At 70.3% G+C, this 57010-nt stretch carries 54 protein-coding genes (2 of these 54 only partly in view); 19 read left to right on the top strand and 35 right to left on the bottom strand.

The window, feature by feature from the left end; genetic code table 11:
• Positions 1-412: the 3' portion of an HdeD family acid-resistance protein gene (locus tag GB932_RS00685; protein ID WP_197517183.1), read on the top strand. 167 nt of this gene lie to the left of the window's left edge; only the last 412 of its 579 coding nucleotides appear in the window; its start codon lies off the left edge, out of view; it ends in the stop codon at positions 410-412.
• Here the strand turns inward: GB932_RS00685 and GB932_RS00680 are convergent, their stop codons facing one another.
• From GB932_RS00680 to GB932_RS00655, 6 genes are all read right to left on the bottom strand, one after another.
• Positions 413-793, bottom strand: coding sequence for a TIGR02611 family protein (locus GB932_RS00680; RefSeq protein WP_156758874.1), 381 nt, complete (start codon positions 791-793; stop codon positions 413-415).
• A 69-nt stretch (positions 794-862) separates the two neighbouring features.
• The gene (purF, locus tag GB932_RS00675; protein ID WP_156758873.1) at positions 863-2338 is read right to left on the bottom strand and encodes an amidophosphoribosyltransferase; all 1476 of its coding nucleotides are present in this window, start codon (positions 2336-2338) and stop codon (positions 863-865) included.
• Between the two features lie 7 nt (positions 2339-2345).
• A complete protein-coding gene (gene purM, locus GB932_RS00670; protein ID WP_156758872.1) occupies positions 2346-3479 on the bottom strand; it encodes a phosphoribosylformylglycinamidine cyclo-ligase in 1134 nt (377 codons plus the stop codon).
• A 35-nt stretch (positions 3480-3514) separates the two neighbouring features.
• Positions 3515-3886, bottom strand: coding sequence for a potassium transporter Trk (locus GB932_RS00665; protein ID WP_231915938.1), 372 nt, complete (start codon positions 3884-3886; stop codon positions 3515-3517).
• A 46-nt stretch (positions 3887-3932) separates the two neighbouring features.
• Positions 3933-4289, bottom strand: a complete 357-nt coding sequence (locus GB932_RS00660; RefSeq protein WP_156758871.1) for a sterol carrier family protein — start codon at positions 4287-4289, stop codon at positions 3933-3935.
• A gap of 110 nt (positions 4290-4399) precedes the next feature.
• Entirely contained in the window at positions 4400-6655 is a 2256-nt protein-coding gene (locus GB932_RS00655; RefSeq protein ID WP_156758870.1) for a molybdopterin-dependent oxidoreductase, read from the bottom strand.
• Positions 6656-6783: 128 nt separating this feature from the next.
• On the opposite strand from GB932_RS00655, the gene purD reads away from it, so the two are divergent.
• Positions 6784-8049, top strand: coding sequence for a phosphoribosylamine--glycine ligase (gene purD, locus GB932_RS00650; protein WP_156758869.1), 1266 nt, complete (start codon positions 6784-6786; stop codon positions 8047-8049).
• Positions 8050-8052: 3 nt separating this feature from the next.
• Here purD and GB932_RS00645 read toward each other — a convergent pair whose 3' ends face one another.
• Positions 8053-8511 (bottom strand): hypothetical protein, encoded by a 459-nt coding sequence (locus tag GB932_RS00645; protein ID WP_156758868.1) that lies wholly within the window; start codon positions 8509-8511, stop codon positions 8053-8055.
• A 79-nt stretch (positions 8512-8590) separates the two neighbouring features.
• On the opposite strand from GB932_RS00645, the gene GB932_RS00640 reads away from it, so the two are divergent.
• The gene (locus tag GB932_RS00640; RefSeq protein ID WP_156758867.1) at positions 8591-8950 is read left to right on the top strand and encodes a nuclear transport factor 2 family protein; all 360 of its coding nucleotides are present in this window, start codon (positions 8591-8593) and stop codon (positions 8948-8950) included.
• 77 nt (positions 8951-9027) lie between these two features.
• On the opposite strand, the gene GB932_RS00635 is transcribed toward GB932_RS00640, so the two are convergent.
• Entirely contained in the window at positions 9028-9735 is a 708-nt protein-coding gene (locus GB932_RS00635) for a response regulator transcription factor (RefSeq protein WP_156758866.1), read from the bottom strand.
• A gap of 21 nt (positions 9736-9756) precedes the next feature.
• On the bottom strand, positions 9757-11007 hold the full coding sequence (locus GB932_RS00630; protein WP_156758865.1) for a sensor histidine kinase: 1251 nt from the start codon (positions 11005-11007) through the stop codon (positions 9757-9759).
• 370 nt (positions 11008-11377) lie between these two features.
• Between GB932_RS00630 and GB932_RS00625 the strand changes: the two genes are divergently transcribed.
• The 3 genes from GB932_RS00625 (at position 11378) to GB932_RS00615 (ending at position 14126) form a co-directional block, all read left to right on the top strand.
• A complete protein-coding gene (locus GB932_RS00625) occupies positions 11378-12160 on the top strand; it encodes a DUF4352 domain-containing protein (RefSeq protein WP_231915937.1) in 783 nt (260 codons plus the stop codon).
• Between the two features lie 441 nt (positions 12161-12601).
• On the top strand, positions 12602-13207 hold the full coding sequence (locus GB932_RS00620) for a DUF4352 domain-containing protein (RefSeq protein ID WP_438616687.1): 606 nt from the start codon (positions 12602-12604) through the stop codon (positions 13205-13207).
• A gap of 40 nt (positions 13208-13247) precedes the next feature.
• The gene (locus GB932_RS00615; RefSeq protein ID WP_156758863.1) at positions 13248-14126 is read left to right on the top strand and encodes a phosphoribosylaminoimidazolesuccinocarboxamide synthase; all 879 of its coding nucleotides are present in this window, start codon (positions 13248-13250) and stop codon (positions 14124-14126) included.
• Positions 14127-14209: 83 nt separating this feature from the next.
• Here GB932_RS00615 and GB932_RS00610 read toward each other — a convergent pair whose 3' ends face one another.
• Entirely contained in the window at positions 14210-16477 is a 2268-nt protein-coding gene (locus GB932_RS00610; protein ID WP_156758862.1) for a glycoside hydrolase family 3 C-terminal domain-containing protein, read from the bottom strand.
• A gap of 86 nt (positions 16478-16563) precedes the next feature.
• Here GB932_RS00610 and GB932_RS00605 point away from each other — a divergent pair, with 86 nt between their 5' ends.
• Positions 16564-17127: a TetR/AcrR family transcriptional regulator gene (locus tag GB932_RS00605; protein ID WP_197517181.1), complete on the top strand. Its 564-nt coding sequence runs from the start codon at positions 16564-16566 to the stop codon at positions 17125-17127.
• 51 nt (positions 17128-17178) lie between these two features.
• Here GB932_RS00605 and GB932_RS00600 read toward each other — a convergent pair whose 3' ends face one another.
• On the bottom strand, positions 17179-19215 hold the full coding sequence (locus GB932_RS00600) for a BCCT family transporter (RefSeq protein ID WP_156758861.1): 2037 nt from the start codon (positions 19213-19215) through the stop codon (positions 17179-17181).
• A gap of 206 nt (positions 19216-19421) precedes the next feature.
• Here GB932_RS00600 and GB932_RS00595 point away from each other — a divergent pair, with 206 nt between their 5' ends.
• Entirely contained in the window at positions 19422-20774 is a 1353-nt protein-coding gene (locus tag GB932_RS00595) for a uracil-xanthine permease family protein (protein WP_156758860.1), read from the top strand.
• Positions 20775-20786: 12 nt separating this feature from the next.
• Here the strand turns inward: GB932_RS00595 and GB932_RS00590 are convergent, their stop codons facing one another.
• From GB932_RS00590 to GB932_RS00570, 5 genes are all read right to left on the bottom strand, one after another.
• Positions 20787-21800: a LacI family DNA-binding transcriptional regulator gene (locus GB932_RS00590; protein ID WP_156758859.1), complete on the bottom strand. Its 1014-nt coding sequence runs from the start codon at positions 21798-21800 to the stop codon at positions 20787-20789.
• Positions 21801-21966: 166 nt separating this feature from the next.
• Complete coding sequence (locus GB932_RS00585) at positions 21967-23376, bottom strand: GH1 family beta-glucosidase (RefSeq protein WP_156758858.1); 1410 nt, start codon at positions 23374-23376, stop codon at positions 21967-21969.
• Between the two features lie 71 nt (positions 23377-23447).
• Complete coding sequence (locus tag GB932_RS00580) at positions 23448-24326, bottom strand: carbohydrate ABC transporter permease (RefSeq protein ID WP_156758893.1); 879 nt, start codon at positions 24324-24326, stop codon at positions 23448-23450.
• Between the two features lie 35 nt (positions 24327-24361).
• Positions 24362-25390, bottom strand: a complete 1029-nt coding sequence (locus GB932_RS00575) for a carbohydrate ABC transporter permease (protein WP_156758857.1) — start codon at positions 25388-25390, stop codon at positions 24362-24364.
• A gap of 83 nt (positions 25391-25473) precedes the next feature.
• Positions 25474-26790: an ABC transporter substrate-binding protein gene (locus tag GB932_RS00570; RefSeq protein WP_231915936.1), complete on the bottom strand. Its 1317-nt coding sequence runs from the start codon at positions 26788-26790 to the stop codon at positions 25474-25476.
• A 210-nt stretch (positions 26791-27000) separates the two neighbouring features.
• On the opposite strand from GB932_RS00570, the gene zapE reads away from it, so the two are divergent.
• The gene (gene zapE, locus GB932_RS00565) at positions 27001-28125 is read left to right on the top strand and encodes a cell division protein ZapE (RefSeq protein ID WP_197517180.1); all 1125 of its coding nucleotides are present in this window, start codon (positions 27001-27003) and stop codon (positions 28123-28125) included.
• 52 nt (positions 28126-28177) lie between these two features.
• On the opposite strand, the gene GB932_RS00560 is transcribed toward zapE, so the two are convergent.
• Positions 28178-28519, bottom strand: a complete 342-nt coding sequence (locus tag GB932_RS00560) for a PLD nuclease N-terminal domain-containing protein (RefSeq protein WP_156758854.1) — start codon at positions 28517-28519, stop codon at positions 28178-28180.
• 120 nt (positions 28520-28639) lie between these two features.
• Here GB932_RS00560 and purS point away from each other — a divergent pair, with 120 nt between their 5' ends.
• The 4 genes from purS (at position 28640) to GB932_RS00540 (ending at position 31753) form a co-directional block, all read left to right on the top strand.
• A complete protein-coding gene (gene purS / locus GB932_RS00555; protein ID WP_156758853.1) occupies positions 28640-28888 on the top strand; it encodes a phosphoribosylformylglycinamidine synthase subunit PurS in 249 nt (82 codons plus the stop codon).
• Entirely contained in the window at positions 28885-29592 is a 708-nt protein-coding gene (gene purQ, locus GB932_RS00550; protein WP_156758852.1) for a phosphoribosylformylglycinamidine synthase subunit PurQ, read from the top strand. Before purS ends, purQ begins: the two co-directional genes overlap by 4 nt.
• A gap of 321 nt (positions 29593-29913) precedes the next feature.
• Positions 29914-30843, top strand: coding sequence for a 2-hydroxyacid dehydrogenase (locus GB932_RS00545; protein ID WP_156758851.1), 930 nt, complete (start codon positions 29914-29916; stop codon positions 30841-30843).
• Between the two features lie 157 nt (positions 30844-31000).
• Positions 31001-31753 carry an SDR family NAD(P)-dependent oxidoreductase gene (locus GB932_RS00540; protein ID WP_156758850.1) on the top strand — a complete coding sequence of 251 codons (753 nt, stop codon included), beginning with the start codon at positions 31001-31003 and terminating at the stop codon, positions 31751-31753.
• Positions 31754-31856: 103 nt separating this feature from the next.
• Here GB932_RS00540 and GB932_RS00535 read toward each other — a convergent pair whose 3' ends face one another.
• From GB932_RS00535 to GB932_RS00495, 9 genes are all read right to left on the bottom strand, one after another.
• A complete protein-coding gene (locus tag GB932_RS00535; RefSeq protein WP_156758849.1) occupies positions 31857-32690 on the bottom strand; it encodes a transglutaminase family protein in 834 nt (277 codons plus the stop codon).
• Positions 32691-32713: 23 nt separating this feature from the next.
• The gene (locus GB932_RS00530) at positions 32714-33640 is read right to left on the bottom strand and encodes an alpha-E domain-containing protein (RefSeq protein WP_156758848.1); all 927 of its coding nucleotides are present in this window, start codon (positions 33638-33640) and stop codon (positions 32714-32716) included.
• The gene (locus GB932_RS00525) at positions 33634-35172 is read right to left on the bottom strand and encodes a circularly permuted type 2 ATP-grasp protein (protein WP_156758892.1); all 1539 of its coding nucleotides are present in this window, start codon (positions 35170-35172) and stop codon (positions 33634-33636) included. The genes GB932_RS00530 and GB932_RS00525 overlap by 7 nt, the downstream gene beginning before the upstream one ends.
• Before the next feature lie 71 nt (positions 35173-35243).
• Complete coding sequence (locus tag GB932_RS00520; protein WP_156758847.1) at positions 35244-36779, bottom strand: alanine/glycine:cation symporter family protein; 1536 nt, start codon at positions 36777-36779, stop codon at positions 35244-35246.
• A 122-nt stretch (positions 36780-36901) separates the two neighbouring features.
• The gene (locus tag GB932_RS00515) at positions 36902-37756 is read right to left on the bottom strand and encodes an ABC transporter permease (RefSeq protein WP_231915935.1); all 855 of its coding nucleotides are present in this window, start codon (positions 37754-37756) and stop codon (positions 36902-36904) included.
• Positions 37753-38580, bottom strand: a complete 828-nt coding sequence (locus GB932_RS00510; RefSeq protein ID WP_156758846.1) for an ABC transporter permease — start codon at positions 38578-38580, stop codon at positions 37753-37755. Before GB932_RS00510 ends, GB932_RS00515 begins: the two co-directional genes overlap by 4 nt.
• Entirely contained in the window at positions 38570-39352 is a 783-nt protein-coding gene (locus GB932_RS00505; protein ID WP_156758890.1) for an ABC transporter ATP-binding protein, read from the bottom strand. Before GB932_RS00505 ends, GB932_RS00510 begins: the two co-directional genes overlap by 11 nt.
• 41 nt (positions 39353-39393) lie before the next feature.
• Positions 39394-40479, bottom strand: coding sequence for an ABC transporter substrate-binding protein (locus GB932_RS00500; RefSeq protein ID WP_156758845.1), 1086 nt, complete (start codon positions 40477-40479; stop codon positions 39394-39396).
• Positions 40480-40642: 163 nt separating this feature from the next.
• The gene (locus GB932_RS00495) at positions 40643-41089 is read right to left on the bottom strand and encodes a YbhB/YbcL family Raf kinase inhibitor-like protein (RefSeq protein WP_156758844.1); all 447 of its coding nucleotides are present in this window, start codon (positions 41087-41089) and stop codon (positions 40643-40645) included.
• A 164-nt stretch (positions 41090-41253) separates the two neighbouring features.
• Between GB932_RS00495 and GB932_RS00490 the strand changes: the two genes are divergently transcribed.
• Both GB932_RS00490 and GB932_RS00485 read left to right on the top strand, forming a co-directional pair.
• On the top strand, positions 41254-41934 hold the full coding sequence (locus GB932_RS00490; RefSeq protein WP_156758843.1) for a YoaK family protein: 681 nt from the start codon (positions 41254-41256) through the stop codon (positions 41932-41934).
• Between the two features lie 120 nt (positions 41935-42054).
• Positions 42055-43353, top strand: coding sequence for a dicarboxylate/amino acid:cation symporter (locus GB932_RS00485; protein WP_156758842.1), 1299 nt, complete (start codon positions 42055-42057; stop codon positions 43351-43353).
• 15 nt (positions 43354-43368) lie between these two features.
• Here the strand turns inward: GB932_RS00485 and GB932_RS00480 are convergent, their stop codons facing one another.
• Genes GB932_RS00480 through GB932_RS00450 form a run of 7 tightly spaced genes read right to left on the bottom strand, consistent with a single transcriptional unit; the run spans position 43369 to position 52362 of the window.
• The gene (locus GB932_RS00480) at positions 43369-44685 is read right to left on the bottom strand and encodes an allantoate amidohydrolase (protein WP_156758841.1); all 1317 of its coding nucleotides are present in this window, start codon (positions 44683-44685) and stop codon (positions 43369-43371) included.
• Positions 44682-45908 carry a pyridoxal-phosphate-dependent aminotransferase family protein gene (locus GB932_RS00475; protein WP_156758840.1) on the bottom strand — a complete coding sequence of 409 codons (1227 nt, stop codon included), beginning with the start codon at positions 45906-45908 and terminating at the stop codon, positions 44682-44684. Before GB932_RS00475 ends, GB932_RS00480 begins: the two co-directional genes overlap by 4 nt.
• Positions 45905-47497 carry an AtzH-like domain-containing protein gene (locus GB932_RS00470; protein ID WP_156758839.1) on the bottom strand — a complete coding sequence of 531 codons (1593 nt, stop codon included), beginning with the start codon at positions 47495-47497 and terminating at the stop codon, positions 45905-45907. Before GB932_RS00470 ends, GB932_RS00475 begins: the two co-directional genes overlap by 4 nt.
• Positions 47494-48642, bottom strand: coding sequence for an acetamidase/formamidase family protein (locus GB932_RS00465; RefSeq protein WP_156758838.1), 1149 nt, complete (start codon positions 48640-48642; stop codon positions 47494-47496). Before GB932_RS00465 ends, GB932_RS00470 begins: the two co-directional genes overlap by 4 nt.
• A complete protein-coding gene (gene allB, locus GB932_RS00460; RefSeq protein ID WP_156758837.1) occupies positions 48642-50024 on the bottom strand; it encodes an allantoinase AllB in 1383 nt (460 codons plus the stop codon). Before allB ends, GB932_RS00465 begins: the two co-directional genes overlap by 1 nt.
• On the bottom strand, positions 50021-50764 hold the full coding sequence (locus tag GB932_RS00455) for an aspartate/glutamate racemase family protein (protein ID WP_231915934.1): 744 nt from the start codon (positions 50762-50764) through the stop codon (positions 50021-50023). Before GB932_RS00455 ends, allB begins: the two co-directional genes overlap by 4 nt.
• The gene (locus tag GB932_RS00450; RefSeq protein WP_156758836.1) at positions 50761-52362 is read right to left on the bottom strand and encodes an NCS1 family nucleobase:cation symporter-1; all 1602 of its coding nucleotides are present in this window, start codon (positions 52360-52362) and stop codon (positions 50761-50763) included. Before GB932_RS00450 ends, GB932_RS00455 begins: the two co-directional genes overlap by 4 nt.
• Before the next feature lie 90 nt (positions 52363-52452).
• Here GB932_RS00450 and GB932_RS00445 point away from each other — a divergent pair, with 90 nt between their 5' ends.
• From GB932_RS00445 to GB932_RS00430, 4 genes are all read left to right on the top strand, one after another.
• Positions 52453-53052, top strand: coding sequence for a helix-turn-helix domain-containing protein (locus GB932_RS00445; RefSeq protein WP_231915933.1), 600 nt, complete (start codon positions 52453-52455; stop codon positions 53050-53052).
• A gap of 181 nt (positions 53053-53233) precedes the next feature.
• Positions 53234-53461 carry a hypothetical protein gene (locus GB932_RS00440; protein WP_156758834.1) on the top strand — a complete coding sequence of 76 codons (228 nt, stop codon included), beginning with the start codon at positions 53234-53236 and terminating at the stop codon, positions 53459-53461.
• Between the two features lie 85 nt (positions 53462-53546).
• Positions 53547-54413, top strand: coding sequence for an SDR family NAD(P)-dependent oxidoreductase (locus GB932_RS00435; protein WP_156758833.1), 867 nt, complete (start codon positions 53547-53549; stop codon positions 54411-54413).
• 19 nt (positions 54414-54432) lie between these two features.
• Positions 54433-54954, top strand: coding sequence for a MerR family transcriptional regulator (locus GB932_RS00430; protein WP_156758832.1), 522 nt, complete (start codon positions 54433-54435; stop codon positions 54952-54954).
• Positions 54955-55001: 47 nt separating this feature from the next.
• Here GB932_RS00430 and GB932_RS00425 read toward each other — a convergent pair whose 3' ends face one another.
• Positions 55002-55982 (bottom strand): ornithine cyclodeaminase family protein, encoded by a 981-nt coding sequence (locus tag GB932_RS00425; protein WP_156758831.1) that lies wholly within the window; start codon positions 55980-55982, stop codon positions 55002-55004.
• Positions 55979-57010: the 3' portion of an amidohydrolase family protein gene (locus GB932_RS00420; protein WP_156758830.1), read on the bottom strand. The gene runs 183 nt beyond the window's last position; the window shows 1032 of its 1215 coding nt (coding positions 184-1215); its start codon lies beyond the right edge, outside the window; the stop codon is at positions 55979-55981. Before GB932_RS00420 ends, GB932_RS00425 begins: the two co-directional genes overlap by 4 nt.

Below are 57010 nucleotides of genomic sequence, written 5' to 3'. Positions count from 1 at the left end.
GCTGCTGCACCTCGCGTACGGCATCTTCTCCCGCGGAACGGGCGGGTGGACGCGGGCGGGCCTGATCGTGCTCGGCCTCGTCTTCCTCGCCGCGGGGGCCGCCTCGTTCCTCAATCTCGGCGAGACGACGCTCCTGCTCGCGGTGATCGTGACGACGTTCATCGGCGCCGCCTGGATCATCGACGGCGTCGTGGCGCTCTTCTCGCTCGGCCTCGCTGACACTGCCTGGCCCGGAGGAGAGAAGCCGCACCGCGGGTGGACCATCGCCTACGCCGCCGTCGGGATCCTCGCGGGCGCCTTCGTGATCGCCTCCCCGACCCTGACGGCACTGTGGCTGTGGATCATCCTCGGCGCGGCGCTGCTCGTGCTCGGCATCGTCGGAATCTGCCGCGCCGCCACGCTCGAGAAGTAGTCAGCCCTGCCGCGCGCGCCGGGCGGCCCTGCGCGCCTTCCACCACGCCCAGAACCGCTCGAGCTGCACGCGCAGCCAGTGCGCGGCGCGCTGGGCCCAGCGGAACTCGGTGGCGAGCACGGCGAGGCCGCCGAATACGATCAGCCAGCCGGGGCCGGGCAACGGCACGATGATGAGCCCGAGGATCACCAGCACGGTGCCGACGACGCCGACGAGCGTCCTGTAGACGAGATCCGTCCAGCGATTGCGCGCGATCGCGCGGCGGATCGCACGAACGGCCCGCAGGAACGCGTTCGGGCGCGGCGGTTCGGACGGCGCGCTCGGGTGCTCGCGCGCCGGCGACTCGCGGATCTCGACGACCTGGATCGTGTCGGGGGTCATGCTCCGACGCTAACCCGCGCGCCGTTCACACGGGATCCGGATACCCCGAGAGTTCCCGATGAGATCGGATCAGGATCCCTGCGTCGCCGCCACCCAGTCGAGGTACTCCGGGGTGACCGTGCCCGTCACATAGCGGCCGTCGAAGCAGCTCATGTCGAGGTCGTCGAGGGTGACTCCGCCTGCCGCGGCTCCCTCGACGATCGCCGCCTTGAGGTCGTCGATCTCCTGGTAGACGAGATGATCGGCGCCCAACTCGTCACGGATCTCGGGGATCGTGCGATCGTGCGCGATGAGCTCCGTCGCCGACGGCATGTTGATGCCGTACACGTGCGGGTAGCGTACGGGCGGCGCGGCCGACGCGAACGAGACCGTCTCGGCCCCCGCGTCGCGCGCCATCTGGATGATCTGCCTGCTCGTCGTGCCGCGCACGATCGAATCGTCGATCAGCAGCACCTTCTTGCCGCGGAACTCGGTCGACATCGTGTTGAGCTTCTGGCGCACGCTCTTCTTGCGCGCCGCCTGGCCCGGCATGATGAAGGTGCGGCCGACATAGCGGTTCTTGTAGTAGCCCTCGCGGTAGTCGATGCCGAGCACGCGGGCGACCTCCATCGCCGCGGGGCGCGCCGAGTCCGGGATCGGCATCACGACGTCGATCTCGCCGGCGGGGATGTGCTTCGCGATCGTCGCGGCGAGCTTCTCGCCCATGCGCAGGCGCGACTCGTAGATGCTCTGCCCGTTCATGACCGAATCCGGTCGGGCGAGGTAGACGTACTCGAACGAGCACGGCGCGAGGATCGGATCCTCCGCGCACTGCCGCGAGAACAGCTCGCCCTCGCTCGTGATGAAGATCGCCTCGCCGGGAGCGACCTCGCGGACGACCTCGTAGTCGCCGTTCTCGAGCACGAGCGACTCGCTCGCGACGACCCACTCGTCGCCGGCGAGGCCGGCCGTACGCCGACCGAGGATGAGCGGACGGATCCCGTACGGGTCGCGGAACGCGAGCAGGCCGTACCCCGCGATGAACGACACCACGGCGTAGGCGCCCTCGATGCGCTTGTGTGTGCGCGATACGGCCTGGAAGATGCGATCGGCATCGAGGTCGACCGTGCTCGTCGACGTCTGCAGCTCGCTCGCGAGCACGTTCAGCAGCAGCTCGGTGTCGCTCGACGAGTTGAGGTGACGCCGGTCGCGCCGCTCCATCTCGACCGCGAGCTCGCGCGTGTTCGTGAGATTGCCGTTATGGATCAGCGTGATGCCGTAGGGCGCGTTGACGTAGAAGGGCTGCGCCTCCTCCTCGCTCGACGCCGTGCCCTTCGTCGCGTAGCGCACGTGGCCGAGGCCGACGTTGCCGAGCAGCGACCGCATGTCGCGCGTGCGGAACGCCTCGCGCACCATGCCGTTGTTCTTCGCCATGTGCATCACGCCGTTCGACTCGGTCGTGGCGATGCCCGTGGCGTCCTGTCCACGGTGCTGCAGAAGCAGAAGTGCGTCGTAGATGTCCTGGTTGACGTGGCCGCGACCGACCATTCCGACGATGCCGCACATGGGAGGGTTACTTCGCTCCGTCCGCGTATGCGCCGACGAGGCGGACGGCACCGCCGTCGACCCCCTTGGCGCCCTGCTCGAATTCGTCCCCCGTGGCCTCGCCGGATTCGACGACGCCCGCCTGCCAGGCCGGGATCCCCTCGTCCGCGAGGGCGTCGATCGCCGCCCCTGCCTGCTCGGGCGCGACCACGGCGAAGAAGCCGACTCCGAGGTTCCACGTGCCCTCGGCCTGCTCGAGGCTCGTGCCGGCGATGTCACTCAGCGTGCGGAAGACGGGGCTCGGGCTCCACGTGGACCGGTCTACGTCGACGCGCGTGCCCTTCGGCAGCACGCGCGCGAGGTTCGCTGCGATCCCGCCGCCCGTGACGTGGCTGAGAGAGTGCACGGATCCGGGGAGCGCCTCGACGAGCCGCAGGAGCGGCGAGGTGTACAGGCGCGTCGGCTCGAGGAGCGCCTCGCCCCACGTGGCGCCGAGATCGTCGGACACGTCGCCGTATCCGAGCCCGGCGTTCTTCAGGATGTGGCGCACGAGCGAGTAGCCGTTCGAATGGATCCCGCTCGAGGCGAGCGCCAGGACGACGTCTCCGGGACGCACGAGGTGCGCGCCGAGCATGCTGCCGCCCTCGACGACGCCCGTCGCGGCGCCCGCGACGTCGTAGTCGTCGGGGCCGAGGAGGCCGGGGTGCTCAGCCGTCTCGCCGCCGACGAGCGCCGTGCCCGTCGCACTGCAGGCCTCGGCGATGCCCCGCACGATATCGGCGATGCGCTCAGGAACGACCCTGCCGCACGCGATGTAATCGGTCATGAAGAGCGGCTTCGCGCCCATCACGACGATGTCGTCGACGACCATGCCGACGAGGTCCTGGCCGATCGTGTCGTGCTTGTCGATCGCCTGCGCGATCGCGACCTTCGTGCCGACGCCGTCGGTGCTCGTCGCGAGCAGGGGACGACGGTACTCCTTGAGGAAGCTCGCGTCGTACAGGCCCGCGAAGCCGCCGACGCCGCCGAGCACCTCGGGGCCCTGCGTCGCGCGGACGGAGGACTTCATGAGCTCGACCGCGAGGTCGCCTGCCGCCGTGTCGACACCGGCCTCGGAATAGGTGGACCGGGACGCCGCAGCGGACGAAGAGGGGGAAGTCACGGGTCCAGGTTACCGGCTGCGGAACAGCGCTCTGATCAACGCTCGTCGACCTGATCGACGCGGACTGTCGCATGGCGCAGCCGGCGCGACACGACGCCGTCGAGGATCATCGCGACGATCATCATGACGGCGATTCCGGCGGGGATGCACCACAGGAGGATGAAGCCGAAGGCCTGCGTCTGCGAGTACGTCACCTCGGTGAACGGGCTGGGCTCGGACGTGCCGTCGAACACGGTCGTGAGGATGAGCGCCGCCACGATTCCGAGGGCGACGCCGAGCGCCATGAACGTGCCGTACTTGGGGGAGCGCCGCACCGCGACGCGCGCCTCGGGAACGCGGCTCACGTGCCCGTGGGGGATGTCGCGGTCGGTGGTCTCACCGGAGTGCTGATCACTCTTCCCATCCATGGATCCATTGTCGCACCGGAAGCCTGTGAGGGATCGGGGCGCCTGCTCACCATCGCACGGGAAGCAGGGCCGAGATGTCAGCGCGCGTGCCCGACGCCGTGATCCGCCCGGCCGCGGTCTGCTCGCCCCACGTCGTCTCGCCCGTCGCAAGCGCCACCCAGGTGCGCGGATCCGTCTCGACGACGTTCGGCGGCGTGCCGCGCGTGTGCGTGGGCCCCTGGATCACCTGGACGGCACCGAACGGGGGCACGCGCACCTCGACGCTCCGGCCGGGCGCGCGCTCCTCGAGCAGCTGGAGCAGGTAGCGCACGGCGGTCGCGAGCTCGGTGCGCGAGGGGGCGTCGGATTCCTGCACGGCGCTGACGGCGGCGCGTCCGTCGACGGTGTCGATCTTCCGGGGCATGGGACCATCTTCGCTCGCCCTCGATACACGACGACGCCGATTCTCGGTGTGACGGCCCCGACACGCCGCGGCAGGGGCTTCTCCGCACAGAATTGGCGTCGTTGTGCAGATCAGCGCCGTGCGATGCGCGGCGGGTCGAACGCCTCGACCGGCGGGAGGTCGCCGTCGAAGCGCTCGATGTCGACGAGCGTCGTCTGCGCCGTCGTCCCCTGTGCAAGCTTCGACGTGCCGCGGTCGGCCGTGAGGACGTTCGGATTCCCGTGCCGCTCGATGCCCGTCTCCGGATCCGGGTCGAACCACGCACCCGTGGGCAGCGCGACGACGCCCGGCATGACGGCGTCGCTGATCGCGGCCCCCGCGAGGCAGGATCCTCGATCGTTGAAGAGGCGCACGACGTCGCCGTCGCGGATCCCCCGCGCGGCCGCGTCGGTCGGGCTGATCCGACACGCCTCGCGGCCACGGATCTTCGCGGCCCGGCTGACGGATCCGCCGTCGAGCTGGCTGTGCAGGCGCGTCGCGGGCTGGTGGGAGATGAGATGCAGCGGATAGCCCGTCGCCCATTCGCGCGGCGGCAGCCACGCGGGATGGCCGAGGCAGTCGTCGTACCCGTATCCGTCGATCGTCTCGGAGAAGATCTCGATGCGACCGCTCGGGGTGGCCAGCGGCTCTCCGGCACGCAGGCGCGCGAGCGGATTCCGCGGGGCGACGCGCGCCAGCCGAGTGGACCCGCGCTCCCAGAACTCGTCGAATATCGGCAGGTCGACGCCGATGCGGGCGGCCGAGGCGCGCCCCGCCTCGTACATCTCGCGCAGGGCGTCGTCGACGGATCCGTACGGCGCGTCGAGGCCGACGGCGAGCGAGAGCCGGCGGAAGATCTCGCTGTCGTCGAGCGCCTCGCCGACCGGATCCACGGCGCGCTTCATCGCGACGATCCAGTCATCGCTCGAGCTCGCCGCGATGTCGTCGCGCTCGAGGGTCGTCGTCGCGGGCAGGACGATGTCGGCGTGCTTCGCCGTCGGCGTCCACCACGGCTCGTTCACGATGACGGTGTCGGGGCGCTGCCATGCCGCGCGGAGGCGCCCGAGGTCCTGGTGGTGATGGAACGGGTTGCCGCCCGCCCAGTAGACGAGCCGGATGTCCGGATAGGTGCGGCGCTCGCCGTCGAAGTCGTATGCTCCGCCCGGATCCTCGAGGGCGTCGACGATGCGCGCGACGGGGATCTCGCGTCCCGCAAGCGGGTTGTCGCCTTTCCCGTGTGACGGAGGACGGAACCGCTGCGCGCCGGATCCGATGCCGTCGGTCGAGCCGAAGCCGAACGCGAACCCCTCGCCGGGGCGCCCGATGCCGCCGAGCATCGCGGCGAGGACGACGGTCATCCAGTACGGCTGCTCGCCGTGCTCGGCCCGCTGCAGCGACCACGTGGTCGTGATGAGGGTGCGGGTGACGGACATGTCGCGCGCGAGCCCGCGGATCCGCTCGGCCGCGATCCCGGTGATGCCGGACGCCCAGTCCGCGTCCTTCGCGATGCCGTCGGATGCGCCCCGGAGGTGATCGGCGAACCGGTCGAAGCCCGTCGTGTGCGCGTCGAGGAACGCGCGGTCGTGGCGATCCTCGACGAGGAGCGTGTGGGCGAGGCCGAGTAGGAGTGCGACGTCGGTTCCCGGTCGGATCGGCTGCCATTCGGCACCCGTGGGCGCCTCGTCGCGGATCGGGTTGACGTTGATCGCCCGCGCTCCGCCGGCGAGCGCCCGCGCGAGGCCCCGCGCTCCCCGGTGCGCGCCGACCCCGCCCGAGTCGACCTTCATGTTGCGCGTCGGCACTCCGCCGAGCATGAGCCACGTCTCGGTGTGCTCGGCGATGTCATCCCACGCGTGCGAGTCGCTCGTGTTGGCGTCGAAGCCGAGCACGTGCGGCAGGATCACGGATGATGCACCGAAGCTGTAGGTGCCGACGTGCCCCGTGTATCCGCCCGAGGCGGCGAGGAATCGCTGCATCTGCGTCTTCGCATGATGGAATCGGCCCGCGCTGGCCCAGCCGTAGGATCCGCCGAAGATCGCCTCGGACCCATGCTCGCGCCGCACGCGGGTGATCTCGCGCGCGACCAGGTCGATCGCCGTGTCCCAGTCGACCTCGACGAACTCGTCAGCGCCCCGCGGTGCATCGACGCGCGAGCGACCCTCGAGCCAGCCGCGGCGGACTGCCGGGCGCGCGACGCGATTGGCCGCGTGGACGACGTCCGGCACAGATCCGAGGAGGTCGGCGGGATCCGGATCCTCCTCGAACGGGATCGCCTCCACGATGCGCCCGTCCTGGACACGCGCGCGGAAGGCGCCCCAGTGCGAGGCATGAAGCGCCGAGTCGGACATGCCTCCCATTGTGCTCCCCGTCCCCAACACGACGCAGTCATTCAGGAGCCGACCGGCCACGAAACGGGCCGTGTCGTCGTCTGGGCACACGGATCGACTGCATTGTGTTGGACAGTACGCTGGGACGCGTGAAGATCCTCGTCCTCGGCTCCGGCGCACGTGAGCACGCCCTCGTCCTCGCCCTCCGCTCCGCTGAGGAGGGTCACGAGATCCTCGCGGCCCCCGGCAATGCCGGGATCGGGCGCGACGCAACCCTCGTCGACGTCGACATGCTCGACCCGCGTACCGTGACCGAGTTCGCGCAGGACCACGACGTCGACCTCGTCGTCATCGGCCCCGAGGCGCCCCTCGTCGTGGGCGTCGCCGATGCGCTGCGCGAGCGCGGGATCCCCGTGTTCGGTCCTGGAAAGCAGGCGGCGCAGCTCGAGGGATCCAAAGCCTTCGCGAAGCGGATCATGCAGAATGCCGGCGTCCCGACGGGCCGCGCGACCCACGCCCACACGGTCGCCGAGACGGCCGCCGCGCTCGATGAGTTCGGCGCGCCCTACGTGGTCAAGGCCGATGGCCTCGCCGCGGGCAAGGGCGTCATCGTCACGGAGGACCGCGAGGCCGCCCTCGCACACGCCGAGACATACCTGCCCCAGGGCGCCGTGCTCGTCGAGGAGTTCCTCTCCGGCCCCGAGGTGTCGCTCTTCTTCCTCAGCGACGGCGACACCGTGCGCCCGCTCGCCCCCGCACAGGACTACAAGCGCGCGCTCGACGGCGACGAGGGCCCGAACACGGGCGGCATGGGCGCCTACTCGCCGCTCCCCTGGCTCGCCGAGCGCTTCGGCAGTGTGCAGGGCTTCGTCGACGAGGTCACCGAGCGGGTCGCCGAGCCGGTCATCCGCGAGCTCGACCGCGACGGGTCTCCCTTCATCGGCCTGCTGTACGCCGGCCTCATCGTCACGGATCAGGGCGTGCGGGTGATCGAGTTCAACGCGCGCTTCGGCGACCCCGAGACGCAGATCGTGCTCCCCCGCCTCACCACGCCCCTCGCGCACCTGCTGATGGCGGCCGCGAACGGCACGCTCGAGGACGAGCCTGCGCCCGAGTTCTCGGACGACGTCGCTGTGACGGTCGTGCTCGCGAGCGAGGGCTACCCGGCGTCGTCGATGACGGGCCGCGAGATCACGGGACTCGACGAGGCGGAGAGCATCGAGGGCGTGCACATCACGCACGCGGCGACCGCGGCGGACGGCGACCGGCTCATCACGACGGGCGGGCGCGTGCTCAACGTCGTGGCCCTCGGATCCACGTTCGCCGAGGCGCGCGAACGCGCGTACGCCGCGATCGACCGCATCGGCCTCGAGGGCGGGCAGTTCCGCACCGACATCGCCGCCCGCGTGGCGTAGGGATCAGCGCGCGGTCCGCTCCCCACGGGCGAAGGCGCGGCGCGCGGCCATGGCCACGAGCGTGACGAGAAGCCCGACGATCGCGCCCGCGACGGCGAGCAGGTAGACGATGCCGATGTAGCGCGGCGTCTCCTTCTCGCCGCCCGCCTGCTCCCCCAGCCACAGGGCCGTGAGCGTGGCGAGGGCGAAGGCCATGATCAGGATGAGCACCCAGGGTCGCCGAAAGAACCGGACATGGTGGTGCAGGAGCGCCCCCAGCCCGACGACCGCCGCGGCCGACACGGCCCAGAAGAGCGGCAGGGCGAACACGCCGAGATAGAGCACCCCGAGGACGACGTCGGGCCAGACGATCGTCACGACGGGGCCGATCGGGAACGCGACCGCCCACATGGCGAACAGGCCGATCCAGATTCCCCACGGGCGCGGGCGGCGGATGGTCTCGATCGGTGTCGGATCGCTCATGCCGCGACGCTATCGGATGCGTACTCTGCCCTGTCCAGCCCCGATCGGAGGCTGTGGATAAGTCGATACCCTGGGCGCCATGGAGTTCACGGGATTCGAGAACTGCGGCAATTCTCCGAAGAACACGCTGCTCGCGGAGTGGGAGCGAGCCCTCGCCCTCGGCGATGAGGCTGCGATGCGGGCGGTTCTGACCGCGGACGTCGCGCTCGAGAACGGCGCGCGCACGACCACCGGCATCGAGGAGGTCATGGCCGAACTCGCCCGGCTCCGCGGCGACCTCACACACGCACACCTCGACATGGCCGTCACGCACGGCAGGGAGGGCGCGGCCGGCGGATCCTGGACGCGCGGATCCGCGACCAGCCACGTCGCGCACCTCTTCCGCTTCGCGAGCGCGAAGGGCACGGCGCTGAACTGGATCCGAGTCGTGCACGGATAGCGGTCGAGGTCAAGAAGAAGGTCATCGGCGCCCATGTCGGAGGCGTCTTCGTGGAGATCATCCATTCGCCGAACGCTTCAGTCGAACGCGGGCCCATGGCCCGCGCGATCGACGACGATCGCGATCTGCGGGCGCCCCGTCACTCCGAGCTTCATCGAGACCTGCTCGAGATGGGTCTTCACTGTCGAAGCGGACACGAACAGACGCGCGGCGATCTCGGGATTCGAATCTCCCGCGGCGACGCGCACGGCGACATCGCGCTCACGCGCGGTGAGCGTCTCGAAGCGTGTGACGGCCAGGCGACGCTCTGCATCGCCGGACATCTCAGCGCGGCGCCGGAGCAGCTGCGCAGTCGCGCGCGGCGACAGGAAGCCGTCGCCGTTCATGACGGCATCGATCGCATTCTGGAGCTCATCGAACACACGATCCTTCACGAGGAACCCCCGTGCGCCTGCCTCGATCATCCGCATCAGCGCTTCTTCTGCGCCGAGGCTCGTCATGGCGATGACTCGGGTATGCGGCAGCGCGGCGACGATCTCCGCCGTCGCCTCGGGGCCGCCGACGCGCGGCATGCTGACGTCCATGATCACGACGTCCGGGCGGTGCTCCCGCGCCCGGGCGATGGCCTCACGTCCGTCGACCGCCTCCCCGACGACGCGCGCGTTGGCGAGAGCGTCGGTAAGCAGCGTCACGGCCTGCCGGACGATCGGGTCGTCGTCCACGACGAGCACACGCGCGAGGGGAGATTCTGCCGTGTCGGCTTCGGCGTCGGTCGAGAGGGCCACGCGTCGACCCTACTGGCGGCATCAGACATCCGGAGAGATGGGGGCCGGATGCGCGATGGAGTCGTCCGCTGTCCGCCCGACCCACGGAAACGACACATCGACGATGAACTCGCCCTCGTGCGCGCCGATCCAGGCTTCCCCCTCGAGTTGCTCCGCGCGCTCCCTGATGCCGACGATGCCCGCCCCGGATCCGCGCTCGGAGACGGCCGAGGCATCGCGCAGCGGATTGGACACGCGGATGCGAACGCCCGCCCCCGGTGACGCCTCGGCGTAGATCGAGACGGGTGCACCCTGCGCGTGCTTGACGGCGTTCGTCAGAGCCTCCTGCACGACGCGATACACCGTGCTGTCGAGGATCGCCGCGGCCCGATCGGCGCCTTCGACCATGATCATGGCGTCGACGGTCGCTCCCGCGGCACGCGCGCTGCGGACGAGCTCCCCGATCGACCGCATCGACGCCTGAACGCCTTCCGTCTCGGCAGGTCCCGCACGCAGTTCGCCGAGCAGGCCGCGGAGATCGTCGAGCGCCCGGTGCGACTCGCTTCTCATGGTGCGTGCGATCTCCACCGCCCGCGAATCGCCGCCGGCGACGGCGACCTCGAGCGCGCCGCCCTGCAGCGACAGGAGCGACAGCCGGTGCGCGAGCGTGTCATGGATGTCGCGCGCGATGCGCTCACGCTCATTCCTCCGGGCGAGTTCATCGCCGAGCTGGTCGGCACGCCCCCGCGCGACTTCGGCGGTGCGCTGGTGCGCGTCGCCGGTACGTCGACTGCGGACGATCGCGGTGACGGCGAGAAGCGTGCCGGTGGATGCGATGGCGAAGAACGCCGAGACGAGCCAAGGGTTCTCCGCGAGGAACAGGCGATCCAGCCCATCGCCCCAGGGCGCGAGACCGGCGCGGATAACCGATAGGAGTGCGATGACGACGGCCACGGCCCCGATGCGCACGGCGTTCTTCATGCTCGACCGCAGCATCGCGTGATGCAGGCCGAGGAACAGCAGGAAGTACGACGAACCAGCCAGGGCCAGCACGCCTCCTGCCGCGATCGGTGCGATCGGATGCCGTCGCCGGAAGAAGACCGATGCCCAGAGGATGAGCGACACCGCCCAGTACGCGTAGTGGGCACCCGTCGACTCATCGTCGTTTCGAGTACCCGGAACGCTCATCAGCGCGAGCACCTCGACGATACTGCCGAGCACATACAGCGCGATGCTCCACGCGGTGGTCGCGATGCGACCCCACACGGCACGAGCGCTCGACGAGGTATCCACATCGCGAGCGTACGGCGGTGGTCCGACATTCGTCTCGTCGCATCGGTCCGCATGCGCCGTCCTGACGGCCGATCCTGATCCGCCCAATCGGCCGAGGCGCACACGCCGCGCCCCACGCGACGATGGTCCTGTCGATGCACTTCGGAACTACCCGGTGATGGCATGAGTGCCCGGGCACCAGTACATTGACGTCAGTACGCGCCGCGGGATCCGGCCCGTCACACAGCACAGATCGTCCCACCAGAGAGAAGAGAGTCCGATGAGCAACGCAACTCCCACCCCACCTCAGCCGCCCCAGCAGGGGCCCATCCAACCGGGCACCGCACCGAACACCGATCCGAGTACATCGCCGGCGCCCAAGCTCCACGTCGTGAGCATCATCGCGCTCATCGTGGCGGTCGTCGGCACCGTCTGCGCGATGATCCCCGGCGTGCTGATCATCGGCTGGATCCTCCTCCCCGTCGCCTTCGTGCTCGCGATCATCGGCCTCATCCTGAAAGGACGGAAGTGGGCAGCGATCGTCGCCCTGGTCCTCTCGATCGTCGGCACGATCGCCGGGGTCATCGCGTTCTTCATCGGCGCTGCGAACGTCGTCACCGACGCGTTCGACGAGATCGGCGATACGACGATCTCCGAGGAAGTCGCAGGCGATGACGAGGAGGCCTCGGCGCCCGACGACGACGCGACCATGGAGGACGATGACGACGCCGAGGGTTCGGACGCGCAGGGAACTCGCGAGAACCCGCTGCCGCTCGGGAGCACCGTCGACTCCGATGAGTGGTCCATCACGGTGAACAGTGTCACCCTCGGTGCGACGGACGCCGTGCTCGCCGAGAACCAGTTCAACGACCCGCCGGCGGACGGCGACGAGTACATCCTCGTCAACGTCACCGCGACGTACATCGGAGCCGACAGCGGAATGCCGGCCATCGGCACCGGGGTGGAGTACGTCACTGCGGATGGTGTGACGATCAGCGGCGACGACGCACTCGCCGTCGCGCCGGACGCGTTCGATTCGATGGCCGAGCTCTACACGGACGCGACCGTGACCGGGAACTTCGCCTTTGCCGTCCCGTCAGCGAGCGCCGCTGACGGAACCCTCGCCATTCGTGCCGGACTGCTCGCCGACAAGGTCTTCTTCGCCGTGCAGTAGACGACGACAGGGCCGCGTCGAGGGCGATCTCGACGCGGCCCCACCCACGGAGGGCACCGCGCCTCATGCGCGGACGCCCGCACCGGGCGACATCCCGCTCGGCCACGCACCCCGCAGGAGCACGACATGACGTTCGACAGCACGCCCCCGCCGTTGCCACCGCAGCCGTCTCGCCCGATGCCGCCCGTTCCCGCGTCCGCCGGCGCAGACGCCGCACCGCCGAGGAGGAACGTCCTCGGTCTCATCGCGTTCATCACGGCGATCGTCGGATTCGCCTTCTCTGTGATCCCTGGAGCCTTCGTGCTCGGCTGGATCCTTCTCCCGATTGCGTTCATCCTCGCGATCGTCTCCTTCTTTCTCACCGGTTCGAAGGCATTCAGCATCGCCGCGACGGTGATCAGCGTCGTCGGCACGATCGTCGCTGTCATCGCGTTCATCGTGATGACGGCCTTCGCTCTCGACGATGCGTTCAGCGACAACACCACCGTGTCCGTTCCCACCGAGCGGGAACCAGACGAATCGAGTGCGGAGGCTCCGGTCGAGGAGAAGGACGACGCTCCTCCGGTTGAGGAGACCGCATCGACCGACGACGGCGAATCCGAGGACGAGCCCGAGGCGGAGCCGGGTTCACGCGCAGCCCCCTTCCCCATCGGCTCCGAAGTGACAGGCCGTGAGTGGACCATCGTCATCAACGACGTCGCTCTCGGCGCGACGGACGCGGTGCTCGCCGAGAACATGTTCAACGAACCGCCGGACGACGGCTACGAATACATCCTCGTGAATGCAACGGTGACGTACACGGGCCGCGAGAGCGACTCGGCGTACTCCGCCGATATCGAGTACGTGACCGCAGACGGCGTCACGATCGACGAGTTCGATGCCTTCGCCGTGACGCCCGATGCCCTCGACTGGTTCACGGAGCTCTACAACGACGGCTCGGTCACCGGCAATCTCGCCTTCCACGTCCCCTCGGAATCCGCCGCGGATGGCACGCTCGCTGTCACACCCGGGTTCTGGGCCGACACGGTGTTCGTCTCCGTCAGGTGACCGTGTCCTCAGCCGCCGATCCCGTCGCCATAATGGACGGATGAGCGACGCACTCCACATCCCCGGCTGGCGGCACGTCTACTCCGGGAAGGTGCGCGATCTGTATCGCCCCGACGACGGATCCGCGCGCATGCTCGTCGTCGCGAGCAATCGTGTGAGCGCGTTCGACCACGCGCTCGAGCCCGCGATCCCCGGCAAGGGCGCGCTGCTCACTTCGCTCAGCGCGTGGTGGTTCGAGCAGCTCGCGGGCGGCGACGGCGGGGATCCGGTCGCGAATCACCTCACAGGCGAGGACGCGCCCGCCGAGGTCGCGGATCGCGCGATGGTCGTGCGCGCGCTCGACATGCTGCCGATCGAATGCGTTGTGCGCGGGTACCTCACGGGATCCGGATGGGCCGAATATCAGGTGAGCGGCACAGTGTGCGGGATCCCGCTGCCCGAGGACCTCTCGAACGGCGACCGCCTGCCGGAGCCGATCTACACCCCGGCCTACAAGGCGCCGCAGGGCGAGCACGACGAGAACATCTCGTTCGAGAAGACGGTCGACCTCGTGGGCGCCGAGCGCGCGGAGCAGCTGCGCGACGCCTCGCTCGCGATCTACGCCCGCGCGGCGCGTGCGGCGGAGGCGAAGGGACTCATCCTCGCCGACACGAAGTTCGAGTTCGGCGTCGACGAGGACGGCACGCTGCGCCTCGCCGACGAGGTGCTCACGAGCGATTCGTCACGGTACTGGGATCGCACGGCGTGGGAGAACGGATCCGCGCCCGCCGACCGCATGGCGAGCTTCGACAAGCAGATCGTGCGCGACTGGCTCGCGGCGCACTGGGACAAGCAGGGCACGCCTCCGGCGCTCCCGGCCGATATCGTGCAGCGCACGGTGAACCGCTACGAGGAGCTGCTCGCCCGCATGACGGCGTAGCGCCGCGACAACCCTTCATTTCTGGCACCCACCGTCACGGATTCCCATGCGGAGATGTGCCAGAAATGAAGGGTTGGGCGGGATCAGGCGCCGGCCGCGACGATCCGCTCCACGATCTCCGCGTCGACGCCGAAGCTCACGAGGCGTCCGAGCGGCATGGCCCCGCCCATCGCGGAGACACCGTCCTCCGTGAACAGCATCTGCCCGAACGGCGTCGGCTCGAACCCGGCGCGCGCGATCGGGCCCGCGACGGGGTGCGCGATGACCTCGCCGATCGACGAGTCGCGCGTCACGGGCAGGACGAGCTCATCGCCCGCCAGCTCGACGCCCGCCTCGCCGCGCAGGTCGCGGCTCGACGCACCCACCTCGACCAGGTACGCGCCCGGCTCGAGGATCCACCGCTCGGCGCGCGTCTCCCAGTACGCGAGATCGCGTCGGCGCACCGTCAGGGCGACGGCGACGGTCTCGCCGGGCGGGATCTCGACGCTCGCGAACGCCTTCAGCTCGCGCGGTGCGCGCTCGACGGCGGATCCCGGGCGCGAGACATACGCCTGCACGACCTCGCGGCCCACGACGGATCCCGTGTTCGTCACATCGACGGTCACGTCGATCCCTCCGTCGGCATTCGCGGTCGCGCGAGGCTCGCCGTAGGCGAACGACGTGTACGACAGTCCGTGGCCGAAGGGGAACGCGACCTCCATCTTCCGCGCGTCGTACCAGCGATAGCCGACATACAGGCCCTCGCCGTAGCGCACGCGCTGCGCCTCACCGGGGAACGACGTGAAGGCCGGGGTGTCCTCGAGCCGGTACGGGAACGTCTCGGCGAGGCGGCCAGACGGGTTGACGGATCCGAAGAGCACGTCGGCCGTGCCCGATCCGCCCGCCTGACCGAGCAGCCAGGTCTCGAGAATCGCGGGGACGCGGTCGGCGAACGGCAGGGCGACGACGCCGCCGTTCGACAGCACGACGACGACGTTCGAGTTCGCGGCCACGACCTCGTCGAGCAGCGCGAGCTGCTCGGCGGGGAGGTCGATGTGCTCGCGGTCGAAGCCCTCCGACTCGTCCTCGTCGGGCAGCCCGAGGAAGACGACGGCGACGTCGGCGCTCGACGCGGCCGCCGCGGCCTCGGCACGCAGCTTCTCCAGCGTCTCGGGCGCGGGCTTCGGCGCCTTGGCCCCGCTCATCCCGATCCCTTCGGGCGCCGGCGGCAGGACATAGCCCGGCGCGTAGACCACATCGTCCGCGACCTCGCGGATGGCGTCGAGCGCGACGTCGACGCGGGTGGGGTGGATGTGGCTGGAGCCGCCGCCCTGGAAGCGCGGGGTCTCGGCGAACTCGCCGATGACGGCGATGCGCTGCGTCGCCTGCAGCGGCAGCGTTCCCGCATCGTTCTTCAGGAGCACGATCGAGCGCCCCGCCGCCTCGCGCGCCAGCGCGTGATGGGCGTCGACGTCGAGGGATCCCTCGACGGCCGCGCGCTCTCTCGCGCGGCGGATGAGCTGCAGGACGCGCGCCGCCGAGCGGTCGAGCTCGGCCTCGTCGAGGGATCCGTCCTTCACAGCCTCGACGAGCTGGCGATCGGTGATCCCGCCCGAGGCGGGCATCTCGAGATCCATGCCCGCGCGGATCCCGTCGGCGCGCACGTTCGACGCACCCCAGTCGCTGACGACGAGGCCGGAGAAACCCCACTCGTCGCGGAGCACCTGCGTGAGGAGGAACGGATCCTCCGAGGCGTATACGCCGTTGACTCGGTTGTACGAGCACATCACCGTCCACGGCTGGGTATCCTCGACGACGCCCTGGAAGGCGCGCAGGTAGATCTCGCGCAGCGGGCGCGGGTCGATGTCGCTCGACGCCCGCATGCGGTCGGTCTCCTGGTTGTTGGCCGCGAAGTGCTTGAGCGAGGTGCCGATGCCGTTCGATTGGATGCCGCGCACGATCGCGGATCCCATGTCGGACGCGTGGATCGGATCCTCGGAGAAGTACTCGAAGTTGCGGCCGCAGAGCACGGAGCGCTTGATGTTCACGCCCGGGCCGAGCACGACCGCGACGTCCTCGATCGCCGCCTCGCGGCCGATCGCCTCGCCGACGCGGCGCGCGAGCTCGGGGTCCCACGAGGATCCGAGCCCCACGGCCGGCGGGAAGCACGTCGCCGGCACGCTGTCGTTGAGGCCGAGGTGGTCGCTCTCCCCTGCCTGTTTGCGCAGGCCGTGCGGGCCGTCGGTCACCATGATGCTCGGCACGCCGAGCCGCTCGACGGCCTTCAGACGCCAGAAGTCGAGCCCGCTCGTGAGCGCGGCCTTCTCCTCGAGCGTGAGATCCGAGATGTCCGGGAACGGTGTGCTGGTCATGACTCTCCATTGCGTCGGGATGGGATCACGAAAACCGTATGACGTTTGACATTGAAAAACAAGTGTCATTCGGCTTTAATCGAGGCATGGCACAGCGAGGCGCGTACGCGAAGGGCATCGCCAAGCGCGAGGAGATCCTGCAGGTCGCGCTCGATGTCATCGCCCGGCACGGCTACCGCGGCGCGTCCGTGCGCGAGATCGCCGGGGCGGTCGGGCTCAGCCAGGCCGGCCTGCTGCACTACTTCGGCAGCAAGGACGAGCTGTTCACCGCTGTCCTGACGAAACGCGACGAGGTCGATGCGGTCGACCGCACGGGCGACATGCTGTCCGACCTCCTGCGCATCGTCGCGCACAACGCCGAGGTGCCCGGACTCGTGCAGCTGTACACGCAGCTCTCCGTCGACGCGGCGGATCCGTCCCACCCCGCACACTCCTACTTCGCCGAGCGATTCACACGCCTCCGCGCGGTCTTCGCGGACGCGATCCGTGCCGGGCAGGGCGACGGATCCCTGCGCGCCGACGTCGACGCCGCTCGCGCCGCGACATCGCTCATCGCCCTCACCGACGGCCTGCAGACGCAGTTCCTCATGGATCCGTCGCTCGACATGGCCGCGCAGCTTCGGGCATACGTCGACGGCCTGCGCGCGTGAGAGGAGGGGCGCCGGGCCGCAGCCCGACGCCCCTCTCCCGTTACTCGCGATTCAGCCGCCGAATTCGTCGTCATCCTCGTCACGATGGCGACGACTGCGGCGGTTCTCGCCCACGGTGAGCGACGCGTCACCCGACGCCGTATGGCTCGGGTCTCCTGGACCGCGCTCCTGGATGTGCCCCGGCGTGAGCGTGCGCGTCACGTCCTCCGCCGTGACGACGCGCGGCTCCGCGCCCTCGACGACGGGGATCTGCCCCGTCGCCGTATCCCACCAGTCGGTGAGCTCGGGGGCGGCCGTGTCGATGCCGGCACCCGCGCCCTGATCCGGCTTCACCTCGGCGGCGTCGAACACGAAGTCGTCGCCGTGCTCCTCGATGCCCCGGCGCACGCCCTGCGCGATCGCCGCCTTCGCGAACGCCTGCCGCAGCATGTACGGATCCGTGCGCAGCTCCATCGCCCACGAGATCAGCACGCCCAGCACGATCACGGCGAAGGGGAGCGCCGTGACGACCATGATCGACTGCAGGCCCGACAGCGCGTTCTCTCCGCCCGCGAGCAGCAGTGCGAGCGCCGCGGCGCCGAGCAGGACGCCCCACATGATCGTGACGAGCGTCGTGGGCTCGGGACGGCCGCGCTGGCTCATGGATCCCATGACGATCGCGGCCGAGTCGGCCGAGGTGACGAAGAACAGGATGATCGAGATCATCGCGGCGATCGAGAGCACACCGGCGATCGGGATCTCGACGCCGCCGATCACGAGCCCCCGCTGCATCATGTCGAAGACGGCGAACAGCACGCCCTCGTTGCCGCTCTCCGCACGGATCGCCGTGATCCCGCCGCCCGACTGCTCGTCGTACAGCATCGTCGTGCCGCCCATGATCCCGAACCACAGCACGCAGACGAGCGACGGCACCATGATCACGACGGTGACGAACTCGCGGATCGTGCGGCCGCGCGAGATCTTCGCGATGAACATGCCGACGAACGGCGTCCACGAGATCCACCACGCCCAGTAGTAGTTCGTCCAGCCGCCGACGAACGCCGCCGCCTCGTCTCCCTGCGCCGGGTTGCGCGAGAGCATCGTCCACAGGTCGCCGAAGAAGCCCGCCATGCTCCCCGGAACGATGTTGAGGAGGAACAGCGTCGGTCCGGCCACGAAGATGATCACGCCGATGACGCCGGCGAGCACCATGTTGATGTTCGACAGCAGGCGGATGCCGCGCTTGATGCCCGACACCGCCGAGACGACGAAGGCAGCGGTGAGGACCGTGATGATGACGACGAGCGCGCCGTTGCCGAGCGGGCCGATGCCGGAGACGACCTCGACGCCCGCCGCGACCTGCAGCGCGCCCATTCCCAGGGTGACCGCCGTGCCGAAGAGCGTGACGATGATCGCGAAGATGTCGACGACCGATCCGATCCACCCCTCGGTCCTCTCCTTGAAGATCGGGTACAGGATCGCCGAGATGAGCGGCGCGCGCCCGCGTCGGTACGCGGCATACGCGATCGCGCCGCCCACGAGGGCGTAGAAGGCCCACGCGAGCGGCCCCCAGTGCAGGATCGACTGCGCCAGCGCGGCCATCATGGCTTCGCGCGTGCCGGGCTCGGCGTCGATCCCATATGGCACGTTCGCGTAGTACACGAGCGGCTCGCTCGGACCCCAGAACAGCAGGCCGATGCCCATGCCCGCCGAGAACAGCATGGCGATCCAGGCCGTCGTCGAGAACTCGGGCTTCTCATCGTCGGAGCCGAGCCGCACGCCGCCCGTGCGGCCGTAGCCGAGGACGACCATGAAACCGAGGCAGATGACGGCGAGGGCCGAGAACAGCCAGCCGAAGTGGGTCGTCGTCCAGGCGAGGGCGGCGGCTCCGACGTTCGCGATGCCGTCGGGACTCGCGAAGCCCCAGATCACGACCGCGAGGACCGCGACGCCCGCGGCGCCGAGCACGATCCAGTTGGTCGCGAAGCTCCGCGGGGTGTCCTCGACCCCGATGCCCGGGATGAGGGCCGGGTGGGTCACCTCGCGGACGAGGCTCTTCACGGGTTTCTTCTTCTGCTGATCGTGCGCGGGCTCATCGTGCTGGACCATGTCTCTCCTGAATCGTCGTCGAACCTCGTTCAAGCTGGCGACAACGTAGCGGGATCTCGTCCTCAATGCGAGCATGTCGGCCGAAGATGCCCCACCTGTTACCTGCCCGCAATCGGCAGCGACATGCGCGACGAGATGGCGCCGACTAACGTGGATCCGACCGGCATGCCCCCTCCGGTCTCTCCACCCCCTCACGAAGGATCCGCATGTTCGGTTGGACTCTGCACGGCAACGGGCGCGATGTCGCGCCCGGCTCGGTCGTCTCGCCCGGTGAGCGCCTGAACTGGCCCGCCACGATCACGATGGGCGTGCAGCACGTCGTAGCGATGTTCGGCGCCACGTTCCTCGTGCCGACCCTGACGGGGTTCCCTGTGCCGACGACGCTGCTGTTCTCCGGCATCGGCACCATCCTCTTCCTCATCATCACGGGCAACCGCCTGCCGAGCTACCTCGGATCCTCGTTCGCCTTCATCGCGCCGATCACGGCCGCAACGGCGTCGGGAGCGATCGGATCCGCCCTCGCGGGCGTCGTCGCCGTGGGCGTCCTGCTCGCGATCGTCGGCGTCGTCGTGCAGGTCGCGGGCCTCACGTGGGTCGACGCCCTCATGCCGCCGGTCGTGGCGGGCGCGATCGTCGCCCTCATCGGCTTCAACCTCGCGCCGACGGCGTGGAGCAATTACCAGGTGGACCCGACCGCCGCGACGATCACCCTCGCCGCGACGATCCTGTTCGCCGTGCTGTTCAAGGGATTCCTCGGACGGATCTCGATCTTCCTCGGCGTGATCGTCGGTTATGTCTACGGCGCCGCGACGGGAGCCTTCGGCGTGCCGAACGCCGTGACGGGCCTCACGCCCGCCGAAGCGATCAGCGAGGCGTCGTGGATCGGTCTGCCCGAGTTCCACGTGCCCGACTTCGCCTCACCCGGCACCTGGTCGACGCTCGCCATGTTCCTGCCAGTCGTGCTCGTCCTCGTCGCCGAGAACGTCGGACACGTGCGCGGCGTCGCGACGATGACCTCATCCGACGTCAACCGCTACACGGGCCGCGCGCTCATCGCCGACGGCCTCGCGACGACGCTCGCCGGCGCGGGCGGCGGATCCGGTACGACGACCTACGGCGAGAACATCGGCGTCATGGCGGCGACGCGCGTGTACTCGACGGCCGTGTACTGGGTCGCCGGCGTCGCCGCGATCCTGCTCGCGTTCTCACCGAAGGTGGGCGCCGTGTTCAACTCGATCCCGCCGGGCGTGCTCGGCGGCGTCACGACGGCCCTGTACGGCCTGATCGGGATCATCGGCATCAAGATCTGGGTCGACAATCGCGTCGACTTCTCGCGTCCCGTCAATCAGTACACAGCGGCCGTCGCGCTCGTGATCGGCATCGCCGGGTTCACGATGCAGATCGAGGCGTTCGAGTTCGGCGGCATCGTGCTCGGCACGGTCGCGGCGCTCGTGATCTACCACGTGGGCAACCTCATCGCGCGGCTGCGCGGATCCGGCGCCGACGACGGCGGCCCGATCCCCGCCGTCGGCCAGCTCGGCGGCGACCCGGAGAACTGAGCCGGGCGCCGCCTAAGCGCTCTCGCGGACGACCAGCTCGAGCGGGAGCAGGTTCTCGCGCGGCGGATCCTCACCGCCGAGCCGGCGCAGCAGCACGTCAGCCATCGCGGCTCCCTGGTCGCGCGACGGCTGCCGCACCGTCGTGAGCGGCGGCACGACGTTCGATGCGACGGGCGAGTCGTCGAATCCGACGATCGCGATGTCGTCGGGCACGCGGATCCCGGCGCGGCCGAGCACGCTCAGCGCGCCGCGCGCCATGAGGTCGCTCGCGATGAAGACCGCGTCGGGTCGCGCACCGCTCGCGAGGATCCGCTCCATCGCCTTCGCCGCCCCCGCGGCCGAGAACTCGCCGTCCTCGACGCCGACGGGCTCCAGCCCCGCCTCCTCGAGCACCTCGCGGAACCCCCGCAGGCGGTCGACGCCCGCGAGCATATTGGGCGGCCCCGTGATGATCGCGGCCCGCCGCCGCCCACGGTCGAGGAGGTGCCGCGTCGCGAGCCGTCCGCCCGCGACGTTGTCGACGTCGACCCAGTAGTCGTCGGGCGTCACGCCGATCGGGCGCCCGCCGTAGACGACGGGGGTCGAGCGGGCGATGCGCCGGACGTACTCGTCGCTCGTGTGGTGCGACACGATGAGCGCGCCGTCGACGCTGCCCGACGAGACGAAGCTCGTCGCCTTGTCGTCGGGGTCGCCCGACGCGATGAACAGGCCCAGCATGTAGGGCGACGGCGAGATGCGGTCGTTGATGCCCGCGACGATCGACGCGAAGTACGGGTCTCCGAAGAAGCGGGTCGTGTCCTCGGGGACGACCAGGGCGACAGCGTGCGTCTGGCGCGAGGCGAGCGACCGCGCGGCGCGGTTCGGCACGTAGTCCAGCTCGGCGATCGCCTTCTCGACCGCGGCGAGCGCGTCAGGGCTCACGCGGGCGCCGCCGTTTACGACGCGCGACACCGTCGACCGCGACACACCGGCGCGCTCGGCGACCTGCTCGAGGGTCGCGGCTCCCGCGTCCGTCGTCCTGTCCATCTCGCACTCCTTCGCGCCGTGGATCCATCTTCCCGCACCACGGCCGCACAGGGACACCGAGGGGCGTCGACGTGCCGCCGACGCCCCTCAGATGGGTCCCACGCGGACGGCGAAGCCGGATCCGCCATCGACACAGGGAATCTTCTCGCCCCTCCGGCGGGAAGATTCACACGGCGCGCGCCGCGATGATCTGCGCGTACTCCCGGCCGCTGCGCTTCACGGTGCGCTCCTGCGTGTCGTAGTCGACGCGCACGATCCCGAACCGCTTGTCGTAGCCCCATGCCCATTCGAAGTTGTCGAGGAGCGACCAGTAGAAGTAGCCGCGCACGTCGACACCGTGGTCGATCGCGTCGGCGACGGCTGCGATGTGGGCGCGCACGAACGCGGTGCGCTCGGCGTCGTCGACGGATCCGTCCACGAGCTCGTCGTCGTATGCCGCGCCGTTCTCGGTGACGAAGAGCGGCGGGACGTCGTAGTCGGCGGCGACGCGCTCAAGCAGCCGCGTGAGGCCCTCGGGCTGCACCTCCCACGCCATGCCGGTGCGGTCGAGGCCGCGATCGTGCCAGTGGATCCCCTCGTGCGAAGGGTAGGGGGAGCGCGTCGGCCGCTGGGTGTCGGCGTGCCCGTCCGATGGCGCGTCGGCCGCGGGCTCGCCCCCGACGAGCTCGCCGTGGTAGTAGTTCACGCCGAGGAAGTCGAGCGGCTGCGAGATCGTCTCGAGGTCGCCGGGGCGCACCGCATCGAGGAACTCGGCGACGGCCGCGTCGTCGACCCGTCGGATGTCCTCGACGACGTCGGCGGGGAAGGATCCGCGGAAGACGGGGTCGAGGAACCATCGGTTGAACTGTCCGTCGATGCGGCGGGCGGCGTCACGGTCGGCGGCGCTGTCCGGATCCGCGGCGTCCGCGACCGTGAGGTTGAGCGTCAGACCCAGGTCGAGGTCCGCGTCGCGGGAGCGCAGCTCGCGCACTGTCTCCCCGTGCGCGAGGAGGAGGTGATGCGATGCGAGCAGTCCGTCGCGGACGCTCTGGCGACCCGGCGCGTGGACGCCGGCCGTGTACGAGAGGAACGACGAACACCACGGCTCGTTGAGCGTGGTCCAGATGTCGACGCGGTCGCCGAGCGCGTCGTGCATCGTGGCGGCGTACTCGACGAATCGCTCGACCGTGTCGCGCGATGTCCAGCCGCCCTTCTCCTCGAGCGCCTGCGGCATGTCCCAGTGGTAGAGGGTCAGCCACGGCAGTATGTCGGCCGCGAGGAGCTGGTCGACGAGGCGCGAGTAGAAGTCGATGCCCCGCTGGTTGATGGCGCCGCCGTCGGGCCGCACGCGCGACCACGACGTCGAGAACCGGTAGCTCTGGATCCCGAGGTCCTTCATGAGGGCGATGTCGTCGCCGGAGCGGTGATAGTGGTCGCACGCGACATCGCCGTTGTCCGCGTCGATCACGGCGCCGGGGACGCGCGCGAACGCGTCCCAGATGCTGGCGGTGCGTCCGTCCTCGAACGCGGCGCCCTCGATCTGGTAGGCGGCGGTGGCGGCTCCGAAGAGGAAGTCGTCGGGGAACGAGCGGGTCATGAGTGCCTTTCTGAGTGCTGCGACGGCGCGAGGGATCCCCCCGACGCCGAGGAACAGATGGTGGAGGGCGTTCAGCCCTTGACCGCACCAGCCATGATGCCGCTGATCAGCTGCCGGCCGGCGACGACGAACAGGATCAGCAGAGGGATCGTCGCCATCACGGCGCCGGTGAGCACGACCGAGTAGTCGACGTAGTACCCCGACTGCAGCTGGCTCAGCGCCGTCTGCAGGGTGGGGTTCTGCGGGCTGAGCACGATCATCGGCCAGAGGAAGTCGGTCCACGCCGTCATGAACGTGAACAGACCGAGGATCGCCGTGGCGGGTCGCGCGGCCGGCAGCCCGACCGTCAGGAAGGTGCGGAACTGGTTCGCGCCGTCGACGCGGGCGGCCTCGATCAGCTCGTCGGGGATCACGTCGACGAGGTACTGACGCATGAAGAAGACGCCGAATGCCGTCACGAGGGTCGGCACGATCACGGCGCCGATCGTGCCCGTCCAGCCGAACTGGCGCATGACCATGAACAGCGGGATCACGCCGAGCTGGGTCGGGATCGCCATCGTGGCGATCACGAACACCATGAGCCCGTCGCGGCCGCGGAACCGCAGCTTCGCGAACGCGTATCCGGCGAGCGTCGAGAACGACACGACCGACACGGTGATGATCGACGAGATGACGACGGAGTTGCCGAGGGCGAGCCAGAAGGGGATCGCGTCGAACACGCGCGCCGCGTTGTCGAGGAAGTTGCCGCCGGGGACGAGCGGGAAGGTCTCGCCGCGGGTCGCGTTCGTGCCGCTGCCGACGACGAATGACCACCACAGCGGGTAGGTGCTGCCGAGCAGGAAGGCGGCGAGCAGACCGTAGACGAGGAAGCCCGGCCGACTGCCGATCCCCGCGAGGCCGCCCTTCGCGCGTCGGCGGGGCGGGCGCGTGTCGGCCGCGGTGTCCCCCATGACGATCGCCTTCGTGGCGCCTGCGGTGTGGGCGGTCATCGACGGGTTCCCTTCGTCGCGCGGCGGGTCTGACGGTTCGGCTTCGGTGACGCGCCCGTGGCGATGCGGCGCGAGATGAGGAAGTTGATGAGCCCGATGCCGACGATGAGCAGGAACAGCAGCCACGCGACGGCTGCGGCCTCGCCGAAGTCGCGGCGGAAGAATGCGAGCTCCCAGAGGAACAGGACGGTCGTCTGGAACTGTCGATCGGATCCGCCGATTCCGCCGGCGCTCGACGCGTCGAACAGCTTCGGCTCGGCGAAGATCTGCAGCCCGCCGATCGTGGCGGTGATGATCACGAAGATCAGCGTCGGGCGGATCGTGGGGATCGTGATCGAGAAGAAGCGGCGGATGCTGCCCGCCCCGTCGAGCGCGGCCGACTCGTAGAGGTCTCGCGGCACGGCCTGCATGGCCGCGAGGAGGATGAGGGCGTTGTATCCGGTCCAGCGGAAGTTGACCATGGTCGCGACCGCGACGTGGCTGAGGAAGGTGTCGTGCTTCCAGTCGAGGTCGGAGATGCCGATGAGGTTCAGCAGGTTGTTCGCGAGACCATCGGCCTCGCCGAAGATGCTCGAGAAGATGAGGGCGACGGCGACGGGCGTGACGATGAACGGCACGAGGGCGCCCATCCGCCAGAAGGTCGCGGCGCGCAGCCCCTGATCGAGCAGGTAGGCGACGACGAGCGCGACGACGAGCTGGGGGACGGCGGACATCACGAAGATGCTGAGCGTGTTGCCGAGCGAGTTCCAGAACATCCCGTCCGCCAGGATCTCGGCGAAGTTGCCGAGGCCGACGAACTCACCCCGCCCCTTCAGCAGGTCCCACTCGTGCAGCGACACCCAGACGGTGTAGCCGAGCGGGAACAGCCCGACGAGCGCGAACAGGAGGAAGAACGGCGAGACGTAGAAGTACGGCGACGCCTTGAGGTCGAATCGCGAGAGGCGCTGGCGGAAGGTGCGGCGCGGTGGCTCGGGCGGCGGTGCGGGAGCCGCGGACGGCGGCGCCGGTGCGTCGGTCATGGTCATGTCGGGTGGATCCTCGTGTCTCCGAAGGGGCGGGACGCGGTGCGCGCCGGGATGGTCCCGGCGCGCACCGGGTCAGCGTGCAGTCACTCGACGAGGTCGCCGAGGAGGCCCAGCGCCTCGTCCCACGCCTCGTCGGCGTCGGCCTCACCGCGGTCGAGCTTGTCGAGCGCCGGGCCGAACACGTTCTCCTGGATCACCGAGTCGTCCGGGCCCTTGAACTGCGCCTGCACGCCCTTGGCGCGCTCGGCGAGGATCGCCCCCGTCGGCGCCCCGCCGAAGAACTCGTTCGGCGTCGCATCGGCGGCGAGCGTCTCCTGTGCCTCGACGGTCGATGGGAAGTTGCCAGCGGCCGTCGCCTGCTTCACCTGCTGCTCGGGCTGCGTCAGCCAGTCTGCGAGCTCGGCCGCCGCCTCCTTGTGCATGCTGCTCTCGGGGATGGACAGCCAGGCGCCGCCCCAGTTGCCGGCTCCGCCGGGGAACACATCGGCGAAGTCCCAGCCGGTGTCGGCGTCGCCGCCGCCTGCCTCGATCTGGCCCTGCACGACGCCGAGCATCCAGCCCGGGCAGACGTAGGTGGCGAAGGTGCCGTCGACGAACGACCTGCCCCCGTTCCAGTCCCACTCGGTCTGCGCGGCCGACTGGCCGCCCTCGACCGCCGCGGCGAGCAGGTCGAAGCGCTCGCGGAGCTCGCTGTTGCCGTCGATGTTGAGCTCGCCGTCCGCGGTGTAGTACCCCTCGGCGAGCTGGTTCACCATCGAGTTCCAGACGAAGCCCGACTGGTCGAACCAGGCCTTGTCGCTCGCGTCGGTGTACTGCTGTCCGACCTCGAAGTAGTGTGCCCAATCGCCCTCGAGCAGCTCCGCGACCTCGTCGCGATCCGTCGGCAGGCCCGCGGCCTCGAAGGCGGGCTTGTTGTAGCAGATGCCCGCCGGCCCCACGTCGGTTCCGTAGCCGATCACGCGGCCGTCGGGGTCGGTCGCGCCGTCGTACTTCCACGGCACCCAGTCGTCCTTCCGATCGGCGATGCCGTGCTCGGTGAGGTCGACGAACTCGGTCGAGACCTCCATCACGGCGCCGATCCACCCTTCCTCGATCGCGACGATGTCGGAGGCGCCCGAGCCGGCCGCCAGCTTGGTGAACAGGTCGGTGCGGGCGTTTCCGCCCGTGTCGATGTTCGTGGCCTCGATCGTCACGTTCGGATTCGCGGCCTCGTACTCCTCGTACAGTCCGTCGTAGCCGAAGGTTCCGAAGGTGGTGATGGTGAGGGTGATGTCCTCGTCGGATCCGGATCCGGATCCGTCCGATCCGTCGGCGGCTGGGGAGCAGCCGGCGAGAGCGAGGGCTCCGGCTGCCGTCGCGGCGATGCCGACGGCCGTCTTGCGCAGGGCACGTGTTGACACGGTGTCCACTCCTTCGTGGTGGGTGGTGGGACAGCATGGGAGCGCTCCCATGGCTGAGTGGAAGACTAGTGGGAGCGCTCTCAAGGTGTCAAGCGCCCACTCTCCCCCAACACGATGCAGTCGATTCGGGCGGGACCGTTGCGCCAGGGGCCGGAGAGACGGTCACCGCCCTGTTTTGACTGCGTTGTGCCACGGGTCGAGGATGGACGAGTGCACGCACTCCTCTCGCGGATCCACGCCGACGCCGCGGCGAGCGGGTTCGCCCTCGACGACGGGCAGATCGCGGCCGTCGAGGCGGTGGCCGGATCGGAGCGCGGCGTCTACATCCACGGGCCCGTGGGGCGCGGGAAGTCGTGGCTCGCCGACGCGTACTTCCGTCACGCGCCATATGCGAGCAAGCGGCGCGTGCACTTCCACGGCTTCCTCGACGAGCTGCACCGCGCGGCGTTCGCGCGACAGACCGCGGTGCGGGAGCGGCGAGAGGAGCGAACGCGCGCCGAGTTCGGTGCGATCGCCCGCCCCGCCGCTGGCGACACCGCCGGACGCCGACCCGCCGACCCACCGATCCCCGCCGCCCCTGTCGTGATCACGACCGGGCCGGAGTCCGCGGCGGACGTGCTCACCGCAGCCCCGTCACGCCCCTCCGCGGATCCGATCGGCGCGGCGCTCGACGACGTCGTCGGCGATGCCGAGCTGCTCGTGTTCGACGAGTTCCACGTCCACGATCCGGGCGATGCGCGGCTGCTCACCCGCCTCGTCGAGCACGCGATCGAGCACGGGATCCGCATCGTCGCGACCTCGAACTACGCCCCCGCCGATCTGCTCCCCGACCCCGTCTGGCACCACATCGCCGAACCGGGGATCCGCCTCATCGAGAGCCACATGCACCATGTGCACCTCGACGGAGGAGCCGACTATCGCGCGTCCGCCCCGACCGCCACCGGCTTCGCGGGCGGATCCTGGACGACCGAGCGCCCGATGCCGCCCTCGGGAGCGACGACGCTGACGGTCCGCGACCGCGAGTTCGCCGTGACGGCGGCCGCGGCCCACGAGCTCTGGATCACGTTCGACGAGCTGTGCGCGCAGGCGACGTCGACGATCGAGTACCTCGACTGGGTACGCCGGTTCGGGCGCTGGGTGATCCTCGACGTCCCTCCGCTCGACACCGCGCCGGCGGGCGCGCAGCAGCGGTTCATCAACGCGATCGATGTCCTCGTCGATGCGGATGTGCCGACGGCCATCAGCTCGGCTGTGCCGTTCGAGGAGTTCGCCGCGTCCGCCGCCGAGCGCCCCGACGCGGCCCGCCTGATCAGCCGGCTCTCGCTGCTGCGCTGAGGGCGGAGGGGATCGGCCGCGCACGGACGGAGGACTCCGGTGTGCGGATCGCCTACTCCCCGCGCTGCGCCCGACGGCGGGCGATCTCCTCGCGCAGCTTCGCCTCGCGCTCCTCGCGCTCGAGGTCGGCGAGCTGCTGCTCGGTCGTGCGCGTGTCGACGGCCCGACGCGGCGGCGCCATGCGCTCGGGGTATCGCGTCGTCTGCACCTGGCGCGGCGCATATTCGCGGCCGAGGATCCACCACAGCACACTGCCGATGAACGGCAGCAGGATCACGACGATCAGCCACACGACCTTCGGCATGAATCGGATGCCGCCTTCGGGGCGCCGGATGATGTCGACGAGGGTCGCGACGAGGATCGCGAGATTCACGAGGGCGATCAGGATCGGCATAGTCGAATCGTATGGGGGCCGGGCGCGTGCGCACCAGTGTCGCGGAGCCCCGCACGGGCGCGGGGCGCGAGGCGGATAGAATCGACGAGCACACCCGCCCGCGACATCCGGAGCTCACTTATGCCCACCATCGTCGTCGACGTCATGCCCAAGGCCGAGCTGCTGGATCCGCAGGGCAAGGCCGTCACCGGATCCCTGGACCGCCTCGGTCACGGGCGCTTCCAGAACGTGCGCATCGGCAAGCGCGTCGAGATGACCGTCGAGGGCGAGGTCACGGACGAGATCCTCGCCGAGGCGAAGACCGTCGCCGACGAGGTCCTCTCGAACTCGGTCATCGAGGACGTCGTGCGCATCGAGGTGGTCGAGTGACCGCCCGCATCGGCGTCGTCACCTTCCCGGGGTCGCTCGACGACCGCGACGCGCAGCGTGCCGTGCGGGTCGCGGGGGCCGAACCCGTCGCCCTGTGGCACGGATCCCACGACCTCGACGGCGTCGACGCCGTGATCCTCCCGGGCGGCTTCTCCTACGGCGACTACCTGCGCGCCGGCGCGATCGCCGCCCTCGCGCCGATCATGGCCGAGGTGAAGGACGCCGCGGGCCGCGGCATGCCGGTCCTCGGCATCTGCAACGGCTTCCAGATGCTCGTCGAGGCGCACCTGCTGCCGGGCGGACTGATCCGCAATGCGCACCAGCAGTTCATCCGCCGCGACCAGAAGCTCGAGGTCGTGAACGCCGACACCGCGTGGACGGGAGCGTTCGCGGCCGGCCAGGAGATCGTCATCCCGCTGAAGAACGCCGACGGCGGCTTCACGGCCGACGCCGAGACCCTCGCGCGCATCGAGGGCGACGGGCTCGTGGCGTTCCGCTACCGCGGCGTGAACCCCAACGGATCCCTGAACGAGATCGCGGGCCTCACGAACGAGCGCGGCAACGTGGTCGGCCTCATGCCCCACCCGGAGCACGCGGTCGAGCCGGGCTTCGGACCGGACACGTCCGCCGCGATGCGCTCCGGCGTCGACGGCCTCGGGTTCTTCCAGAGCGCCGTGACGTCGCTCGCCACCACCGCGGCCTGATCCGTCTCACCGACAGCGCCCCGCCGGATCCGGTGGGGCGCTGTCGCGTCCGGCGGAAGCCCACCTCCACCAACACAATGCAGTCAATCCGAGCCGAACCACGGGAACACGCCGGGTTTCCGCGCCGATACTTCAGGATCGACTGCATTGTGTTGCGAGCCCGCCCGATCTCCGTCGCGCCGCACCCCGCTCCGCGCAGCCACGCCCCGTCAACACAATGCAGTCATTCCGCCGCCGTGAGCCCCTGAACGGCCGAAATCCGGCGCTCCCCCGCCGCATCGACTGCGTCGTGTTGGGAGGGGCGGCGGTAACGTGGGCCGGGTGACCGATCTGACGCTCCTCGTCCCCACACAGCAGCTCGCCGACGACATCCGTGGCCTCCTGGATCCGTCGATCGAGGCCGACATCGCCGTCTGGGACGGCGCCGAGGCGCCCCCGCGCGATCGGGTCGACCTCGTCGTCCCGCCCTACCTGAAGCAGGGCAGGGCGCTGCGCGCACTCGCCGATGTCCGTCCCCGGCTCGTGCAGGGCCAGTCGATCGGGTTCGACGGCGTCGACCAGGTGCTCCCCGAGGGCCTCGTCTACGCGAACGCGTCGAGCGTGCACGAGACCGCGACCGCAGAGCTCGCGATCGGGCTCATGCTCGTCGCACAACGCGGCCTGGCCGACGCCGTGCGCAACCAGGACCGAGGCGAGTGGCAGCCCGCCTGGACCGACGGACTCGCGGATCGCCGCGTCGTGCTGCTCGGCTACGGCGGCGTCGGCCAGGCGATCGCCGCGCGCCTGAGCGGGTTCGAGGCCGACCTCGTCCCCGTCGCGTCGCGCGCCCGCGACGAAGACGGCGTACACGTGCACGGGATCGACGAGCTCGGCGGCCTGCTCGCCGGCGCCGACATCCTGGTCAACGCACTTCCCGGTGGGCCCGCCACGCGCCACATCGTCGGCGACGCCGCCCTCGCGGCGCTGCCCGATGGCGCCCTCGTCGTGAACGTCGGACGCGGCACCAGCGTCGACACCGACGCGCTCGTCGAGCATGTGCGCCGCGGGCGGATCCGCGTCGCGAGCGACGTGTTCGACCCCGAGCCCCTTCCGGCGGGCCATCCGCTGTGGACGCTCGACGGCGTGTTCATCACGCCGCACACGGGCGGCCTCTCGAGCGCCATGCGCCCCCGCGTCGCGAAGCTCGTCGCGGAGCAGGCCGCCCGCCTCGCCCGCGGCGAGGATCCGATCAACGTCGTGATCGGCGGCTGAACGCGCGCACCGCCGTCGCTCCTCGGGGACGCCCGCGATCCGTACGTCACGCCGGCGCCACCCGAAACCCCACGACACCCCTCTTCAACAGGCATAGACTTGTCCCACCAGATCCATTCATACGGATGGAATATTGGGCTCTCGAAGGAGAACGATCATGGGATTCACGGGCAAGGTCGCGCTGGTCACGGGAGGCGGCTCCGGCATCGGCGAGGCGACCGCCAAGGAGCTCGCGTCGCTCGGCGCGAAGGTCGTCGTCACCGACATCAAGTTCGCCGCGGCGCAGCGCGTCGTCGACGAGATCACGCAGGCCGGCGGCGAGGCCGCGGCGTTCGAGGGCAACACGGCCGTGGCGGCCGACAGCGAGAGGGCCGTCGCCTTCGCGACGGAGACCTACGGCAAGCTGAACTACGCCTTCAACAACGCGGGGATCGGCGGCGCGAGCGCGCCGATCGGCGAGATGGACATCGACGCGTGGGACACGGTCGTCGGCATCAACCTCAACGGCGTCGCCTACGGCATGCGCTACCAGGTGCCCGCCATCCTCGAAGCCGGGGCCGACGAAGGCGCCATCGTCAACATGGCGTCGATCCACGGCACCGTCGCAGCGATCGGCAACGGCGCGTACACCGCGACGAAGCACGCGGTCGTCGGCATCACGAAGAACGCGGCCGCCGAGTACGGCCCGCAGGGCCTGCGCATCAACGCCGTCGGCCCGGGCTACATCGACACGCCCCTGCTCGCCGGCGCCCCCGCCGAGGTCATGGAGGCGCTCGTGTCGAAGCACCCGCTCGGCCGCCTCGGCCGCGCCGACGAGATCGCGAAGGTCGTCCGCTTCCTCCTCAGCGAGGACGCATCGTTCGTCACGGGCGCGTACTACCTGATCGACGGCGGGTACACGACCGTCTGACTCGCGCCCTCCGCCCTTGCGGCCCCCAGCCGGCGTGGTCGTCTTCCTCATCGCCGGCAGCACCCGGGAGGCGAGCTGCGCGTGCGACGCGAGGCGACGATGTTCAGCGCACGCGAGTGACCTCGACGGACACCGACAGGGCGGAGGACCCGCCCGACGAGTAGATCCCGCGAAGCGGGGGGCAGTCCGGATAGGCGCGCCCTCGTGCGACGACGACGTGCCGCTCGGCCGGGACGAGGTCGTTCGTCGGGTCGAAGGACGTCCATACGCCATCCCACCATTCGACCCACGCGTGCGACTCGCCGGCGACGAGCTCGCCGATGATCGGCACCGGGCTCGGGTGGAGGTATCCCGAGACGTATCGAGCCGGGATCCCCGCCGTGCGCAGGACGCCGATCATCAGGTGCGCAAGATCCTGACACACGCCGGCCTGCGTGGACCAGGCGTCGGCCGCCGTCGTCGAGACCGTCGTCGCGCCGGGCAGGTAGGCGACCCGATCGTGCAGGAAGCGGGCGACTGCTCGCGCGTATTCACTCGGTGTCCCGCTCCGTTCCCGCAGCTCAGCGACCTCGGCCAGAAGGTCCAGGGGCGGGCGCACCCACTCGTCGACTTCGAGGAACTCGCAGAGCGTCTCCGCCACGGCGACCATCGCCGCCCAGGGGCGATTCTTCGGAGTCGAACCCCGCCGGGTGGTCTCGACGAGGGAGTGCGCGACGACGGTCAGAGCGAGATGCGGCTCGTGGACTTCGAAGGCCGTCACCGTTGTTCCCCAGTAGTCGGAGTACTGGGTGGACCACGGCACGGGAAGCACCTCGAACGTCCCGCGCAGCAGTGTCTGCTGCGGCGTCGTCGCGGGGAGCATCCGGGCCTCGTTGTACGACGCCACGGCCTCGTCCGCGTAGTCGAAGCCCGTCGTGTGGCGTATGCGCAGCTGCATATCGGGTCACATCCGTTCGTCGTTCACAGGGTCGACTCGCCGACCCAGCTGAGCGCCTCGGCGCGAGAGAAGTACCTGCGTGTCACGACCTCACTGGCGGTCGCACAGGAGCGCTGCAGCCGCTCCATGCCGAGCGGGAGGTCGGCGAGGGTCTCGCCGAGCGGGCTGTACTCCAGCTCGGCGCGCGCCCTGCCGAGGAGGCGTCGCGCCTCGTCTCCGACGCCCGTGCGCGCGATGCCGGCGTCCAGCGTGGCGAGAGACGCCTCCGCCTTCGCCAGCGAGTAGACGATCGACCGTGGGAACAGACGATCGAGAAGCAGGAACTCGGCCGCCTCACGGTCGGTCTCACGTCCGCGGTACGCGCGCAGGAACGCCTCATACGCGCCGCACGACCGGAGCGTCGTCGGCCACGTCACCTGATGTTCGGACGAGAGAGAGGCCGCCGACAGCAGTCGCGCCGTCATGTCGACCCGTTCGATGCTGCGGCCGAGCGAGTAGAACTGCCACCCCTCGTCGCGGGGCATCGTCGCGTCGGCGACGCCGGCGATCATCGCGGCCTGCGTGCGCGCTGTCCGGAACAGCTCGGCCGGGCGCATCGACCGCGACCGACGGAGAGTCCACCACGTCGCATTGATCGCTGCCCAGAAGTCGGTGGAGATCGTCTCCCGCACGCGGCGGGCGCTCTCCCGTGCCGCGTCGACCGCGCTCGCGATCGACGCGGGCGAGTCGGTTCCGTAGGCGAGCATCTCGAGGATCATGCGCCTGTCCGCGCCGTCGAAGGGCCCGTCGACTCCCATGACCGCGAGAAGATGCTCGCACGAGAGACGCTCGTCGATCGTCGCGTCCTCGACGAGCAGCTGCGTCTGCACGTCGAGGATGCGCGCCGTGTCGTCGGCCCTCTCGAGATAGCGGCCGATCCAGAACAGGGACTCGGCGATTCGGCTCAGCACGACGGTCTCCTCTCGGATTCCTGCTGCTGTTGCAGCTCCGCCGAGAAGTGCCCCCTTGCATTCGCGGGGCCGGTCGACGGCGCGACGGGAATCGCGCTCGTCACCGGCTCGCTCTCTCGGCGTCTGCTCGTCTGTTCGACGGCATGATCGCCGGGAGCGGCGAGCACCCAGGTGTCCTTCGACCCTCCGCCGCGACTCGAGTTGACGATCAGCTCACCCTCAGGAAGAGCGACGCGCGTGAGCCCTCCGGGCAGCACGTCGACACGGTCTCTCGAGTTCACGGCGAAGGGACGCAGGTCGACGTGGCGGGGCCGGATACCGTCCTCGACGAGCGTGGGAACCGTGGACAGCGAGATGACCGGCTGAGCGATCCACGCCCGAGGATCGGCGAGGATCCGCGCGCGCAGCGCGACGAGCTCCGATCTGCTCGCCGCGGGGCCGATGACGATGCCCTTCCCTCCAGCACCGTCGACGGGCTTCAGCACGAGCTCATCGAGACGATCGAGGACCTCCTCGCGCTGCTCACGTTCGCCGAGCCGCCACGTGTCGACGTTGCGGAGCACGGGCTCCTCGCCGAGGTAGTACCGGATGAAGTCGGGCACGTAGGTGTACACGAGCTTGTCGTCGGCGACGCCGTTGCCGACGGCGTTCGCGATCGTCACATTGCCAGCGCGCGCCGCGTTCACGATGCCGGGCACGCCCAGTGCCGAATCGGGCCGGAACTGGAGCGGATCGAGGAACTCGTCGTCGACGCGCTTGTAGATGACGTGCACCGGCGCGAGCCCGGTGGTCGTCCGCATCATGACGTGGCCGGAACGACACACGAGATCGCGCCCCTCGACGAGCTCGACACCCATCGTGCGCGCCAGCAGCGTGTGCTCGAAGTAGGCGGAGTTGTAGACACCCGGGGTGAGCACGACGACCGTGGGGTCGGTCACGCCGTCGGGAGCCGCGGCGCGGAGCGCCCGGAGCAGAGCCTGCGAGTACTGTGCGACGGGACGGATCCGGTGGTCGGCGAACACCTCTGGAATCGCGCTCGACAGCGCCTGCCGGTTCGTCATGACGTAGGACACACCCGACGGGATGCGCACATTGTCCTCCAGGACGCGGAACGCACCGTCTCCGTCGCGGATGAGGTCGATCCCCGCGACGTGGATCCGTACGCCGCCCGGCGCGTCGATGCCTGCGACCTGCCGGTGGTAGTGCGGCGACGTCATCACGGTCGAGCGCGGCACGACACCGTCGCGGAACGCGTCGCCCGGCCCGTAGACGTCCGCGAGGAACGCCTCGAGCGCGCGCACGCGCTGCTGCACGCCGATGTCGATGTCCGACCAGTCCTCGGCCGCGATGATGCGCGGCACGATGTCGAGCGGGAACGGTCGCTCCTCGCCCGCGACGCCGAACGTGACGCCCTGTTCGAGGTAGGACGACGCGCTCGCGTCAGCCCTCCTGCGGACCTCGTCGGGCGACATGGCCGCGAACGAGTCGTGCACGCGGCCGTAGGTCGGTCGCACCGCCGCCCCATCGAACATCTCGTCGTAGCCGGCATCGGCGACCTGGTCGACGTAGGCGCCGAAGAGCGCCTCCTCGCTCACGCGATCCCTCACGATCGCGCGAGCTCGTGCTCGGCGGCGCGGTCCTCCCAGAACACCGCCCCGCTGATGCCGACCTCGCGCGGATCGAACACCGGATCGAGTCCCAGTCTCTTCTGCCGCTCGTAGTCGCGCAGGACGGCGAACGCGGGCTTCTGCAGGATGAGGATGCCGATGATGTTCAGCCAGGCCATCAGCCCGACGCCGATGTCGCCGAGTGTCCACGCGTCGCCAGCCGTCGTCATGCATCCGTATGCGGAAGCCGCGAGGACCAGAGCCTGGAGGGCGAGTGTCGCCAGCCGGCCGATCGACACGCGGCCCAGTCCGATGACCGGGGCGGCGGCGAAGCGCCCGACGAGGAACCGCAGATTCGTCTCGGCCATGTAGTAGTACGCCACGATCGTGGTGAAACAGAAGAACGCGAGCGACAGTGCGATGAAGGTCGCCCCGACACCGGGGAACAGGCTGTCGAACGCGGTCTGCGTGTACTCCGGGCCGACGGACGCCCCCGGGGACAGCGCCCCGCCATCGGCGATCACGGCCCCGTCGTCGGATCCACCCTCGAACACCTGGTATGCGCCGGTGCTCAGGATGAGGAAGCCCGTCGCGGAGCAGACGAAGAGGGTGTCGACGTACACGGCGAATGCCTGCACGAGACCCTGCTTCGCGGGATGCGAGACCTCGGCGGCAGCAGCTGCGTGCGGGCCCGTCCCCTGCCCGGCCTCGTTCGAGTAGACGCCGCGCTTGACACCCCACATCACGGCGAGGCCGATGATGGAGCCGAACACGGAATGCAGACCGAACGCGCTCGCGAACACGTCCGCGACGACCGATGGGATCCGGTCGGCGTTGACGACGACGACCACGAGCGCGAGCACCACATAGGCGACCGCCATGAACGGCACGACGATCGTCGCGAACGATGCGATCCGCTTCACTCCCCCGATCACGACGAACGCGAGCACGATCACGACCGCGATCGCCACCGACCATGCGGGGACGCCCCATGCGTTCGTCATGGCGGCCGTCATGGAGTTCGCTTGGACGCCGGGAAGCAGCAGCCCGCAGGCGAGAAGTGTCACGGCGGCGAACAGGAAGCCGTAGGCCGAGAGGATCCGTGCGCCCCGTCGATGGGCGAAGGCCTGCCGGAGATAATAGGCCGGGCCGCCCCGATACTCGCCGGTCAGCGGGTCGCGCGTCTTGTACAGCTGCCCCAGCGTGGATTCGACGAACGACGTCGATGCCCCGAGGAACGCGACCATCCACATCCAGAACATCGCTCCGGGACCACCGAACGCGATGGCCGTCGCGACACCTGCGATGTTCCCCGTCCCCACGCGCCCCGCGAGCGACATCGCGAGCGCCTGGAACGACGAGACCCCGGACTCAGACCTCTTCCCCCGCGCGAGCAGCCGGAACATCTCGGGGAGATGCCGCACCTGGACGAAGCGAGAGCGAACGGAAAAGTACACTCCCGCCGCGAGACAGAGATAGACGAGCCAGTCACTCCAGACGATCTCGCTGATCGTGCTGAGCGCTTCGGACATGGCTTCTCCTTCGTTCGGCCTCACACCAGATGCCGAGGAGCCTGTCAGCCGTTCGTCACGCACGTGTTTCGCCCTGTTTTCCTGACGAGGCGAATCCGCGCGTCACGCAGTGTGTGTCGGCGTCACACCCCGCGCTGTGCGTCCATGCCCATGCGGGCGAGGACGGTCGTCTCGAGGATCTGCACGAGGTTGTAGAGCACGAGCGCAACGGCCGTCGTGACCGCCACGGCGGCCCACACCTCGGTGAACTTCGCCTGGGTGATGGCTCCCGACAGGGATCCGCCGATGCCGTCGCCCGTCGCGAGCCACTCCGCAAGGAGGGCGCCCGTGAAGGCACCGGGCACGGAGATCCGCACGGCCGCGAAGAACGCGGGAAGCGAGGTCGGCAGCGCCACCTTGACGAGCTGGGTGACGGGGCCGCCGCCGTAGACGGCGATGAGGTCGTTCATCTGCGGCGATGCCGAGCGCAGCCCGAAGACGATGTTCACGAGCGCGGGGAACAGCACGACGATCGCGCCGATCACGGCGACGCCGAGCACGGAGCGCCCGAAGATCAGCGTGATCACGGGTGCCATCGCGACGAGCGGCACCGACCGCAGGAGCATCGCGAGCGGCATGAGCGCCGCCTCGATGCCGCGCGACAGCTGGAACAGCAGCGCCACGACGAGCGCGACGACGAGGCCCGCGACGAATCCGATGAACGCGTGCCCCAGCGTCACGCCAAGGCGTCCGAAGACGAGCGCGCGATTCTCGCCCGCATCGTCATCGCGCGTGAACCACTGCCAGACGTCGAGCGGACCCTTGCCCACGTATTCGGTCACACCGAAGACCGCGAGAAGCGCCTGCCAGAGCACGAGCACGACCGCGATCATGAGGGCGAACAGCGCGAGGCTGCGGCCGAGGGCGACCCACGTCGCGCGCGTGCGCGCCCGGCGCATCTCGCGCTCGAGGGCGCCTTCCTGCACGGCGGCGCTCATGCCGAGACCCCCTTCGACCAGGGCGCGACGCCGCGGGCGACGAGGCCGAGGATCCCGTAGCCCGCGAGCGCGGCGATCCCGGATGCGAGCGCGAGCGCCCACACCAGCGGCGCGTCGACGTTCGTCTGCGCGATCATCATCGCGCGGCCGACGCCCGCTTCGACCTTGCCGAAGAACTCGCCGAGCACGGCGCCGAGGAACGCGGCGGGGACCGCGATCTGCAGGGCGCCCAGGATCGCGGGGACGGCCGAGATGAGCCGCACCTTGCGCAGCTGCGTGAAGCGGGATCCGCCGTACACCGTGATGACGTCGAGCACGCTGCGCTCGGCGGTCTTCAACCCGAGAAGGGCGCCGACGACCGTCGTGAAGAACACGCTGAGGCCCGCGAGGACGATGGGGGTGAGCGCAGGCTCGCCCGCGTCAGGGATGGGGGTCATCACGATGAGCACGGCACCCATCGCGACGATCGGGATGCAGTAGGTGATCGTCGCGATCTGCACGACGATCCCCTCGATCGCGGGGAGCACGAGCACGACACCCGCGAAGACGAGCGCGAGCGCGTTGCCGACGACGTACCCGATGCCCGCCTCCGCGAGCGAGACGCCGAAGTGGCGGCCGAAGTACTCGGCGCCCGCCGACAGGGCCGCCGCAACGACATCCTGCGGGTAGGGGACCGCGTCGGCCTTGCTCGCCGGGGCGGACGGGTCGGCTGCGACGCCGACGCGCCACAACCACGCCGCGAGCAACCACAGTGCGACGATCGCCGCGGCGCCGAGTGCCGACGTCGCCCACGCGGGGAACCGCCCCTGTCGCTCAGAAGTCATCGTCGGTGGGACCGTCGGATCCGAACAGCAGGTCGGACGCCTCGTCCACGTACGCGTGGAACTCAGGGCTCCGCATCATCTCGGGCGTGCGCGGGCGCGGCAGGTCGATGTCCATGACCGCCTTGATGCGGCCGGGCCGCGGGCTCATCACGGCGACCTTGTCGCTGAGGAAGATCGCCTCGGAGATGCCATGCGTCACGAGGAGCGTCGTCGCCGGCTTCGACGACCAGATGCGCAGCAGCTCGAGGTTGAGGCGCTGGCGCGTCATGTCGTCCAGCGCGCCGAACGGCTCGTCGAACAGCAGCACCTCGGGCTTCATGATCAGCGAGCGCGCGATCGACACGCGCTGGCGCATGCCGCCGGACAGCTGCGCGGGCTTCGCCTTCTCGAAGCCCTTCAGGCCGACGAGGTCGATCATCTCTGCGACGTAGTCTCGGTCGACGGGAGCCCCGGCGACCTCGAACGGCAGCTGGATGTTGGCCTGCACGCTTCGCCACGGCAGGAGCGCCGCGTCCTGGAACGCGATGCCGAGCTTGCCCGCCTTGCGGAGCTCCTTCGGCGAGTGCCCGTCGACGCGCGTCGTCCCGCTCGTCGGATCCTCGAGTCCCGCGAGGATCCGGAGGATCGTCGACTTGCCGCAGCCCGACGGGCCGAGGAGCGACAGGAACGTGCCCTGCTCCGTGTGCAGATGGGCGGCCTGCAGCGCGATCGTCTCGCGACGACCGGAGCGGAACACCTTGTTCAGGCCCTCGATGTGGAGGCCGGTGCCCATCTCGCCCCGGGCACCGGCCTGTGTCGCGTCAGCCACGCTGATTACTCCGCGGCCGCCGCGAGGTCGGCGCCGAGCGCCGCGTAGTCGACGAGCTCGGGGTTCTCCTCGTAGACCTCGTCGAGGAGCGAGAGGTCGAAGAGATCCTCGGCGGCGACCTCGTGGCCGGCCGTCGCGAGGCTGTCGATCGTCTGCTGCTGCAGCTCGTCCGTCACGGTGAACAGGCCGTTCGCCTCGGTGTCCTCGCTGACGATGAGCTCGAGCTGCGCCTGCATGCCCGCCTGCGTCTTGACGGGGTCGAGGTCGGTGCCGAACTCGTCGACGACGAGGTCCGCCGCCGCCTCGGGGTCGTTCAGAACCTGCGCCCAGCCCTTGATCTCGGCGACGAGGAAGTCCTTGACGAGCTCGCGGTTCTCGGCGAGGAACTGATCGGTCACGGTGAACGTCTCGACGACGAACGGCATGCCGTTGTCGGCGAAGGTGAGGTTCGTGATCTCGTTGCCCGCGAGCTCGACCGTGAGCGCCTCGTTGGTCGTGTACGCGAAGAAGCCGTCGACCTCGCCGTTCGTCAGGGGCGACGGGTCGAACTGCACGGGCACGACCTCGAGCTCGGACTCGTCGATGCCGTTCGCGTCGAGGAGCGCCTGGAACAGCGCCGCGTTCGAGTCCTGCACGCCGATCCTCTTGCCCGCGAGGTCGTCCACGGTCTCGATGTTCCCGCCGTCGGCGAGCGAGAGGATCGTGAACGGGCTCTTCTGGAACGTCGCGCCGACGATCGTGAGCGGGGCGTCCTCGTTCGCGATCGCCGCACCCGTGACGATCGCATCGTTGATGGCGATGTCGAGCTGGCCCGAGAGCAGTCCCGCGACGCCCGTGTCGGGGCCGTCGATGAGGTCGACGGCGCCGAAGCCGGCCTCCTCGTAGTAGCCGTACTTCGTGGCGTAGAACTCGCCGGCGAACTCTTCGTTCTTGATCCACGACTGCTGCACGGCGATGTCGCCATGGCCCGCGGACTCGTCGTCGCCGTCGCCGCCAGCGGATCCGCCGCATGCTGTCAGGGCGAGTGTGCCGGCCGCGAGGATGGCGCCGGTCGCGAGGCCGCGACGCGCGAAGGTGCTGTTTGTGCTCATTGCTGTGTTCTCCAGTTTCACCGCACGCCGGATGCTCGGGATGCGGGTCGGGGATGGATGTTGCGGGATCGACGCCGATGGCGCGACACCCGTCCATTCTTCCCGGCCCGGCCTGGGTATCCTCCGGCATCGAGATTGCGCGGGTGTTACGGGATGGAGGGAGTCAGCGCGAGTAGAGGCCCACGACGCGATTCTGCTCGATGACCGCGTCGGCGTAGTCACGAAGGAACTCCTCGCGGGTCGGCTCGCCCGCGACGGGGCGGCTCAGGGCGTAGACCCAGAAGTAGTAGCTGTGGTCGCCGTGGCCGGGAGGGGGCAGCGGGCCCGAGTAGCCCGCCTCGCCCTTCGTCGTGATGCCCTCGCGGCCGATGTCCGCGGCGATCGTCGTCGCGTCGGCGGGGATCCCGAACAGCGTCCAGTGCGTCCAGCCGTGCGGGATCGGCGCGTCCGGGTCGTGGCAGATGAGGGCGAGCTCGACCGCGTCGGCGGGGACGCCCGTCACCTCGATGACGGGCGCGACGTCCTCGTGCTCCGCCGTGAAGCGGTCGGGCATGCGCGTGCGGTCGCCGAAATCGGGGCTCGAGACGGCGATCGTGCCGGGAAAGGCCATGGGGTGCTCCTTTGTCGTCGTGAAGAGGATCCGTCTCGATCCTCGCGCGCTCGCGCCTCCGCGTCGAGGCGCGAAACAGGTTCGCCATCGACTCTTCGTAGCATGGAGTCTCCCCGCACCGCCGCCGTCGCCTTCCAGAGCGACGAGAACTCGGAGACCAGACCATGGGCATCACTCGCCTCGACTCGGCACGACGCCACCTCCTGCTCATGCTCGTCCTGACATTCTCGACCGGCATGATCGACGCGATCGGCTACCTCGGCCTCGACCGCGTGTTCACGGCGAACATGACGGGCAACATCGTCATCCTCGGCATGGGCCTCGTCGGCGCCTCGGATCTGCCCGTGCTCGGCCCCGCGCTCGCGCTCGTCGCCTTCGTCATCGGCGCCGCCTTCGCGGGCCGCGTGCTGCGGCGAGCGCGCGCCGGCTGGAGCGGGCTCACGACGACGGCGTTCGGCATCACGGGCGGCATGGTTCTCGCGCTCGGCATCGCGACGCTCGTCGCGCCGCCCGTCGAGCACACGGTCTGGGGCTTCGTCGTCACCGGAGCGCTCGGCCTCGCCATGGGGCTGCAGGCCGCGTGCGCGCGACGGCTCGGAGTGAAGGACGTCACGACCGTCGTCGTCACCTCGACCCTGACGGGCTTCGCCGCCGACTCGCGCCTCGCGGGCGGGACGAGCGAGAACTGGGGCCGGCGCCTGCTCGCGCTCGTCCTCATGCTCGTCGGCGCCGCGGCCGGCGCGGGCCTGCTGCTCTGGGTCAACTTCGGCACGGGCCTCATCGTGGCGGGCGGCATCGTGCTCGCGGCGGCGCTCGTCGGCCACATCGACCGCCGCGCCGACTGATCCCCGCGGCGCCCCATCGCGCGCTCGGTTGTCGCCGCACGGAAACGGCGCCGTAACCACTCGATCGTAGGTTCGACGCAGGCTGACGCCTCGTCGGCCTGCATCGAATGGGAGAACTGCATGAAGGCACTGCGGAATCCGGCCGTCCAGATCGGCATCGGGGCGATCCTGGGGATCGTGTTCGGGCTCGTCGTCGGCGAGTGGGCTGAGAACGTCGGATTCGTCGGAGACCTGTTCATCCGCCTCATCCAGATGTCGATCGTCCCCCTCGTGATGGCCTCCGTCATCGTCGCGACCGGTGGGATGTCGGGCAGGGGCACCGGTTCGCTCATGGCGCGGACCTTCGCCTGGATCCTCGGCTTCTCGGTCATCGCGGCGGTCGTCGCGTGGGGGCTCGCTGAGCTGCTGCGGCCCGGCGCCGGCATGGAGTTCCACGGCGAGCTCGACCCGACTCTCGAGGAGTCGGCCGGTCAGGCCACGGGCTGGCAGGACACGCTCGTCGGTTTCGTCTCGACGAACATCTTCGGATCGATGTCGACGGCCGCGATGGTGCCGATCGTCGTCTTCGCGCTCGTGTTCGGCGTCGCACTCGGTGCGTACGTCCGGAAGTCGGGCAACCGCCTCGTGCTGGACGTCGCCGACCAGGTGCAGCAGGTCGTGCTGACGATGATCCGGCTCGTGATGCGCATCGCGCCGATCGGCGTCTTCTGCCTGCTCGCGGATCTCGCCGGCACCGTCGGCTTCGCGGTCGTCACCTCGGCGCTCGCGTACCTCGGCACGACCCTCCTCGGCGTCGTCGCCATGACGGTGATCATGGTCGCGGTCGTCAGCGCGGTCACTCGCCTCAGCCCGTGGCGGCTCCCGCGGAAGCTCGCCGCGCAGACCGTCGTCGCCGTCACGACGACGAGCTCCGCCATCACCTTCCCCACCGTGCTGCGCGACGCGGTCGAGAAGGTGGGCGTCAGCCGTCGCGTCGCGAACTTCACCCTGTCGGTCGGCATGACGATGGGATCGTGCGGCGCCGTCCTCAACTACACGATCGTCGTGCTGTTCCTCGCCCAGGCGGGCGGGATCCAGCTTGAGCCGGGCCAGATCATCCTCGGGATGGTGCTCGCGATCCTGCTCAACATCGGCACGATCACCGTGCCCGGCGGCTTCCCCGTCGTCGGCATGTTCCTCGCGACGTCGCTCGGGCTCCCCTTCGAAGCCGTCGGCCTGCTGATCGCGGTGGACTGGTTCACCGGCATCCTGCGGACATTCCTCAACGTCAACGGCGACACGTTCGTGGCCATGCTCGTCGCCCACGCGACGAACGAGATCGACCGCGACGTCTACGACGAGAAGAAGACGGTCACGACGGAAGAGGTCGACGTCGCGGCCATGGAGAAGGAGTTCGAGCGGGCCGACGACCTCGACTGAGCGTCGGGGCGCCGCCTACGAACCGCTCTCGGCGCCGCGGTGCGCGACGGCCTCCGCGAGGGCGCGGAGGCCTATCGCCACATCGGCCGCGCTCACCGCCTCGTCGGGGTGGTGGCTGATGCCGTCGGGGTTGCGGAGGAACAGCATCCCGACGGGCGTGACGGATCCCATCGCCATGCCGTCGTGACCGGCCGGGCTGAACAGCGTGAGGGGATCCTCGGACGCCGACGGGAGCGTGGATCCGATCCCCGCGCGCACGACGTCCTGCAGCAGCGGATCGCAGAACACGGCGGGCGCGGAGTGCACCTCGCGGGGCCGCCAACGCAGGCCGCGCCGCCCCATGATGTCGTCGAGGTCGCGACTGAGCCGCTCCCAGACGGCGTCGCGCGCGCCGTCGAACTCGCCGCGGAGGTCGATGCTGAAACGCGCCTCGCCCGGCACGACGTTGACGGCGCCGGGGAAGGCCTCGAGCTGGCCGACCGTGCCGATGATGTGGTGCTCGCTCGAGCAGATCCGCTCCACCGCGAGGGCCGCCTCGCTCGCCCCGAGAAGGGCGTCGCGGCGCATGTCGTAGGGCGTGCCGCCCGCGTGGCGGGCCTCGCCCTCGACCGTGATCTGGAAACGACGCGCCGACGCGATCGACGACACGACGGCGAGCGGCTCGCCCCGGCGGTCGAGCTCCGGCCCCTGCTCGATGTGCGCCTCGAGGTAGCCGACGAGCTGCTCGCTCGTGCGCGCGGCCTCGCCGACGCGGCCGGGGTCGAGCCCGAACTCGCGGTACGCCTCGCGCAGGGTGACGCCGTCGGCGTCGGCGAGCCGCCACCACTCGTCGTCCCAGTCGCCCGCGATCGCGGAGGATCCCAGGAGCGCCTTGCCGAAGCGCGTCCCCTCCTCGTCGCTGAACGCCGCGACCTCGATCCCGAAACCGAACGGGCTGTACCAGATCCGGTCATCACCGCCCGGCACGCGCAGAAGGCGCACGATCTCGATCGCCATGAGCACGCCGAGGATCCCGTCGAAGCGCCCCGCGTCGATGACGGTGTCGAGGTGGGATCCGATCATGAGGACCGGTGCGTCGGGGTCGACGGCGGGCAGGAGGCCGAGCTGGTTGCCGGCCGCGTCGAGCCTCGTCGACATGCCGACCTCGCGCATCCACTCGGCCGCGAGTCGGTTGACGCGGGCGTGCTCGGGCGAGAGGTACACGCGCGTGATCTGGCCGTCCCCCGCCGTCACGCGCGCGAGCTCGTCGCACCGCGCCATGATGCGGCGGGCGGCGGCTGGGAACGCCTCGGGCGGGATCCCCGCGAGGCGCCCGTTCTCGGCGGGCGTCATGCGGCGGCCCCGCGCAACACGTCGGCGGCCGCGGCGACGCCGCCGCCCGCGGGAACGGAGACCCATCGGCGCAGCACCTGCTCGAGCGCCGCGAGGGTCGTGAGGACGGCGTCCTTCCGCGCGTTGTAGCCCATCGTCCCGATGCGCCACACACGCCCGTGCAGGGGCCCGAACGACGTGCCGATCTCGATCGCGAAGTCGTCGAGCATCGCCTGGCGCGCCTCATCCCCCGGCACGCCCTCAGGGATCAGGACGGCGACGACGTTGTTCATCTTGTGCGCGACATCGCCGAACACCCGCAGGCCGAGCGCCTCGACGCCTGCCAGCATGGCGCGACCCGCGATCTCGTGGCGCGCGATCACCGCGTCCCGCCCCTCCGTGAGCAGCACCGAGGCGCACTCGCGCGCCGCGTAGAGCATGCTCGTCGCCTCGGTGTGGTGGTTGAGGCGGCGCGGTCCCCAGTAATCGATGATCATGCCGAGATCGAAGTAGTTCGAGCGCACGAAGTCGGCGGCGGATTCGTCGCCGTCCTCGCGGATGCCCGCCTCGATGCGCCGGCGAGAGCGGATCACGTCCACCGCGCGCTCCGAGAGGGTGATGGGCGCGGATCCGCTCGGACCGCCGAGGCATTTCTGCAGGCCCGCCGTCGCCGCGTCGAGCCCCCAGTCGTCGGCCTCGAAGGCGTTGCCGCCGAGCGAGGCGGTCGCGTCGGAGTAGAACAGCACGCCGTGTTTCTCGCAGATCGCGCCGATCTCGTCGAGCGGCTGGTTCATGGTCGTCGAGGTGTCGCCCTGGACGAGGGCGAGGAGCGCCGGCTTCACGCGCGCGACGGCCTCCTCGATCATCGACGTCGGCACGACCTGCCCCCACGGCACCTCGATCCGGTGGACCTCAGCCGAAGCGCGCTCGGCGATCTCCGCGAGCAGGTGGCCGAAGCGCCCGAACACGGGGACGAGCACCTTCTCCCCCGGGCGCACGAGCGAGACGATCGCCGCTTCGATACCCGCGCGCGATGTCCCGTCGACGAGGAAGGTCTGCTCGTTGCGCGTCGCCCACACCTCGCGGTAGAGGCGCTGGACGTCGCCCATCGCGTCGGTCATGAACGGGTCGTACTGGCCGACGAGGGGCGACGACATCGCGCGCAGGACGCTGGGGTAGGCCGAGATGGGCCCGGGCCCCATGAGCAGGCGGTGGGGCGGTTCGAGCGGGGCGATGAGGGTCATGCGGAGATTCCTTCGATGCAGGAGGCGAGGCGACGGCCGGCGCGGACGAGCGCGATGTCGGTCTCGGCGCGCGAAGCGACGCAGACGCCGACAGGCGCGGGGCCGAGCCGCGACGGCACCGTGAGCAGCGGGACGGTCAGTGCAGGGACGCCGGCGACGGCGACGGGCGTCGTCATCCGCAGCGTGGCCATCCGCACGGCGTCGACCTTCGCACCATCGGAGGTGCGCATGGGCGCGGGCCCCGGCACGGTGGGCATGACGAGCTGCGCATCGGCGACGAGGTCGTCGATGCGTCGCTTCAGGGGAACGAGCGCGGCGCGGGCGCGCGCCTCGTCGTCGCGCGTGACCTCGGCCGCCGCGCGGAAGCGGGCCGCGACGGCCGTTCCGAGGGCGCCGGGGTGCTCGCGGATCCAGTCGCCGTTGTTGCGCCACGCCTCGGCGCCCTGCACGAGGCGGAACGGCTCCTGATAGTCGTCGAGGAGGCCGATGTCGACCCGCTCGACCGGCGCGTCGAGCGCATCGAGGAACGCCTCGAATGCGTCGCGCGTCTCGGGCTCGACCGCCTCCAGCACCTCATTCGGCACGCGGAACCGCCACGGCAGGTCGCGCCCGGATTCTCCGTAGACGCGCTCGGTGGATTCCGAGCCGTCGTACGACAGGCACCAGTCCGCGGCGGCCTGCAGCGTGACGCCGTCGCGCGCGATCCATCCGATCGTGTCGAACGACTGCGCGAGCGGCAGCAGCCCCGCGCGCGGCACGAGCCCGTGCGTCGTGCGCAGGCCCCAGAGCCCCTGGTACGAGGCGGGGACGCGGATGGATCCGGCGGTGTCGGTCGCGAGGCCGATGTCGGCCTGCCCTGTCGCCACCGCGCTCGCCGGCCCCGACGAGGATCCGCCGGGGAGCGCCCCGGGGAGCGCTCCGTTCGGCGGCGTGCCGTAGTGGGCGTTGTCGCCCGCGACCGAGTACGCGAACTCGTCGGTGCGCGCGATGCCGCGCAGCGACGCGCCCGCGCGCAGCAGGTCGGTGACGGCGGGGGCCGTGCGCGGCTCGGCGGCGACGGTGTCGACGTAGGTCGGGTTGCCGGCGCCGATGCGGTATCCCTTGATCGCGAACAGGTCCTTCACGGCGACCGTCTTCCCCGCGAGGGGCCCCTCCCACGCGCCCTGGAAGAGCGGATCCCCGACCGTGCGCCACATCGCACGGTTGAGGGGCTGCGGCCGTCCCGACACGTGTGCGGACGTGATCCGCCACCCGTCGGGTGTCCGCTGCCACAGCTGGGTCTGCAGCCCGCGCCCGCCGATGCGGAACCGCGACACCGAGACGATCAGGGACGTGTCATCGGAGAGCGCGCGGTGCTCGATCCGCTCGATGTCGCGCGCGGGGACGCCGCCGCGGAGGCCGCGGAAGGCGCTGATCGCCTCGTGTCCGACGAGGAGCCCCGCGTCGTCGCCCCGCATCGTGCGGGGGTCGTCGAAGAACCAGCGGTCGAGCTCGTCGAGGTCGTTCGCGAGAATCGCCCGCTCGTATGCGAAGAACGCCTCGCGCAGCTCGGTCGGCAGCGTGTCCGCTCCGGGGATCTCGTGCGTCATGCGAAGTCGGCCTCTCGGATCCGGGCGTGCACGCCGCAGGTGATGTCGACCACCTGCGAGATGTCGAAGTCGGCCGCGGCCGACAGATAGGCGTAGGCGAGGTGCTCGTCCATGCCCCAGCGCGCGCCGATGAGGTCGATCGCGGCGCGGACCGCCTTGCGCATCGCCTCGTTCAGGTCGGGGTCGAGCCCCGTGGGCACGAGATACTCGGGGGTGCGGACGAGCGGTCCCGTCACCTCGCCGAATTCGCGCCGTGCCTCCTCGGCGGGCACGACGTCGAAGGTGAGCGTCGCGCGCAGAGACGCCTCGAGCGCCGTGAGTGCGACCTCGCCGTCGCCCTGCGCGAAGTGCGGGTCGCCGACATACGCGAGCGCGCCGTCGACCTGCACGGGCAGGAACAGCTGGGTTCCCTCGACGAGCAGCCGGATGTCGATGTTGCCCCCGAAGTCGCTCGGCGGCACGGAGTGCGGGCGCTCGTCGCTCGCGGGCGCGACGCCCATCGTGCCGAGGAACGGCGCGAGGGGGAACGCGACGTCGCGGGCGGATCCCTCGGTGCGCGGCAGCGCGCCGACGAGCGAGCCGCCGCGCTCCTCGACGGGCGCGAACACGCTCACGGTGGCTCCGCCGCGCGGCAGATGACCGGGCAGGGCGCCCTTGCCGTGGCGGTTGCTGATGACGCCGTACGGGACGCGTGGGACGAGCCGGTCGACCGTGATGCGCAGCAGATCGCCGGGGCGGGCGCCCTCGACCCGGATCGGCCCCGTGACGACATGGGGTCCGTCGGCGGCGTGGTCGCGCGGGCTGGTCGTGGCGATCGCCGCCGCATCGTCGAGGACCGCGTGCGGCGGCACGCCGTGGCCCGCGAAGAAGGCGCGCGGATCCTGGCCCTGATCGGGCAGGATCCCCTCGTGGCTGACGGTGTCGACGACGAGCTGATCACCCGAAGCGATCGTGATCACGGGCGCATCGGCGCGGCTCGGCAGGCGCCCCCAGAGCACGTGCTCTGGTTCGGCGCTGAGGTAGCGGACGCCGGAGGGAACGCCCGCGTGCGGCTGGAGGATGGGCAGGTCGGCGAGCGCCGGTGCGCCATCGCTCGTCCCGAATCTGTTGCGCGCCAGCTCTGCCGCGCGATCGATGTCCGTCATCATGCCTCCCGTGTGGGCGGAGCGTCCGCTCCTGTGAGTCTGCCCGCGCGCCCGCCGGAAAGCACCTCCGTGCCGGATCGGGCGAGCAGGCCCTCGCCGCGCCCGTAGATGCGCTCGCCGCGCAGGTGGGTTCCGACGACCGCGCCCGTGAGCTCGGCGCCGATCCAGGGCGACAGCCGGTTGCGGTACGCGAGGTCGTCTGCCGTCAGGGTGTACGCGACGTCGGGGTCGAAGACGACGAGGTGCGCGGGGGCGCCGGGCTCGATCGCGCCGCGCGCGAGGCGCACGACGCCCGCCGGCCCTGTCGTGAACAGGGGCAGGATCCTCTCGAGGGCGATGCCGCGGCGCCGTGCTTCGGTCCACACGGCGGCGAGGCCCGTCTGCACGCCCGAGATCCCGCCCCACGCGGTCCCGAGGTCGGGATCGTTCTTCAGCTCGGCCGTCGCTGGCGAGTGGTCGCTCACGATCGCGTCGATCGTGCCGTCGAGCACACCGCGCCACAGCGCGTCCTGGTTCGTCCTGTCGCGGATCGGCGGGCAGCACTTGAAGCGCCCCTCGCCATCGGGCACGCTCGCGGCGTCGAGGGCGAGGTAGTGCGGGCACGTCTCGATCGTGAGGGCCACGCCGTCGGACTTCGCGGCGCGCACGAGGTCGAGGGTCTCGGCTGCCGAGACGTGCACGATGTGCGCGCGGGCGCCCGTGCGCCGGGCCGCCTCGATGACGAGCCGCACGGCCGCGGCCTCGGCCTCGGGAGGGCGCGACGCGACGAAGTCGGCGAAGATCGGGCCGGACGCGTCGCCGAGGTGCTCCTCGAGCTCGGCGTGGGCGATGAGCAGGCCGTCGCGCGTGGCGAGCTCAGCGAGTGCCCGCTCGAGCTGGCTCGCGTCGAGGTGCCCGAACTCGTCGATGCCGCTCGGAGCGAGGAAGCACTTGACGCCGACGACACCCGCGTCGAGGAGCTCCCCCAGGGATCCGAGGTTCTCGGGAACGGCGCCGCCCCAGTAGGCGAGGTCGACCGCGAGCTGCCCCGCCGCCGCCCGGCGCTTGGCATCGAGCGCCGCAGGCGTCGTCGTGACGGGGATCGAGTTGAGCGGCATCTCGACGACGGTCGTGACGCCCCCGGCGGCGGCCGCCGCGGTGCCGGTCGCGAACCCCTCCCACTCGGTGCGGCCCGGCTCGTTGAGGTGCACGTGCGTGTCGACGAGGCCGGGGAGGAGCACGTGCGCGTCGTCGACGACGAGGTCGGCGTCCGCATCGAACGGATCGAGGCGGGTGATCCGCCCGCCGTCGATGCGCACGGTCGCGGGGCGGAACCCGTCCCCGAGGAACACGCGCCGCGCGGCGATGGACCGGGGCGCTCCGGCAGGGATCTGAGCGGTCACGCCATCACGCTATCCGCGTCGCGTGTCCTCGGTGTTTCACGCGGCACCGGCGCGGCGTACTCGTCGCGCCCGCTCGTCCCGACGCCCATGCGGGCCATGCCGGTGACGAGGCCGACAGACGCCGCCACACCGTCGACGACGGGCACCCCGAGATCCGCCGACAGCCGCGCGCACAGGTCGGCCATCCCGGCGCACCCGAGGACGATCGCGTCGGCGCCGTCCGACCGGACCGCGCGCTCGCACCACGCGAGGATCCCGTCGACGTCGGCCTCCTCCTCGAGGGCGAGGACGGGGATCCCGGTCGCGTGGGCGGCCACGCAGGCCTCGTCGAAACCGTATCGCCGCACGAGATCCCGCGCCCGCCCGAGCGTGCGCGACAGAGTCGTGACGATGCCGAAGCTGCGGCCTGTGAGCGCGGCGACGTGCATGGCGGCCTCGGCGATCCCGACGACGGGGACGTCGACGAGCTCGCGCGCGGCGTCGAGGCCCGGATCTCCGAAGCACGCGATGACGTAGGCGTCGCTCCCACCCGCCTCCTGATCGCGCCGGACGATCGCCGCGACGGCCGCGGCCGCCTCCACCTCATCGAGGTGGCTCTCGACGGCGGGCGGCCCGTCGCCGGGATCCGGGCAGACGGCGACGATCTCGACGTCCGGCGCCGCCACCGCGCGCGCCGCGCGACCGATCTTCTCGGTCATGGCGCGCGAGGTGTTGGGGTTGATGAGGGTGATGCGGATCAACGCTCTCCCCCGTTCGCCCCCTGCGCCGCGACCTCGAGCGAAGCGGTGGCGGTGTCGGGGGATCCCTCGAGCACGTCGGGAGAGGTTCCCACGGACACGCCGTCGGTCTCGTCGTCCCACGTGGGCACGCTCGGGCGGCGGCGTTCGAGGAGGACGAAGAGCGCGAAGCCGAGGCCGCAGCCGATGAACCAGGTGAAGTCGCTCACGGATCCCCATCCCGCGCCGACGAGACCGGCGAACACAAGCGACTTCGGCACGATCGCGAGGAAGATCGTCGGGATCCCGGCGCCGGCCACGGCCCACATCGCATTGGGGTTGTATCCCCCGCGGTACCAGTACGCCCCGGTCTCGGACATCGTGTACATGTCGTCGACCCTGATCCGCTGCTTCGCGACGACGTAGTAGCCGGCGATGAGGATCCCGAAGAGCGGGCCGATGAGCGCCGAGAGGATTCCGAGCGTGTAGTGGATCGCCTCGTCGTTCGAGTACCAGTTCCAGGGCGTGAGTATGACGGATCCGACCGCGGCGATCATGCCGCCGGCGCGCCACGAGATGCGATTCGGCGCCACGTTCGAGAAGTCGAACGCGGGCGAGATGAAGTTCGCGACGATGTTGATCCCGACGGTCGCGGTCACGAAGGTGAGCCCGCCGAGGAGGATCGCGAACCAGTGGTCGATGCGCTCGACCGTGTGGATCGGATCCGTGATGAGCTCGCCGAAGACCGGCACGGTGGCGGAGGCCGTGAGGACCGTGAGGATCGCGAAGAACAGGAAGTTGATGGGGAGGCCCCAGAAATTGCCGCGCTTGACGGCCTCGAAGCTCTTGCCGTACCGCGCGAAGTCGCCGAAGTTCAGCATCGGACCGGAGAAGTACGACACGACGATCGCGATGGCCGTGAACATGACGGGGATCGACGCCCAGAGGTCGAGCGGCTCGCCCGTCGAGAGGTTGAGACTGATGTTCTCCCATCCGGCCTGGCTGACGAGGTAGACGGCGAGCACGATCATGACGACGTACACCGCGGGTCCCGCCCAGTCGATGAAGCGCCGGATCGCCTCCATCCCGTTCCAGAACACGGCGGCCTGCGCGACCCACAGGATGGCGTATGAGATCCAGCCGAGCGCGTCGAGCCCGAGGAACGTCGGCTCGATGAGCGCCGCCGATGCCGGGATGAACTTGAGGAAGACGATCGTGAGCGACTCGGCCGCGAGGAAGGTCTGCACGCCGTACCAGGCGATGGCGATCACGCCCCGGATGATCGCAGGCAGGTTCGCTCCCTTGACGCCGAAGAGGAAGCGATTGACGACGGGGTACGGCACGCCTGTGCGCTGGCTGGGCTTCGCGACGAGGTTCGCGAACACCTGCACGATCACGATGCCGACGACGAGGGACACGAGCACCTGCCAGCTCGAGATCCCGAGGGCGAAGAGCGAGCCGGCGGTCACGTAGCCGCCGACGGAGTGCACATCGCTCATCCAGAAGGCGAGGATGTTGTAGCTCGTCCACTTCTGCTTCCGCAGCGGGGCGAGGTCTTCGTTGGCGAGGCGAGGGTCGTAGCCGGGGCGCACATTGCCGGATCCGATGGGATGCTGGGACATGTCGTGAAGTTATCGCTTCACGTTTCCCGCACGGTGTCCCGCGTGTTTCGGCGCCGTGAAGTCGGACCGAGCGCCGGATACGATGTGCCCGTGGCCACGCCGACACCCCCTGATGCGCCGTCCGACCCACGACTGCTCGTCGGCCGGCGACTGCGGGCGCTCCGCGAGCGCGCCGGCGTCTCGCTCTCGGAGCTCGCGCGGCGACTCGACATCTCGGCGAGCGCCGTCTCACAGATCGAGCGCGGCGTCATGCAGCCGAGCGTCTCGCGCCTCATCACGATGTCGGACGCGCTCGGCGTCCCCCTCGCCGATGTCCTCGCGGATCCGTCGGGCGCCGCGCCGGACCATCGCCTCGCCATCGAGCGCGCGGAGGATGCGGCCCGCGTCGAGCTCGGCGGCGGCGTCACCTTCCGGCGCCTCACGCCCGGCGACAGTCCCGGCGTCGACTACTTCGAGTCGGTGTACCCGCCGGGCAGCACGGCCGCCGCGAAGGACCGCCTGCTGCGCCACGAGGGGTACGAGGTCGGTCACGTCATCTCGGGCGAGCTGACGATCGACTTCTCCGACGAGATCGTCGTCCTCCGCGCAGACGACACGATCACCTACCCGTGCGACCGCCCCCATCGTCTCCACAACGCGGGCACCGTCCCCGTCGTCGCCCGCTGGCTGATCGTGCACCCGGCCGGGTGAGGGGCGCGTCGGCGGAACGATCCTCCGGCCCCGGTGATGCGCGGCTCGTCTTCCGCTGCCCTTCACGGGAGCGCAACTCGCCAGCAACGCGACGCCCCTATCGTGAGAGCGAGGCGGCACCCTGGGGCACCGCTCCGACGACGGATGCCGTCTCTTCGCACACGAGTGAGGAGAAGGCATCATGGCGACAGCAGCCGCGCGAAGGCACTACCGGCAAGGCATCGTCGAGGCGGTCGACGCGTGGAGCTCGAGACTGGCACGCGCATACGACCGCGACGATGTCGACGGCGCCGACTCGGCGCTCGAGCGGCTCACGACGGCCGTGTCGATCGCGAGAGCGGATCTCACTCGAGTGCATGCATCCGACGCGCATCGGGCGGATTCCGCCACCGACAGCGCGCTCGACTGAAGAGGCCGAGTCCCATCACCGGTGACCCGCGGGGCACGAAGCCGCACTTGCCTTCGACCGCGCTCCAATCCCTACCGTCGTGACCATGGACGAGAACACCAGGTCATGGATCATCACCGGCGCGAGTTCTGGGCTGGGGCGCGCTCTCGCCGAGGCGGCGCTCGCGGCCGGCGAACGGGTGGCGGGCACCGCTCGGCGCGCCTCGCGCCTCGACGGGCTGTCTGCCCAGTACGGCGATCGGTTTCTGCCAGTCGAGCACGATGTGCGCGATATCGACGGCGCTCGCTCGGTGGTGGCTGCGGCGACCGCCGAGTTCGGTCACGTCGACGTGCTGGTGAACAACGCCGGGGCCGGACAGGTCGGCACCGCTGAGGAGGTGACCGACCGGGCGCTGCGCGACATGCTCGAGCAGCATCTCCTCGGGCCGGCCGCGTACGTCCGTGCCGTGCTGCCGCAGCTGCGATCGCGCGAACAGGGGACGATCGTGCAGATGAGCAGTCAGGGAGGGCGCATGTCCTTCCCCGCGGTCGGCAGCTACTCGGCGGGGAAGTTCGCGCTCGAGGGATGGTCGGAGGCGCTCGCGGCTGAGGTCGAACCGTTCGGCATCCGCGTGCTGATCGTCGAGCCCAGCCGCTTCCGTACGGCGTTCAACGCTCCGGGTGTCCTTCGGACTGCCGAGCAGGCGCGTGAGTATGACGCCACCGTCGGAGCGGTGCGAACGAACATGGCCGAGATCGATGGTGCGCAGGAAGGGGATCCGGTGCGGGCGGCCCGCGCGATTCGGGGGGCGATCGACGCGCCCGACGCCCCCCTGCGCCTGCCGCTCGGCGCCGAGGCGGTCCGCAATCTTCGACGCGCATACGAGACGTCCCTCGCCGAGGTCGAGGCGTGGGCGCGTGTGAGCGAATCGGCCGACTTCCCCGGGGTGCCACCTGCTGCGCGACCATTCTGATCGGCCTATCGTGATGACCATGTCCACAGACGCGCTCGTCGACAGGCTCCTCGCGGACGGCAGGAGCCCCGGCGCCGCGGTCATCGCCCTGATCGACCTGCTCGACGACACGACGGGCGACACGGACGAGAGCCCTCGGAGGATCACCGAGACCTCACGTCTCGTCGGGCTGTCGGCGCACACGCTCCGCTACTACGAACGGGAAGGTCTCGTTCGTCCCGCCCGGAATACCTCTGGGCACCGCGAGTACGACGCGGCCGATGTGCGCCGCCTCGTGTTCCTCACCCGCATGCGCGTATCAGGCATGACGATGCACGATCTCAAGCGCTACATCACGCTCGTCGAACAGGGTGAGAGCACCATTCCCGAGCGTCGCGCGATGATGTCCGACCAACGCGATCGCATCGCTCGTCGGATCCGCGAGCTCACCCTCGCCCTCGAGGCCACCGAGTACAAGATCCGCATCTATGGTGGCCGCGACGACGCGCTCCTGAACTTTTCCGAGGCACCGGCACCGTCCCCGTCGTCGCCCGCTGGCTGATCGTGCACCCGGCCGCGTGAGGGGCGCGGCCGGGCACACGATCCGCGTCACGCCGCCAGGTCGATCTCGGTTCCGATCCCCGCGGCGCGCGCGGCGTCGAGGAGCAGGGCGGCGATCGCGAGATCCTGGGCGCCGATTCCGACCGAGTCGAACAGCGTGATCTCGTCTGCGGAGCGACGCCCGCGCACATCGCCGGCGAGCACCTCGCCGATCGTGCCGACGACGTCCGACAGAGCCACCGCTGCCTCCGCGACGGCGAGCATGAGGTCGCCGGACTTCGTCTCCGCCGTCGGCCTGTCGTCCACCCAGATCGACCCGCGAGCCATCGTCGCGGCGTCGACCTCGCGCTCATCGGGACGAGGCCGCGCCCCGACGATGTTGACGTGCTGCCCGGCGCGCAGCCACTTACCCCGCACTAGCGGTTCGACCGACGGTGTCAGCGTGCAGACCACATCGGCCTCGCCGAAGACCGCCTCGACGGAGTCCGCGACGCTCACCTCCCAGCCACTCGACGCCGCGGCGAACGCGTCGGCGCGCTCCCGCGTCCGGGACCAGACGACAGCGCGCTCGAAGCCGCACGCCCCCTGCATCGCGAGGAGATGCTCGCGCGCGAGGTTCCCCGCGCCGACGAGACCGAGCACCCGGCTGTCGGGACGCGCGAGCGCCCGCGTCGCGACGGCGCTCGCGGCGGCCGTGCGCACGCGCGTCGGCACTCCCCCGTGCATCACCGCGAGCGGTGCGCCGTCTCGACGGTCCACGACGACGATCGTCGAGCGCTGAGTCGGGAGGCCGCGCGGCGCGTTGTCGGGCACATCGGCGAGGAGCTTGACGACCGCCGTCCCGGTCGCATCCGAGGCCGCGGACATCAGCAGGTACCGCCCCGTATCCGAGTCGGTGCCCATCGAGGTCGGCGACGGCTGCACGGCGCCGCCGCGAGCGATCTCCGCGAAGATGCTCGCGACGGCGTCGACGGTCGCCGGGCGGCGGACGAGCGCCTCGAGCTGGGACGCCGTGAGCACGAGCGTCATGACGCGGCCGCCGCGAGCTCGAGCTGATCCGCCACGACGACGCCGCGGTGCAGCACCGTGCGGTCGCGGCCTCGATCCATCACCGCGGCCGCGACCGTGTCGCCCGGCACGAGGACGAGGTCGGCGGGATCGCCGACGGCGAGGCCGGGCCGGTCGGCGACCCCGTCGAGCGCCGGCGCCGATCCGATCACCGAGCGCCCGCCCATCGTCGCGATCGCTGCGGCATGCTCGATGTGCACGTCACGACGGAAGCCGTTCGTGAACGCGAGCTGCCAGGTGCGCTCGAGCATGTCGCAGTCACCGTACGGCGACCAGTAGTCGCGCTGACCGTCCTCCCCGAGCCCGAGACGGATGCCGTGCTCGGCGAGCAGGAGCGCCGACAGCGGCGACGGCGGCGCGACCGTCGCGACCGCGACGTCCCACTCGCGGAACCTCTCGAGCAGCGCACGCAGCTGCGCGTCCGGCAGCGTCCCCAGCCCGTATCCGTGCGAGATCGTCACGCGCCCGCGAAGATCGAGCGCCTCGATCCGTTCGAGGATCAGCTCGGCGGAGAACTTCGCCAGCTCGCCGGGCTCGTGCAGGTGGATGTCGATCGGCGCATCGAATCGCTCCGCCAGACCGAACACGATGTCGAGGTGCGTCGCAGGATCGCGATCGAGCGCGCACGGGTCGATCCCGCCGACGACATCGGCCCCGCTCTCCATCGCGCGCGCGAGGATCTCGGCCGATCCGCTCTCCCGCAGGAGGCCGGCCTGCGGGAAGGCCATGATCTGCACGTCGGCGCGCCCCGCATGCGCCTCCTTCGCGGCGAGCACCCCGTCGAGCTTCTCGAGCCCGCAGTCGACATCGACCTGTGCATAGGTCCGCACGCTCGTGGTGCCGCGGGCGATCATCCTGCCGAGCGTCTCGGTGGTGCGCCAGGCGATGTCGCGCTCCGCGTCGCGCCAGTTCCGACGGTCGTTGAGCATCATGTTCCAGACGCCGGGCTCCCCCGTGTGCGGCCGGAACGGCAGCCCGATGCGCGACGA

It is taken from the genome of Microbacterium karelineae (genome assembly GCF_009745985.1).
GTDB classification, from domain to species: domain Bacteria; phylum Actinomycetota; class Actinomycetes; order Actinomycetales; family Microbacteriaceae; genus Microbacterium; species Microbacterium karelineae.
This window is presented reverse-complemented; position numbering and strand designations above follow the sequence as displayed.

Coding starts and splice junctions, on each gene's coding strand:
- GB932_RS00435 (WP_156758833.1), top strand. CDS start 53,547: ATGGACGAGAACACCAGGTCATGGATCATCACCGGCGCGAGTTCTGGG.
- purS (WP_156758853.1), top strand. CDS start 28,640: ATGCCCACCATCGTCGTCGACGTCATGCCCAAGGCCGAGCTGCTGGAT.
- GB932_RS00480 (WP_156758841.1), bottom strand. CDS start 44,685: ATGACGCCCGCCGAGAACGGGCGCCTCGCGGGGATCCCGCCCGAGGCG.
- GB932_RS00430 (WP_156758832.1), top strand. CDS start 54,433: ATGTCCACAGACGCGCTCGTCGACAGGCTCCTCGCGGACGGCAGGAGC.
- GB932_RS00515 (WP_231915935.1), bottom strand. CDS start 37,756: ATGAGCGCCGCCGTGCAGGAAGGCGCCCTCGAGCGCGAGATGCGCCGG.
- GB932_RS00440 (WP_156758834.1), top strand. CDS start 53,234: ATGGCGACAGCAGCCGCGCGAAGGCACTACCGGCAAGGCATCGTCGAG.
- GB932_RS00560 (WP_156758854.1), bottom strand. CDS start 28,519: ATGCCGATCCTGATCGCCCTCGTGAATCTCGCGATCCTCGTCGCGACC.
- GB932_RS00645 (WP_156758868.1), bottom strand. CDS start 8,511: ATGAGCGATCCGACACCGATCGAGACCATCCGCCGCCCGCGCCCGTGG.
- GB932_RS00485 (WP_156758842.1), top strand. CDS start 42,055: ATGAAGGCACTGCGGAATCCGGCCGTCCAGATCGGCATCGGGGCGATC.
- GB932_RS00655 (WP_156758870.1), bottom strand. CDS start 6,655: ATGTCCGACTCGGCGCTTCATGCCTCGCACTGGGGCGCCTTCCGCGCG.
- GB932_RS00475 (WP_156758840.1), bottom strand. CDS start 45,908: ATGACCCTCATCGCCCCGCTCGAACCGCCCCACCGCCTGCTCATGGGG.
- GB932_RS00590 (WP_156758859.1), bottom strand. CDS start 21,800: ATGGACAGGACGACGGACGCGGGAGCCGCGACCCTCGAGCAGGTCGCC.
- GB932_RS00640 (WP_156758867.1), top strand. CDS start 8,591: ATGGAGTTCACGGGATTCGAGAACTGCGGCAATTCTCCGAAGAACACG.
- GB932_RS00660 (WP_156758871.1), bottom strand. CDS start 4,289: ATGCCCCGGAAGATCGACACCGTCGACGGACGCGCCGCCGTCAGCGCC.
- GB932_RS00500 (WP_156758845.1), bottom strand. CDS start 40,479: ATGAGCACAAACAGCACCTTCGCGCGTCGCGGCCTCGCGACCGGCGCC.
- GB932_RS00450 (WP_156758836.1), bottom strand. CDS start 52,362: ATGTCCCAGCATCCCATCGGATCCGGCAATGTGCGCCCCGGCTACGAC.
- GB932_RS00520 (WP_156758847.1), bottom strand. CDS start 36,779: ATGTCCGAAGCGCTCAGCACGATCAGCGAGATCGTCTGGAGTGACTGG.
- GB932_RS00665 (WP_231915938.1), bottom strand. CDS start 3,886: ATGGATGGGAAGAGTGATCAGCACTCCGGTGAGACCACCGACCGCGAC.
- GB932_RS00470 (WP_156758839.1), bottom strand. CDS start 47,497: ATGACGCACGAGATCCCCGGAGCGGACACGCTGCCGACCGAGCTGCGC.
- GB932_RS00620 (WP_438616687.1), top strand. CDS start 12,602: ATGACGGCCTTCGCTCTCGACGATGCGTTCAGCGACAACACCACCGTG.
- GB932_RS00540 (WP_156758850.1), top strand. CDS start 31,001: ATGGGATTCACGGGCAAGGTCGCGCTGGTCACGGGAGGCGGCTCCGGC.
- GB932_RS00615 (WP_156758863.1), top strand. CDS start 13,248: ATGAGCGACGCACTCCACATCCCCGGCTGGCGGCACGTCTACTCCGGG.
- GB932_RS00495 (WP_156758844.1), bottom strand. CDS start 41,089: ATGGCCTTTCCCGGCACGATCGCCGTCTCGAGCCCCGATTTCGGCGAC.
- GB932_RS00425 (WP_156758831.1), bottom strand. CDS start 55,982: ATGACGCTCGTGCTCACGGCGTCCCAGCTCGAGGCGCTCGTCCGCCGC.
- GB932_RS00535 (WP_156758849.1), bottom strand. CDS start 32,690: ATGCAGCTGCGCATACGCCACACGACGGGCTTCGACTACGCGGACGAG.
- GB932_RS00610 (WP_156758862.1), bottom strand. CDS start 16,477: ATGACCAGCACACCGTTCCCGGACATCTCGGATCTCACGCTCGAGGAG.
- GB932_RS00490 (WP_156758843.1), top strand. CDS start 41,254: ATGGGCATCACTCGCCTCGACTCGGCACGACGCCACCTCCTGCTCATG.
- GB932_RS00575 (WP_156758857.1), bottom strand. CDS start 25,390: ATGACCATGACCGACGCACCGGCGCCGCCGTCCGCGGCTCCCGCACCG.
- GB932_RS00510 (WP_156758846.1), bottom strand. CDS start 38,580: ATGACTTCTGAGCGACAGGGGCGGTTCCCCGCGTGGGCGACGTCGGCA.
- GB932_RS00600 (WP_156758861.1), bottom strand. CDS start 19,215: ATGGTCCAGCACGATGAGCCCGCGCACGATCAGCAGAAGAAGAAACCC.
- GB932_RS00680 (WP_156758874.1), bottom strand. CDS start 793: ATGACCCCCGACACGATCCAGGTCGTCGAGATCCGCGAGTCGCCGGCG.
- GB932_RS00465 (WP_156758838.1), bottom strand. CDS start 48,642: ATGACGGACATCGATCGCGCGGCAGAGCTGGCGCGCAACAGATTCGGG.
- GB932_RS00525 (WP_156758892.1), bottom strand. CDS start 35,172: ATGTTCGATGGGGCGGCGGTGCGACCGACCTACGGCCGCGTGCACGAC.
- purF (WP_156758873.1), bottom strand. CDS start 2,338: ATGTGCGGCATCGTCGGAATGGTCGGTCGCGGCCACGTCAACCAGGAC.
- GB932_RS00585 (WP_156758858.1), bottom strand. CDS start 23,376: ATGACCCGCTCGTTCCCCGACGACTTCCTCTTCGGAGCCGCCACCGCC.
- GB932_RS00595 (WP_156758860.1), top strand. CDS start 19,422: ATGTTCGGTTGGACTCTGCACGGCAACGGGCGCGATGTCGCGCCCGGC.
- GB932_RS00505 (WP_156758890.1), bottom strand. CDS start 39,352: ATGGGCACCGGCCTCCACATCGAGGGCCTGAACAAGGTGTTCCGCTCC.
- GB932_RS00605 (WP_197517181.1), top strand. CDS start 16,564: ATGGCACAGCGAGGCGCGTACGCGAAGGGCATCGCCAAGCGCGAGGAG.
- GB932_RS00580 (WP_156758893.1), bottom strand. CDS start 24,326: ATGGGGGACACCGCGGCCGACACGCGCCCGCCCCGCCGACGCGCGAAG.